Origin of the sequence: Paraprevotella xylaniphila YIT 11841, assembly GCF_000205165.1 — a bacterium.
Lineage (GTDB): Bacteria > Bacteroidota > Bacteroidia > Bacteroidales > Bacteroidaceae > Paraprevotella > Paraprevotella xylaniphila.
Map to the genome: position 1 here is coordinate 1 of NZ_GL883831.1, position 57,671 is coordinate 57,671.

Annotated in this window: 51 protein-coding genes and 1 tRNA gene (1 of these 52 running past the window's edge); 23 read left to right on the forward strand and 29 right to left on the reverse strand. The window is 50.2% G+C overall.

From position 1 onward, the window contains the following. The first annotated feature begins 163 nt into the window (after nt 1–163). Nucleotides 164–2,164 (forward strand): glycosyl hydrolase family 28 protein, encoded by a 2,001-nt coding sequence (locus HMPREF9442_RS04770; RefSeq protein ID WP_253271027.1) that lies wholly within the window; start codon nt 164–166, stop codon nt 2,162–2,164. 144 nt (nt 2,165–2,308) lie between these two features. Here HMPREF9442_RS04770 and HMPREF9442_RS04775 read toward each other — a convergent pair whose 3' ends face one another. Next, complete coding sequence (locus HMPREF9442_RS04775; RefSeq protein ID WP_008625919.1) at nt 2,309–2,692, reverse strand: VOC family protein; 384 nt, start codon at nt 2,690–2,692, stop codon at nt 2,309–2,311. Beyond that, nucleotides 2,689–3,783: an HpaII family restriction endonuclease gene (locus HMPREF9442_RS04780; protein ID WP_008625925.1), complete on the reverse strand. Its 1,095-nt coding sequence runs from the start codon at nt 3,781–3,783 to the stop codon at nt 2,689–2,691. Before HMPREF9442_RS04780 ends, HMPREF9442_RS04775 begins: the two co-directional genes overlap by 4 nt. A 78-nt stretch (nt 3,784–3,861) precedes the next feature. Between HMPREF9442_RS04780 and HMPREF9442_RS04785 the strand changes: the two genes are divergently transcribed. Continuing rightward, nucleotides 3,862–5,085 carry an L-serine ammonia-lyase gene (locus HMPREF9442_RS04785; protein ID WP_008625927.1) on the forward strand — a complete coding sequence of 408 codons (1,224 nt, stop codon included), beginning with the start codon at nt 3,862–3,864 and terminating at the stop codon, nt 5,083–5,085. Here HMPREF9442_RS04785 and HMPREF9442_RS04790 read toward each other — a convergent pair. The 6 genes from HMPREF9442_RS04790 to HMPREF9442_RS04815 are packed head-to-tail and all read right to left on the reverse strand — an operon-like array spanning nt 5,082 to nt 8,541. After that, nucleotides 5,082–5,552, reverse strand: coding sequence for a low molecular weight protein-tyrosine-phosphatase (locus HMPREF9442_RS04790; RefSeq protein WP_008625928.1), 471 nt, complete (start codon nt 5,550–5,552; stop codon nt 5,082–5,084). The two genes, HMPREF9442_RS04785 and HMPREF9442_RS04790, sit on opposite strands and share 4 nt — an antisense overlap. Nucleotides 5,553–5,586: 34 nt before the next feature. After that, on the reverse strand, nt 5,587–6,075 hold the full coding sequence (locus HMPREF9442_RS04795) for a hypothetical protein (RefSeq protein ID WP_008625930.1): 489 nt from the start codon (nt 6,073–6,075) through the stop codon (nt 5,587–5,589). Between the two features lie 14 nt (nt 6,076–6,089). Continuing rightward, nucleotides 6,090–6,671, reverse strand: coding sequence for a Maf-like protein (locus tag HMPREF9442_RS04800; RefSeq protein WP_040602652.1), 582 nt, complete (start codon nt 6,669–6,671; stop codon nt 6,090–6,092). A gap of 16 nt (nt 6,672–6,687) precedes the next feature. Further along, nucleotides 6,688–7,206, reverse strand: a complete 519-nt coding sequence (locus tag HMPREF9442_RS04805; RefSeq protein ID WP_008625934.1) for a KdsC family phosphatase — start codon at nt 7,204–7,206, stop codon at nt 6,688–6,690. Continuing rightward, entirely contained in the window at nt 7,199–8,002 is an 804-nt protein-coding gene (locus HMPREF9442_RS04810; protein WP_008625935.1) for a Rossmann-like and DUF2520 domain-containing protein, read from the reverse strand. The genes HMPREF9442_RS04805 and HMPREF9442_RS04810 overlap by 8 nt, the downstream gene beginning before the upstream one ends. Then, nucleotides 7,999–8,541 carry a nitroreductase family protein gene (locus HMPREF9442_RS04815; protein WP_008625936.1) on the reverse strand — a complete coding sequence of 181 codons (543 nt, stop codon included), beginning with the start codon at nt 8,539–8,541 and terminating at the stop codon, nt 7,999–8,001. The genes HMPREF9442_RS04810 and HMPREF9442_RS04815 overlap by 4 nt, the downstream gene beginning before the upstream one ends. 223 nt (nt 8,542–8,764) lie before the next feature. Between HMPREF9442_RS04815 and HMPREF9442_RS04820 the strand changes: the two genes are divergently transcribed. The 6 genes from HMPREF9442_RS04820 to HMPREF9442_RS04840 all read left to right on the forward strand — a co-directional run bounded on the left by HMPREF9442_RS04820 (nt 8,765) and on the right by HMPREF9442_RS04840 (nt 16,751). Further along, complete coding sequence (locus HMPREF9442_RS04820) at nt 8,765–11,110, forward strand: TonB-dependent receptor (RefSeq protein ID WP_008625942.1); 2,346 nt, start codon at nt 8,765–8,767, stop codon at nt 11,108–11,110. Nucleotides 11,111–11,228: 118 nt separating this feature from the next. Then, a complete protein-coding gene (gene mce, locus HMPREF9442_RS04825; protein WP_008625944.1) occupies nt 11,229–11,633 on the forward strand; it encodes a methylmalonyl-CoA epimerase in 405 nt (134 codons plus the stop codon). Between the two features lie 172 nt (nt 11,634–11,805). Next, nucleotides 11,806–13,359 carry an acyl-CoA carboxylase subunit beta gene (locus tag HMPREF9442_RS04830; protein WP_040602653.1) on the forward strand — a complete coding sequence of 518 codons (1,554 nt, stop codon included), beginning with the start codon at nt 11,806–11,808 and terminating at the stop codon, nt 13,357–13,359. A 22-nt stretch (nt 13,360–13,381) separates the two neighbouring features. Beyond that, nucleotides 13,382–13,552, forward strand: coding sequence for a hypothetical protein (locus HMPREF9442_RS16395; RefSeq protein ID WP_172604615.1), 171 nt, complete (start codon nt 13,382–13,384; stop codon nt 13,550–13,552). Nucleotides 13,553–13,567: 15 nt separating this feature from the next. Then, complete coding sequence (locus HMPREF9442_RS04835) at nt 13,568–13,972, forward strand: biotin/lipoyl-containing protein (protein ID WP_008625957.1); 405 nt, start codon at nt 13,568–13,570, stop codon at nt 13,970–13,972. A gap of 256 nt (nt 13,973–14,228) precedes the next feature. Continuing rightward, entirely contained in the window at nt 14,229–16,751 is a 2,523-nt protein-coding gene (locus tag HMPREF9442_RS04840; protein WP_008625971.1) for a cellulase N-terminal Ig-like domain-containing protein, read from the forward strand. Nucleotides 16,752–16,987: 236 nt separating this feature from the next. Here HMPREF9442_RS04840 and HMPREF9442_RS04845 read toward each other — a convergent pair whose 3' ends face one another. Beyond that, complete coding sequence (locus HMPREF9442_RS04845; protein WP_040602654.1) at nt 16,988–19,000, reverse strand: glycoside hydrolase family 2 protein; 2,013 nt, start codon at nt 18,998–19,000, stop codon at nt 16,988–16,990. Nucleotides 19,001–19,192: 192 nt separating this feature from the next. Here HMPREF9442_RS04845 and HMPREF9442_RS04850 point away from each other — a divergent pair, with 192 nt between their 5' ends. The 3 genes from HMPREF9442_RS04850 to HMPREF9442_RS04860 all read left to right on the forward strand — a co-directional run bounded on the left by HMPREF9442_RS04850 (nt 19,193) and on the right by HMPREF9442_RS04860 (nt 23,819). Beyond that, nucleotides 19,193–21,718 carry an ATP-binding protein gene (locus HMPREF9442_RS04850; RefSeq protein WP_253271028.1) on the forward strand — a complete coding sequence of 842 codons (2,526 nt, stop codon included), beginning with the start codon at nt 19,193–19,195 and terminating at the stop codon, nt 21,716–21,718. A gap of 82 nt (nt 21,719–21,800) precedes the next feature. Beyond that, on the forward strand, nt 21,801–23,162 hold the full coding sequence (locus HMPREF9442_RS04855) for a sigma-54-dependent transcriptional regulator (RefSeq protein WP_008625978.1): 1,362 nt from the start codon (nt 21,801–21,803) through the stop codon (nt 23,160–23,162). 195 nt (nt 23,163–23,357) lie between these two features. Continuing rightward, nucleotides 23,358–23,819: a hypothetical protein gene (locus HMPREF9442_RS04860; RefSeq protein ID WP_008625982.1), complete on the forward strand. Its 462-nt coding sequence runs from the start codon at nt 23,358–23,360 to the stop codon at nt 23,817–23,819. Nucleotides 23,820–23,871: 52 nt separating this feature from the next. On the opposite strand, the gene HMPREF9442_RS04865 is transcribed toward HMPREF9442_RS04860, so the two are convergent. The 4 genes from HMPREF9442_RS04865 to HMPREF9442_RS04875 form a co-directional block, all read right to left on the reverse strand. Then, a complete protein-coding gene (locus tag HMPREF9442_RS04865) occupies nt 23,872–24,675 on the reverse strand; it encodes a TIGR03915 family putative DNA repair protein (protein WP_008625983.1) in 804 nt (267 codons plus the stop codon). Continuing rightward, nucleotides 24,672–25,946, reverse strand: coding sequence for a putative DNA modification/repair radical SAM protein (locus tag HMPREF9442_RS04870; protein ID WP_008625984.1), 1,275 nt, complete (start codon nt 25,944–25,946; stop codon nt 24,672–24,674). The genes HMPREF9442_RS04865 and HMPREF9442_RS04870 overlap by 4 nt, the downstream gene beginning before the upstream one ends. A gap of 119 nt (nt 25,947–26,065) precedes the next feature. Beyond that, nucleotides 26,066–26,236, reverse strand: a complete 171-nt coding sequence (locus tag HMPREF9442_RS16400; RefSeq protein WP_008625985.1) for a hypothetical protein — start codon at nt 26,234–26,236, stop codon at nt 26,066–26,068. A gap of 17 nt (nt 26,237–26,253) precedes the next feature. Then, the gene (locus HMPREF9442_RS04875; protein WP_008625989.1) at nt 26,254–28,839 is read right to left on the reverse strand and encodes a chitobiase/beta-hexosaminidase C-terminal domain-containing protein; all 2,586 of its coding nucleotides are present in this window, start codon (nt 28,837–28,839) and stop codon (nt 26,254–26,256) included. A 356-nt stretch (nt 28,840–29,195) separates the two neighbouring features. Here HMPREF9442_RS04875 and HMPREF9442_RS04880 point away from each other — a divergent pair. Both HMPREF9442_RS04880 and HMPREF9442_RS04885 read left to right on the forward strand, forming a co-directional pair. Continuing rightward, nucleotides 29,196–29,285 (forward strand) — tRNA-Ser (locus tag HMPREF9442_RS04880). An 81-nt stretch (nt 29,286–29,366) separates the two neighbouring features. Then, the gene (locus HMPREF9442_RS04885) at nt 29,367–30,068 is read left to right on the forward strand and encodes a CDP-alcohol phosphatidyltransferase family protein (RefSeq protein ID WP_008625991.1); all 702 of its coding nucleotides are present in this window, start codon (nt 29,367–29,369) and stop codon (nt 30,066–30,068) included. A gap of 93 nt (nt 30,069–30,161) precedes the next feature. Here the strand turns inward: HMPREF9442_RS04885 and xpt are convergent, their stop codons facing one another. The 4 genes from xpt to hydE all read right to left on the reverse strand — a co-directional run bounded on the left by xpt (nt 30,162) and on the right by hydE (nt 34,991). Continuing rightward, entirely contained in the window at nt 30,162–30,731 is a 570-nt protein-coding gene (gene xpt, locus HMPREF9442_RS04890) for a xanthine phosphoribosyltransferase (RefSeq protein ID WP_040602656.1), read from the reverse strand. A 507-nt stretch (nt 30,732–31,238) separates the two neighbouring features. Next, nucleotides 31,239–32,438, reverse strand: coding sequence for a [FeFe] hydrogenase H-cluster maturation GTPase HydF (hydF, locus tag HMPREF9442_RS04895; protein WP_008626006.1), 1,200 nt, complete (start codon nt 32,436–32,438; stop codon nt 31,239–31,241). Between the two features lie 19 nt (nt 32,439–32,457). Continuing rightward, entirely contained in the window at nt 32,458–33,876 is a 1,419-nt protein-coding gene (hydG, locus tag HMPREF9442_RS04900) for a [FeFe] hydrogenase H-cluster radical SAM maturase HydG (RefSeq protein ID WP_087944072.1), read from the reverse strand. Between the two features lie 26 nt (nt 33,877–33,902). Then, on the reverse strand, nt 33,903–34,991 hold the full coding sequence (gene hydE, locus HMPREF9442_RS04905; protein ID WP_420850118.1) for a [FeFe] hydrogenase H-cluster radical SAM maturase HydE: 1,089 nt from the start codon (nt 34,989–34,991) through the stop codon (nt 33,903–33,905). 79 nt (nt 34,992–35,070) lie between these two features. Between hydE and HMPREF9442_RS04910 the strand changes: the two genes are divergently transcribed. Then, entirely contained in the window at nt 35,071–36,513 is a 1,443-nt protein-coding gene (locus HMPREF9442_RS04910; protein WP_008626010.1) for a monomeric [FeFe] hydrogenase, read from the forward strand. Nucleotides 36,514–36,591: 78 nt separating this feature from the next. Here HMPREF9442_RS04910 and HMPREF9442_RS04915 read toward each other — a convergent pair whose 3' ends face one another. Next, the gene (locus HMPREF9442_RS04915; protein WP_008626011.1) at nt 36,592–37,161 is read right to left on the reverse strand and encodes an HdeD family acid-resistance protein; all 570 of its coding nucleotides are present in this window, start codon (nt 37,159–37,161) and stop codon (nt 36,592–36,594) included. A 148-nt stretch (nt 37,162–37,309) separates the two neighbouring features. Between HMPREF9442_RS04915 and HMPREF9442_RS04920 the strand changes: the two genes are divergently transcribed. After that, the gene (locus tag HMPREF9442_RS04920; RefSeq protein WP_008626012.1) at nt 37,310–37,867 is read left to right on the forward strand and encodes a histidine phosphatase family protein; all 558 of its coding nucleotides are present in this window, start codon (nt 37,310–37,312) and stop codon (nt 37,865–37,867) included. Here the strand turns inward: HMPREF9442_RS04920 and HMPREF9442_RS04925 are convergent. From HMPREF9442_RS04925 to mfd, 4 genes are all read right to left on the reverse strand, one after another. Then, a complete protein-coding gene (locus HMPREF9442_RS04925) occupies nt 37,864–40,125 on the reverse strand; it encodes a M6 family metalloprotease domain-containing protein (protein WP_253271029.1) in 2,262 nt (753 codons plus the stop codon). The genes HMPREF9442_RS04920 and HMPREF9442_RS04925 overlap by 4 nt on opposite strands. 100 nt (nt 40,126–40,225) lie before the next feature. Beyond that, on the reverse strand, nt 40,226–40,576 hold the full coding sequence (locus tag HMPREF9442_RS04930; RefSeq protein ID WP_008626014.1) for a DUF5640 domain-containing protein: 351 nt from the start codon (nt 40,574–40,576) through the stop codon (nt 40,226–40,228). A gap of 115 nt (nt 40,577–40,691) precedes the next feature. Next, nucleotides 40,692–40,910 carry a hypothetical protein gene (locus HMPREF9442_RS04935; protein ID WP_232038271.1) on the reverse strand — a complete coding sequence of 73 codons (219 nt, stop codon included), beginning with the start codon at nt 40,908–40,910 and terminating at the stop codon, nt 40,692–40,694. Between the two features lie 439 nt (nt 40,911–41,349). After that, a complete protein-coding gene (gene mfd, locus HMPREF9442_RS04940; protein ID WP_008626033.1) occupies nt 41,350–44,751 on the reverse strand; it encodes a transcription-repair coupling factor in 3,402 nt (1,133 codons plus the stop codon). 151 nt (nt 44,752–44,902) lie between these two features. Between mfd and HMPREF9442_RS04945 the strand changes: the two genes are divergently transcribed. Continuing rightward, a complete protein-coding gene (locus HMPREF9442_RS04945; protein ID WP_040602647.1) occupies nt 44,903–45,646 on the forward strand; it encodes a polyprenol monophosphomannose synthase in 744 nt (247 codons plus the stop codon). 134 nt (nt 45,647–45,780) lie between these two features. On the opposite strand, the gene HMPREF9442_RS04950 is transcribed toward HMPREF9442_RS04945, so the two are convergent. Further along, nucleotides 45,781–46,425 (reverse strand): hypothetical protein, encoded by a 645-nt coding sequence (locus tag HMPREF9442_RS04950; protein ID WP_008626035.1) that lies wholly within the window; start codon nt 46,423–46,425, stop codon nt 45,781–45,783. 135 nt (nt 46,426–46,560) lie between these two features. Here HMPREF9442_RS04950 and dinD point away from each other — a divergent pair, with 135 nt between their 5' ends. From dinD to HMPREF9442_RS04975, 5 genes are all read left to right on the forward strand, one after another. Continuing rightward, nucleotides 46,561–47,394, forward strand: coding sequence for a DNA damage-inducible protein D (gene dinD / locus HMPREF9442_RS04955; RefSeq protein WP_008619513.1), 834 nt, complete (start codon nt 46,561–46,563; stop codon nt 47,392–47,394). A gap of 77 nt (nt 47,395–47,471) precedes the next feature. After that, on the forward strand, nt 47,472–48,836 hold the full coding sequence (locus tag HMPREF9442_RS04960) for a dihydroorotase (protein ID WP_172634386.1): 1,365 nt from the start codon (nt 47,472–47,474) through the stop codon (nt 48,834–48,836). Continuing rightward, entirely contained in the window at nt 48,833–49,756 is a 924-nt protein-coding gene (locus tag HMPREF9442_RS04965) for a vitamin B12 dependent-methionine synthase activation domain-containing protein (protein ID WP_008626043.1), read from the forward strand. Before HMPREF9442_RS04960 ends, HMPREF9442_RS04965 begins: the two co-directional genes overlap by 4 nt. 16 nt (nt 49,757–49,772) lie before the next feature. Beyond that, on the forward strand, nt 49,773–50,963 hold the full coding sequence (locus tag HMPREF9442_RS04970) for a metallophosphoesterase (protein WP_008626044.1): 1,191 nt from the start codon (nt 49,773–49,775) through the stop codon (nt 50,961–50,963). A 43-nt stretch (nt 50,964–51,006) separates the two neighbouring features. Continuing rightward, entirely contained in the window at nt 51,007–51,762 is a 756-nt protein-coding gene (locus HMPREF9442_RS04975) for a lysophospholipid acyltransferase family protein (protein WP_008626045.1), read from the forward strand. A 66-nt stretch (nt 51,763–51,828) separates the two neighbouring features. Here the strand turns inward: HMPREF9442_RS04975 and HMPREF9442_RS04980 are convergent, their stop codons facing one another. From HMPREF9442_RS04980 to HMPREF9442_RS04990, 3 genes are all read right to left on the reverse strand, one after another. Beyond that, a complete protein-coding gene (locus tag HMPREF9442_RS04980) occupies nt 51,829–52,596 on the reverse strand; it encodes a DUF4369 domain-containing protein (RefSeq protein ID WP_008626046.1) in 768 nt (255 codons plus the stop codon). 98 nt (nt 52,597–52,694) lie between these two features. Further along, complete coding sequence (locus HMPREF9442_RS04985; RefSeq protein WP_008626048.1) at nt 52,695–53,087, reverse strand: hypothetical protein; 393 nt, start codon at nt 53,085–53,087, stop codon at nt 52,695–52,697. Next, nucleotides 53,071–53,391: an FtsB family cell division protein gene (locus HMPREF9442_RS04990; protein WP_008626049.1), complete on the reverse strand. Its 321-nt coding sequence runs from the start codon at nt 53,389–53,391 to the stop codon at nt 53,071–53,073. The genes HMPREF9442_RS04985 and HMPREF9442_RS04990 overlap by 17 nt, the downstream gene beginning before the upstream one ends. Nucleotides 53,392–53,501: 110 nt before the next feature. Between HMPREF9442_RS04990 and HMPREF9442_RS04995 the strand changes: the two genes are divergently transcribed. Then, nucleotides 53,502–55,316, forward strand: coding sequence for a DNA polymerase III subunit gamma/tau (locus HMPREF9442_RS04995; RefSeq protein ID WP_008626051.1), 1,815 nt, complete (start codon nt 53,502–53,504; stop codon nt 55,314–55,316). Nucleotides 55,317–55,347: 31 nt separating this feature from the next. On the opposite strand, the gene queF is transcribed toward HMPREF9442_RS04995, so the two are convergent. Genes queF through HMPREF9442_RS05010 form a run of 3 tightly spaced genes read right to left on the reverse strand, consistent with a single transcriptional unit; the run spans nt 55,348 to nt 57,187 of the window. Further along, nucleotides 55,348–55,815, reverse strand: a complete 468-nt coding sequence (gene queF / locus HMPREF9442_RS05000; protein ID WP_008626052.1) for a preQ(1) synthase — start codon at nt 55,813–55,815, stop codon at nt 55,348–55,350. Beyond that, entirely contained in the window at nt 55,812–56,501 is a 690-nt protein-coding gene (gene queC, locus HMPREF9442_RS05005; protein ID WP_172604737.1) for a 7-cyano-7-deazaguanine synthase QueC, read from the reverse strand. Before queC ends, queF begins: the two co-directional genes overlap by 4 nt. A gap of 2 nt (nt 56,502–56,503) precedes the next feature. Next, nucleotides 56,504–57,187, reverse strand: a complete 684-nt coding sequence (locus HMPREF9442_RS05010) for a queuosine precursor transporter (RefSeq protein WP_008626066.1) — start codon at nt 57,185–57,187, stop codon at nt 56,504–56,506. Nucleotides 57,188–57,366: 179 nt separating this feature from the next. Between HMPREF9442_RS05010 and HMPREF9442_RS05015 the strand changes: the two genes are divergently transcribed. Beyond that, on the forward strand, nt 57,367–57,671 hold the 5' end (the start) of the coding sequence (locus HMPREF9442_RS05015) for a TlpA disulfide reductase family protein (protein ID WP_008626067.1). Its footprint extends 790 nt past the window's final position; 305 of the gene's 1,095 nt are visible here — the first part of the coding sequence; it begins with the start codon at nt 57,367–57,369; its stop codon lies beyond the right edge, outside the window.

Below are 57,671 nucleotides of genomic sequence, written 5' to 3' on the forward strand. Positions count from 1 at the left end.
ACCCGTTGTGTGGAAATCGGAAACAGATAATACATACTCACGTTGATTTGTCCCATCATTTGGAAAAAAATGTCCCATACACTTCCAAAATAAGTCCATACCTTTGCAGCGGAAACATGAAAGAGTCATTGAATAACAGATATTTAAAAATATGAAGAAAGTCATGATTAGAAAGAAAACGGTAAGCATCATGTGGATGATGTTTGTATTCATACTCACAGGGCAAACCATCTGTGCAAAGCCCAAAAACATAACGGTTCATCCATACGCTCCGTTTGTCATTCCAGAAACAGGCCTTGGCGGAGAAGCCTATCCTTCGCATGTAAGAAACGATGTAGCCTCTGCACGCTTTAATGTAAAAGTGGCAGATACCAAAGTTGCTGCAATCCGCTATGACAATACTGGTTTTGGCAATCAAGGCCACAACATGGATGTCGCCCGTTTTGCCACGAACAGCCGGACTCCCGAAATCGAAGTCAATGTGAAAGGAGAAAACGAAATCAACAGCGTAACCATCCATCCTGTACGCTTCTATCCGCAAGAAAAGCTGAAAATCAGCCCTGACAAAAGGAGTGTCACATTCGAAATGGCCAAAGAACTACCCTACGCCATAGTCATCATCAACGGTAATGACCCACAGGACGCTTCTACTTCCAATCCGCAACTTACGTTGATAAACGATCCTTTGGAAGACTTGACCGAACACCCTTTGCCGAAAGCTCCCAACGTTCTTGATTTTAAGAAGTTCGCAAAGAACTATTTAAAGGAAAACCCTATTACGGAGACATCCGGACAAGTATGCCGGCCTGCGGGAAGCATCACGGACGCTAGCCTGAATGACGGGAGAATGTTCACGTGGAATTACGAAAAGGGGGTGTTCGTCCCCTATACAGACCGGATTGTCGCGTTTCCGAATATGAGAAAAAGAAGCCGGAATGACGTTTCGGATGCCCTGCAAGCGGCATTGGAAGTAATCAAGAACACACCGGAACTCAACACGCTATACATTCCGGCCGGAACTTACCTATGGTCAGGACTGCGCATCATCAACTGGAACGGCGACCGTAAAAACGGAGGAAAACCCCTTTTCGTTTACACTGATGAAAACGCGCTTATGATTAACCGTTTGAAGGAATGCCGGGAATCTAATGAGCCTGCCATTTACATCGCCAATTCCTCTTATGTGACCATTTCCGGCCGTGGCATGCACGACGGGCAAGGCTGCTTTACTTTCGCCATGGACAGGAAGGATGCACGGAACACTCCCCACCAAGGAGGTGCAGTCATAAAGAAATCAAACCATATCACATTTAATGATACATATATACGTGACAGCCAACAATGGAATTGGGAAACACATGATGCCACGGACATCGAGCTGAACAACATCAAAGGATTGTCGCCTTATAACCACGGGTGGATAGACGGACTCAACCTGTCAAGTGGAAAGAACATCACTGTCAACGGTTCCATTACGTTGGGAAATGACGATACATTCGCAACCGGCCATTATAACCCTTCTAACGAATTTCCAATACGTACCTATCGGGAAACCCCTTCCGTCAATCTCGTGAACACAAACGAGAATCCGGCAGAAATACGCCACACGTTTGCTGCAGCAGGTGTTTACAACAAAGACCGGATGAAATGGAGCCGCGACGGCGGATCGGAAAATATCCGTGTCCACAATGCCATCGGATGGACACGCACAGCCCATTGCATACGTATCGGAGGAAATGTCCTGATTGGCAAACCTCAGGACAATTCAAGCGAAAAAAACATAAAAGGTTATTACTTTGATAATTTCCATTCCATCGCAGGAAGAAAAGCGGGCGGAAACATCAGAATCCAATTCTACGACAAAACCGATTTGCCGGCGAAAGGCGAACTGGTAATCAAGAACTGCTCTTTCTGGACGGCTTCAAAGGCATGGGCTTTAATCCCGGCCTCTAAAGACAACCACACATCAATACGTAAAGTGGTGTTGCAGAATCTTTATTTCGCAAAACCCATAACGGAACCTTCTGCCATCTTCTCTGACATCGAAGAACTGACGATAAAGCAACTGCATATCGGAGGACGGAAGATTGACCAGTACGATTTGTCCGGCATTCCCCAAAAATTAGAGAATGTCACTCACTTCAAAAACGATTTCAAGGACTAAAAAAGGAACAAAGCCCAATGGAAGGCATGGAAGTTAGGCGCAACTCCCACCCCAGAGTTTTTGCAAAAACCAAGGAAAGGGTATACAGATTCTCGAACTCATTGGGAATTCTGACCTTTAAAAAGGTATCCGGAGAACATCGCATCACTCCGTAATCTCTATCTGATTACCTTCCGGTCCTAACACGCAACTCTCATAAAAACCATCGCCTGTAAAACGCGGCCCACTTAACACGGCATATCCTTGAACCTGCAGAGAGGAAGTCAACCTATCCACTTGTGCCTTACTCCCTACACTGAATGCCAAATGGATATATCCAATCTGGCAAAGTTCTTTTGTCCCCTCCGTCATATCCGGACGAGACATGATTTCCAATTTGGCTCCATCCTCGAAAGAAAGGAAATAACTCTTCAAGCCTGTCCGGGGATTATGGTACATTTCATTAGAAACGGCATCGAAAAAACGCACAAAGAAATCCTTTACCGCCTCCAAATCCCTCACATACATAGCCACATGATTGATCTTCATTTCTTCACAAAACCTATCTTTAGGTTCAACTTCAAATAGTAGGCACGGTTTTCACGCTCCAAATAACCGTACTTGTCCTTTTCCGGATGCCCTTTCTCCAAACGGGTATGCGTGAACAGGAAATCGGCAAAGACCTGACGCTCCGTCTTACGATAGGCCACCATACGTCCCTCCGCATCCACCATCACGAATCCCGCCACAGCCGAATCCGTACCGTCATACTGCTTGGCCGGACGCAAGCCCAAAGCCACGGCCAAAAGGAACTCTTTCATCTTATGACGATAATACCCGTGCTTGCGGATCAATTCCTCCTTTATTTTCAGCGGGTTCCGGTCTTCTATAAGTGCCGTCAGTTCGTCCACCCGGCTTATGTTGTCCAAATGCATCAAACGCACCATCTCGGCCAACACACGGGAGAAGTTGAGGTCTATCAAGCAAAGGTTACTGCGGAACACTTTATCGGCCACGTCATTATATTTCAACACACCGCCCATGCTCTCGATGTAAAGCATACGGCGCGCCACCTCGTTCGGATTGTCCGGGTCTTCCGTATAATTGATTTTGTTGACCGCCGGTTGGGAAAAACGAATGCCTCCCTGCTCGAATTTCAGATTGGCCGTCCGCCCACCGTCCAACAAGGGCACCATGGCACAAAGACGTGAATAGATGCGGAATCCCACGGGCGGGAAACTGTCATCATGAAAAGTAATGTAGAAATCGGTACGGTCGTCTGTCCGGGCTTCCATATCATAAATCTTCAGTGCGTCGAGGAAACCTTCTACCCCTTCGGGTGCCTCCACCTCTTCGTTCCGATCCCGTTTCAGCGCATCGAGAATCATGGATGCCACTGTGCCGAAGTCTTCACGCGGAAAACGTTCGTCCATCTGTTCCCCTTCTACATGGATGTCGGTCTCTTCCATCGTATAACGACGCTCTCCGTCATGCTCCTGCCGCGTCACCCGAAAAATAGGCAACACACGGCCGGAAGGTAGCCCCTCCTCGTTACCCAAGACTACCTCCCCCTGAGCCAACAAGTTGAAAAACACATATAATTCGTTCCATTCCCTACGCGTAGCTGTCAACATATCCATTTCATTTTAAAATACAGGCAAAAGTAATAAATAATATGGGATTTTCCCCTACCTTTGCAGACAAAAACAACGCTTACAATGATAACTCTGAAAGAACTATACCGTATCGGCTACGGACCGTCGAGCAGTCATACCATGGCTCCGCGCAAAGCCGCCACCCTCTTTTTGGAACGTAACTCGAAGGCCATACGTTTCGAAGTAACCCTTTACGGCAGTCTGGCCGCTACGGGAAAAGGACACATGACGGACAAAGCGATTCTCGACGTATTGGACGAACCACGGACTACTATCACCTGGAAGCCGAAAACTTTCCTTCCCTACCATCCGAACGGTATGAAGTTCCAAGGATTCGACCCAGAAGGGCACATCACGGAAGATTGGACCGTGTTCAGCATCGGTGGAGGAGCACTGGGTGAAGAGGGAAAACAAAACCTGACGTTTGAAGAAATATACCCGATGAACTCTGCCACAGAAATCCTGGCCTGGTGCATGCACACCGGAAAAAGTTATTGGGAATACGTGGAGGAATGCGAGGGAAAAGACATCTGGGATTATCTGGAAGAAGTGTGGAACACCATGCAACAGGCCGTACGGAACGGACTGGAACACGAAGGCGTGTTGCCCGGCCCATTGGGATTGAGAAGGAAGGCTACGTCTTATTATGTCCGTGCCGACGGCTACCAACATTCCATGCGTACCCGCGGACTGCTTTTCGCATACGCCCTTGCCGTGAGCGAAGAGAATGCCGGAGGCGGAAAAATAGTCACAGCCCCCACCTGCGGCTCGTGCGGAGTGCTGCCGTCTGTGTTATACCACCTCTCCGTATCTCGGCACATCAGCGACCAACGTATCCTCAAGGCTTTGGCCACGGCCGGCCTGTTTGGCAACATCGTAAAAAACAATGCTTCCATATCGGGTGCCGAAGTAGGATGTCAGGGCGAAGTGGGCGTAGCTTGTGCCATGGCGGCTGCGGCCGCAGCCCAGTTGTTCGGAGGCACACCGGCACAAATCGAATATGCAGCCGAAATGGGATTGGAACACCATTTGGGACTGACCTGCGACCCCGTTTGCGGTTTGGTGCAAATCCCCTGCATCGAGCGCAATGCCTATGCCGCCGCCCGTGCCATGGATGCCAATTCGTATGCCATGCTGACTGACGGGGCACACCAAGTGTCGTTCGACAAAGTGGTAGAAGTTATGAAAAAAACCGGCCATGACCTACCTTCCCTATACAAAGAAACAGGAGAAGGAGGACTGGCCGAAGATTACAAACGGATGTGGGACACGTTGCATACCCGCTAACGGGCACCACGCAACGTATCCAACAAACCGGCACAGGCATCTTCCAGTATGTCGAGCACATTCTCGAATCCGCTGTCGCCTCCATAGTAAGGGTCGGGCACATGGTCTACTACTTTCAGCCGACAATAGTCCGTCATGCGCACGACTTTCTTTTCTTCTTCCAATCCGGGTGCCAAAGACTTCAACTTACTGATATTACAGTCGTCCATTCCTACGATCCAATCGAAATCAAAGAAATCATCATACCGCACCGGGCGCGAGAGATGGGTGATATGATACCCCCGGCGGGCAGCGTGTGCCCGCATACGGGCATCGGCGGGTTCCCCTTCATGATAGTCTATCAAACCGGCGGAATCCAAGAAGAACTCATGCTCCAAACCGGCATCACTCACCAACTTCCGCATGACTTCTTCGGCAGCCGGAGACCGGCAGATATTTCCGAGGCAAACGAATAAAATCCTTTCCATCGCTATCTAAAATCAAATCCTTTCCACCGGGCTGTCACCAAGAAAGAGTGTATGAGCCACGCCCCGTACCATAAAGTTGACTGGCAGCCGTAGTCGTAATACTACCGTAAAGGCCTGATTGTCCGCTATTGGAGCCACTCGGTGCCGATTGCGGAGCCGTAGCCGAATAACTATACTGGACGCTGAAATTTATTTTAGCCATCCTGCTGCGAAAATCGTCCGGAAGCCGGATACCGATGTATGGGTTGGATTTATCTGCGTCATACACCACATTATAATCTTTTGTGAAAGTCGTATCCGTACATTCCACACTCCAATGGTATTCAGCCTTATACAACAAATCTCCCAAACTTTGCTGTACTGCAGTAATCGTGACCGAGTCCCCTGCATTCCAAACCGTAGGCTCAATACGGAAACCGGCAAATGACGGCAAAGTACAAATATGCTTGTCTTCTTCACAAGCAACAAAGGCCATGGCCACCGCACCCAAGCATGCCAGACGCATCAAAGATTTCATTTCCATTCGTCTCTTTATCTTTATAATGTTTTTAATTCCTTATATAAACGCTGCACCGGCAGCCCCATGACATTAAAATAAGAACCGCTGAGGGAAGATACTCCCACATAGCCTATCCACTCCTGAATGCCGTATGCCCCGGCTTTATCCATCGGACGGTAGTGCGCCACATAATACTCTATTTCTTCATCCGACAACTCGTCGAAAGTCACTTCACTGACCGTCGCAAAAGTCTTTTTCTTACCAACTGTTACCAATGTCACCCCGGTAATTACCTGATGCGTACGTCCAGACAGGCGGCGCAACATGTCCTTGGCTTCGGCCTCGTCTTTCGGCTTGCCCAAAACCTTCCCGTCCGTCCAGACTATCGTGTCAGCCGTGATAATCAACTCGTCCGGCTGCATAATAGCTTCATACGCTTCCGCTTTCTTGCGGGAAATGTACTGCGGGATTTCTTCCCCCGACAACCAGTCCGGATAAGACTCGTCGATGCCTGGCAACACTCTCACTTCATAATCCACATCCAACCCCGCCAAAAGCTCTTTACGGCGCGGGGAATTGCTGGCCAAGACCAGACGGTATTTCTTCAAGTTCTCCAACATATTCTCCATTGTTTTACTACCAACCAAAAGCCTTTTCATCCTTCAGCCACAATCCTTGCGCCTTCAATACCTGTTCTATCACGTCGCGCCCGCATCCATATCCTCCTTTCAAATGGGAGATATAAACCGCCAAAGCCTTGATTTCCGGAGCTGCGTCGGCCGGCGCACAAGGACAGCCGCAACGCTGCATGACTTCATAATCGGGGATATCATCACCCATGTAAAGCACTTCCTCGTCCCGCAATCCATAACGATCCAAAAAGGCTTCGTACGTCTTTATCTTCACGGCACATCCCAAATGCACGTCCGGAATGCCCAGTCCCTCATACCGTTTACGCACCGATTCGGTACGCCCACCGGTGATAATGGCCACATGCAAGCCCGACTTGACAGCCAACTGCAAGGCATACCCGTCTTTGATATTGACCGAACGCATCGGCTCCCCTCCGGGATGCAAGGTGATGGTCTCGGCACTCAGCACGCCGTCCACGTCGAAAACCAACGCCTTTATCTTTTTTAATTCGTAATTAATCATTTATTTCCTTCCTTTCCGCTTCATTCCTCAAGGCCAGAGCATGGATGCTCCGGCTCATCATTTCATAGATTGCTTTCCATTCAGGCTCTCCATCGAGCATGGCACATTGACGTTCTATCACATTCCGGTCATAGCGCACGGCCGGCCCCGTTTGCGCCTCCACGGGCGGAAGACGATGTACCTTCCGCGCCGTCTCGTCTATCAAAGGCCACATTACATCGAACGGTATGTCGTCCCGCCCCAACAAGTCCGCAGCCAAAGCGTAACAATGATTCACAAAATTGCAAGCAAATACTGCCGCCAAATGGAGACAGCGGCGTCTTTCCGTACTCATCTCCTCCACCCTGTCCGAAACAGAACGCGCCAACTGTTCCGTCTGTGCAAGCGAGTCGGAGGCGGATGCTTCCACAAAAACCGGAATCTCCTTGAAATCCACCGGACAATCTTTAGAAAACGTCTGCATGGGATATAACACGCCATAACGCCGGACATGTCCACGGAAAACATCCATCGGCATGCTCCCGGCCGTATGCAGGCACAAGGCATCTCCTATCCGGGGAGCGATACGGGACACCAAGCCCTCTAACACTCCATCTTTCACGGAGAAGATATACACATCCGCACCCGGCACCACGGCATCAAGGTCATCCGTCGCCGGACATCCCAAACGTACGGCCAAAGCTTCAGCGGAAGCCATCGTACGGCTGAAGACCTGCAACGTTTCATGGCCTGCACCGTGCAGAGCCAGTCCCAACCGCGTGGCCAAATTTCCGGCACCAATCCAGACAATTTTCATTCTTCCGGCGCGTCAAAGGTATTGATATGCACTTTTTCCCACTGCAACCGGTCTTCATTAAACGGTTTGCGTTCCATTCCCTTATGGCCCACAGCCACGATGGAAAGCACCCTTAAATGCTCCGGGACATGCAGAATGGCCCGCACCATCTCCTCCGCAGGTTTTCCATCCGCCATTGTACGGTTCCGGATCTGTACCCAACAAGCACCCAGACCCAAATCTTCAGCCTGCAACAGCATCATGGTCGTAGCCACCGAAGCGTCTTCCACCCACACGTCGCTCTGCGTCGGATTGGCCAAGATGACCACCGCCAAGGGAGCACCTTCTATCAACTCGGCTCCGTGCTCCTTGCAATGCGCCAATTGTTGCAACAAATCCTTATTGTCCACAACCACGAACTCCCAAGGACACACTCCCTTGGAAGAAGGGGATATCAACGCCGCACGCAACAATGCCACCACCTCGTCTTGGGTCAACTCTTCTTCCGTAAACTTCCGCATGCTACGACGGATGCGAATCAGCTCGCTAAACTTTTCCATTTCCTTATCCTATATTTATTATCATGTCACTGCGCAAAGATACATGATTTCCCTATTACGAAGAAAAGAAATCCAGACGGAATCGACAGTTTCACCAAATAAATCGACGGTTCTTTATACAAAAAAGCGTATTTTTGCGTTATTTAAAAAGTGTAAGTAGACAGACAACGAAGTGAAGACAAGACTTTTCAAATCCATATCCTGCCTTTTCCTGCTGACCCTTATGGCCTTGCAAGTGGCCGCCCAAGACAAAGTAAAACTGTCGGGAAGGGTCATCGACGATGAACAAAACCCGGTACTTTTTGCCGTAGTAAAAGTGGCCGGCCAGGCGGCAGGTACTACCACAGACCTGCAAGGACGTTACCAACTGGAATTCTCCACTGCCGACACCGTGACCGTGTCGTTCAGCATGATAGGTTACGTAACCAAGAAAAAAACACTGGTCCGTCCCAAAGGTAGTTTACGGCTCAACATCACCATGCAAACCCAAAGTATCGACATGGGTGAAGTAACGGTAAAGGAAGTACGGCGACAAATGAATTCCACCCAACACTTGAATGCCGAAAACCTGAAACGGCTGCCCTCCACCACCGGAAATGCCGTAGAGGAACTGGTGGCCACACAAGCGGGAGTCAGCACACACAATGAGTTGAGTTCGCAATACAACGTAAGAGGCGGGAGTTTCGATGAAAACAGTGTATATATCAATGGAGTGGAAGTATACCGCCCCTTACTTATCAGTTCCGGACAACAGGAAGGACTGAGCGTCATCAACAGTGACATGGTGGAAAACATCAACTTCTCGGCCGGAGGTTTCGATGCCAAATACGGGGATAAGATGTCGTCTGTTTTGGACATCACCTATAAGAAGCCCAAGAAATTCGAGACTTCAGTTTCGGCTAGCCTTTTAGGGGCCGGCCTCTATGTAGGTTACGCCAAAAAGAACTTCAGTATGACACACGGCGTGCGTTACAAGACTAACCAATATATGTTGGGGTCGTTGGAAACCAAAGGAGAATACAACCCGCGTTTCCTCGACTACCAGACCTATATCAGTTGGTCGCCCAACCGGAAATGGAGCCTGGACTTCATCGGGAACATCTCCCAAAACCAATATGACTTCCTGCCGACGAACCGACAGACCAATTTCGGCACAATGCAGGATGTCAAGTCGTTTCGCGTATATTTTGACGGAAAGGAAGAAGACCTCTTCCGTACACTATTCGGCACACTGAGCCTGTCGCATAGCTTTACCGACCGCACAAAGCTTTCCCTTTTGGCTTCGGCATTCGCCACCAAGGAAAGGGAAACATACGACATCCAAGGGCAATACTGGCTCGACGAGACCAACACGACCGAACAATTAGGCGTAGGCACCTACATGGAGCATGCCCGCAACTACTTGGATGCCAACATGAAGAGCCTGAAACTCCTGTTCTCTCACAAACCGAAAGGGCACGACATACAGGCCGGACTCACATGGAAGCACGAAATCATCAAAGAGAACTCACGCGAATGGGAGATGCGCGACTCTGCCGGATATTCCATCCCCCACACGGGCAACCGTCTGGATCTGATTTACAACCTGAAATCCTCCAATCGCATCAGCAGCGACCGCCTCGAACTTTTCGGACAGGACACTTGGCGGTTTACTAACAGACACGGCATATTTTCCCTTAATTACGGGGCACGGTTAAGCTATTGGAGCTGGAACAAGGAATGGCTGTTCAGTCCGCGTGTTTCGCTCGGCATCATCCCGTCTTTCAACGAAGATTTCACATTCCGCATTGCCACGGGACTGTATTACCAGGCTCCTTTCTACAAGGAACTACGAGACACTGTGACAACCGGTGTCTCCACCAAAGTACACCTGAACCGCGACATCAAGTCGCAGCGTTCGTTCCAAGTCGTATTAGGGGGAGACTACAAGTTCAAGCTCATGAACCGTCCTTTCAAATTCACCACGGAAGTCTATTACAAGGCATTGAACAACCTGATACCCTACAATGTGGACAACGTGAAAATCGTATACTACGGAGGCAACATCGCTTCGGGATACACCACAGGCATCGACTTCAAAATCTTCGGGGAGTTCGTGGAAGGTACGGATTCCTGGATCAGCTTCAGCCTGATGAAAGCCCAGCAGAAAGTGGACGGCAAGAGTTTCCCGCAAGCCACCGACCAACGCTATAACCTGAACTTCTTCTTCAGCGACTTCTTCCCCGGTACGACGCGATGGAAGATGACACTGAAAGCCAGCATTGCCGACGGACTTCCTTTCGGTCCTCCCCACACGGGATTGGAACGCATGGTATTCCGCGCCCCGGCCTACAAACGCGTGGACATCGGAATGAGCTACCGGTTGTTGGACAACGAAGACGGGCGCAACCAAAAGAAATTCATCCGCTACCTGCGCAACGTATGGTTAGGCGTGGACTGCTTCAACCTGTTCGACATCAGCAACGTAAGCTCATACTATTGGGTGACGGACGTGACCAACCAACAATACGCCGTGCCCAACTACCTGACTGGACGGCAAATCAACGCACGTATACTGATTGAATTATAACCACCGGAACGGCTACTGCCAAAAAAACATGAATTTATTTCCTGTTTCACCGCAAAATGCGTACTTTTGCAAGTCAGTAAACGCACAATAACGTGCAAACAACTAAAATTTATATGTCATGAAGATATCACATATCGAACATTTGGGTATCGCAGTGGAAAGCATCGAAGCCGCACTGCCTTATTATGAAAACGTATTGGGACTGAAGTGCTACGCTGTGGAAGAGGTAGCCGACCAAAAGGTAAAGACAGCCTTCCTGAAAGTGGGCGAAGTAAAAATCGAACTCCTCGAACCTACAAGCCCGGACAGCGCCATCGCCAAGTTCCTGGAAAAAGGCGGACGCGGCGTGCATCATGTGGCTTTCTGTGTGGAAGACGGTGTGGCCAACGCCTTGGCTGAATGTGAGGAAAAAGGCATCCGTCTGATTGACAAGGCACCGCGTCTCGGAGCGGAAAAACTGCAAATCGCATTTCTGCATCCGAAAACGACATGCGGCGTATTGACCGAACTTTGTGAACATTAACACAACTCCAAGTGAAATTCAATCCAATCATTGAACTTCATATAAAGGCTCGTCCTTGAACCTGATACCACCAGCGGAACCGCTTTCTATGAAAGTCTTCCGTTGGTGGCTTGTTTTTTTAGGGATAGGGAAATTCAAAGCCTTCTTTTTGAAACAGAAAATAAAACAGATTATGAGTGTCCAAACAGAAAAAATCAAGGAATTAGTAGAATTGCGCGCCAAAGCACGCATGGGAGGCGGCGAGAAAGCCATCGAAAAACAGCATGCCAAAGGCAAGTACACGGCTCGCGAACGCATCGACATGCTGCTCGACCCGGGCAGCTTCGAGGAAATGGATATGTTCAAACTGCACCGCTGTACGAACTTCGGCATGGAAAAGAAACAGTACTTGGGCGACGGTGTGGTGACCGGTAGCGGCACGATAGACGGCCGGTTGGTTTATGTTTTCGCACAGGACTTCACCGTCAACGGCGGTTCGCTGTCGGAAACGATGGCTGAAAAAATCTGCAAGGTCATGGACCAGGCCATGAAAATGGGCGCACCCTGCATCGGCCTGAACGATTCCGGCGGCGCACGTATCCAGGAAGGCATCAACGCTTTGGGCGGGTTTGCCGAGATATTCCAACGTAACATCATGGCTTCGGGCGTGATACCTCAGATTTCGGGTATCTTCGGCCCCTGTGCCGGCGGTGCGGTCTATTCTCCCGCCCTGACGGACTTCACGCTGATGATGGAGGGCACTTCTTATATGTTCCTCACCGGTCCGAAAGTGGTGAAGACAGTGACGGGCGAAGACGTGTCGCAAGAAGACTTGGGCGGCGCAAGCGTGCACTCCACCAAGTCCGGAGTGACGCATTTCACAGCCCAGACGGAAGAAGAGGGCTTGGCCACCATCCGCACGCTGTTGAGCTACATCCCGCAGAACAACATGGAGGAAGCTCCGCGCATGGAATGCACAGACCCTATCGACCGCATGGAAGACGCGCTGAACGAAATCATTCCGGACAACCCGAACAAAGCATACGACATGTACGAAGTTATCGGAGCTATCGTGGACAATGGCGAGTTTTTCGAGGTTCAAAAAGACTATGCCCGCAACATCATCGTAGGCTTTGCCCGCTTCAACGGCCAGAGCGTGGGTATCGTGGCCAACCAACCGAACTGCTATGCAGGCGTGCTCGACTGCAATGCCAGCCGCAAGGGCGCACGTTTCGTACGTTTCTGCGATGCCTTCAACATACCTTTGGTCACGTTGGTAGACGTGCCGGGCTTCTTGCCGGGGACGGGACAAGAGTACAATGCCGTCATCCTGCACGGTGCCAAGCTGCTGTATGCTTACGGCGAAGCCACCGTACCCAAAGTGACGGTAACCCTGCGTAAGAGCTACGGCGGTTCGCACATCGTCATGAGCTGCAAACAGTTGCGCGGCGACTTGAACTACGCTTGGCCGTCGGCCGAGATTGCCGTGATGGGAGCAGAAGGTGCCGTAGCCGTGCTTTATGCCAAAGGCGCGAAGGAAGCTGAGGACCCGAAAGCTTTCCTGGCCGAAAAAGAAGCCGAATACAACAAGCTCTTCACCAACCCGTACCAGGCTGCCAAATACGGTTATATCGACGATGTCATCGAACCGCGCAATACACGATTCCGTGTCATCCGCGCCTTGGCCCAGTTGAAAACCAAGAGCTTGACCAATCCGGCCAAGAAGCATGGCAATATTCCTCTGTAATCCCTTTCAAAACGAAATTGTCATGGAACAGAAACAGAATGAAGTGTACGCGGCCATCACACTGGCCCTGCACGAATACCAGGGCTACACGATGCATGTGCCGGAAAGCGGTATCCTGACTTTGGGAAATGCAGATACTGAGTGGAACTCCAAACTTCGTACGCAACGCCAGTTGCCTGAGCACAAATTTTAAAGCAAACAATAGCAAATGAAGACATACAAATATAACATCAACGGCAACGATTATGAAGTGGCCGTGGAAGGAATCGAGAACTATGTGGCCACTGTTACGGTGAACGGCGAAAGCTACACGGTGAAGATGCCGGAACCGGAAAAGCCGGCACATCATCCCGTAGTAGTGAAACCCGCCGGAGTGCCCGCCGTAATTGACAAACCCAAGAAGTATGGCGTGAAAGCCCCGCTTCCGGGTGTGATAGTAGACGTGAAGGTGAAACCGGGCGACGAAATCAAGCGCGGCGACACGGTGGTTATCCTGGATGCCATGAAGATGGAAAACAACATCACGTCCGACCGTGCCGGACGGGTCTCGGAAATCTGTGTCACGCCAGGCGAATCAGTCATGGAAGGCAAGGACCTGGTGGTGTTGGAATAACCCTCTCCTGCACGCACTTATAGCGAACGGATATGAATATGTTCCACCCCGGAATGCAGCAAGCATTCCGGGGTGGAACTTTTTTGCATCCTCCTTTCCAAACGGAAATTCCCTTCAGAAAGAATAAAAAAAGCATAAATCTTCTCATAAGAACAAGGCATTGATTGTTCTAAATACTATCTTTATCCCAAATAGCGTGGCATGTTTCCGCTATTTTATAAAGAAACACAAATCCACCTTAATACCTAAAAACAAAATGAGAAAAGCATTATTGGCATTCCATGTGCTATGGATTACGGCTTGCAGCCACGTGAGTGGCCCGAATTTGAGGCTGAATGAACTTGAGTACTTCGAGACCCAAGGTGTCAATGTCCTCGTTTACAGCAACCAATTCACCGGAGGCTTCAACGACGAAAAGAACTCCGGCATCGAACTCATCCACCACGGCGTACGCACTGCACAAGGCGGTGCCATAAGGCTCTCCAACACTCCTGAACAATGGGATTTGGTGCCCACTACCACATCACGGAAAGTAAACGCAGAGGACAATTTGATTGAAGTAGGCCTGCGCTACGAGGATTACGACTTCGATTCGCGTGTCGTGGTCACGGGAAAAGGAAAAGCAGTTGAGATATCCGTCTACCTGGACAAACCCCTACCCCACGAACTGGAGGGCGATGCCGGCTTAAACCTTGAGTTCCTCCCGTCTCAATATTGGGGCAAGGCTTATCTCATGGACGGGCATCCCGACCGTTTCCCACGCTACGCAGTGAGCAACACTGTCTGCCGCCCCAATGCCGAGAAAGTAAAGCAGTTCAAGGGATACAAGACATACGACGACCGTGGGACTGGCCAATTCGTGGAACCCTTGCCCCTATCTTCCGGACACACCATGATACTCGCACCCGATACCCCCGAACGCATGGTGAAAATCACATCCGACTCTTGCCTGTACCTCTACGACGGGCGCATGTTGGCACAGAACGGTTGGTTCGTGGTCCGTAGCATCCTGCCAGCCGGCAAGACGGGAAAGGTGCTGACATGGACAGTGGAACCGAACGCCGTCGAAGGATGGATAAGAAAGCCCAACATCGGTTTCTCCCAAGTGGGCTACTTGCCTTCACAGCCCAAGGAGGCCGTCATCGAATTGGACAAGAACGACAAAGTCATCCCCCAGGCATCCATCTGGCAAGTGAAAGCAGACGGGACGGAAGCCGAAGTATTCAAAGGGAAAACTGCCGTATGGGGGCCTTATTACAAATACAATTACATCAAGTTCGACTTCTCCGAAGTGCAGGAACCGGGAATCTATTACATCCAATACGGCAACGAAAAGACCAACAACTTCACCATAAGCCCAAACGTGTACGACCACATCACGGACGCTACCACCGATGTATGGATTCCCATACACATGAACCACATGACCGTCAACGAAGGTTACCGGGTCTGGCACGGCGAGCCTTTCAAAGAAGGATACCTGCAGGCACCGCCCCACACCGACCATTTCGACATGCACTGGCAGGGAGCTACCACCGACACTCGCTATAAGGCATTAGAACTGATTCCGGGACTGAACGTAGGGGGGTACTTCGATGCCGGTGACTTTGACATCGAAACGGGTGCCAACATCAACGTCGTCCAGAACCTGGTCAGGACATGGGAACTTTTCAAGCCGTTGCGTGACGAAACGTTCGTCAGCGAACAGCAACGCTACGTGGACCTCCATCGTCCGGACAGCATACCAGACATCATCCAGTACATCGAGCACGGGGTGTTGAACCTCTTGGCACAGGCCGAGAACATCGGACACATGTCGCAGACACTCTCCAACTCCGTGTTGGACAACTACCACCATTTAGGAGATGCCGCAAGCATCACCGACGGATTGCACTACGACCCCCGCCTGGCTCCCTACGAAAAATCGGCTGACGGGAATTCGAGTGGCACACCGGACGACATGTGGGCCTTCACAAGCCGCAACCCACGCATGGACTTCAGGGCGGCCACCATGTTTGCTGCCGCAAGCCGCGCCCTGAAAGGATACAATGACGACTTGTCGGAAAGAACCTTGAAGCAATCCAAAAGACTATTGAAAGAAGCCACGGAACTCATGTCGGAAGGATCACAAAAGGACAAAAGGCAGAATGTCGGCGGCGACATGGCCACAAACCTGCAATTATACGCCTCTACCGGCGAAAAACAATACTTGGATAACTTCACGCAAGGAATCTGGATGGCACTGGAACACAACTCCAACCGCAACATCATGACGGCCTTGGAAGCCATCCCCTACATGGACGCGTCTTACAAAGAAAAGCTCCGACCTTATGTTAAGAAATACAAAGAATACCTCGACAGCCAAGACCAGGAGAATCCTTACGGAGTGCCCATCGGTCGGGGGAACTGGGCCGGAAACAGGGGAATTGTCGATTTCGGTATCTCGGCCTGCTTCGCCAACAAATACTTCCCCGACATCATCGACAACAGCTATGCTTTCAAAGTGGCCAACTGGCTTTACGGTTGCCACCCTTACCACAATTATTCTTTCGTGGCCACCGTCGGAGCCACTCGCCCCAAAGCCGTCTTCTATGGCAACAACCGGGCAGATTTCTCCTTCATCCCAGGCAACATGGCTCCCGGCGTACTGTTCCGGCACCCCGACCATTTCGAGAATTACGACGATTGGCCATTCCTCTGGGGGCAGAACGAAGGCACCATCGCCGACAACACAAGCTACGTGATTTTCGGCCATGCTTTCAAGGACCTGCTGCACTGACTCACAACCTTACGGTTCTAATGGAATAAAATGTAAAAAACAAGGAAGATATAATATTTTCCACATTAATACTGGTTTTCAATTACTTATATCAGAAGAATCGTTCTGCGCCAAATAAAAAATCATTTGGCGCAGAACGATTTTCCGTTGTGCTGAGAACGATTTTCAAATCTCAGCACAACGGTTTCAGGCTTTCTGCCGTAAACAACATTTACCAACCGGAAGCCTCATCCCATTCAAAAAAGCACCCATTTGCAACGGTCTGAGAACTCCTGTCCACCCCGATGCCCGAAAGCCTCCACTTGGTTCTCCCCGTGCTTCAAACCTACCTTCCTCCAGATGCAAACGCTTCCGTCGCGCTCCGGACTGCCGCAATCCTTCCCGTTCACTTTCAGGCGGACGGTTTCGCAATTCGTATATACTTTGACATCTGTCAAAGAATCCCGACGGGCCACGTCCCTCCGGCTAGTGATATGTACCACCGGCTCTTCCGACCATTCCGACTGATAAAAGTAGAAAGCGTCCTTCCGTATCTTACGGTCGTAAGAGACCAAACCTTTGTCATTCATCCCCGGCATATCACCCTCGTTGCGCGACGCACTGGCAAAATCGAACATGTTCCAGACGAAAGAACCCCACGCGAAACCGCAGCGCTTGATGGCATCGTAAGTCTGTTCGTGCACCGTGGCCTGCCATTCTTCGGGATGGAACACCCCATCGGCCTTCGGTGTCTTCTTTCCCGTCTGCCAATGGTGCCACACGTTGGCTCCTGCCCCGTACTCGCTCACGGCAATGCCCTTTCCACCGCCCTTACGGTTCCAACGCTCCAAAGTGGGTTTCATTTCCGACGGTTCCGCCCAATACCAACCGGGATAAGTGTTGAACGCCAAAAGGTCGGGCACGGTGTTTTCCGGCCGCCCCTCCACATTGGAGGCCAATACGGTCAGCCGTCCCGGGTCTTCGCGGTGCGCCACGTCATTGAGTTCCGAAATCAATCCTTTCACATCGCCCTTGGACAGTTCGTTCGACAAGCTCCAACAGAAAATGGAAGGGTGGTTGAAATTCTGTCGGACGAGTTCCGTCAATTCCGTTTTCATGTTCTCCGTGAATTCCGGGGTGTCCAAGGCTTTGCCGACCAAAGGAATCTCGGCCCAGACCAACATGCCCTCGCGGTCGCACAGGGTGTAAAACTCGTCCGAATGCGGATAATGTGCCAGCCGGATGCCGTTGGCACCGATTTCCTTGATGAGTGACATGTCCTCCCGGTGGTCGGCCGAAGAGATGGCCCAACCCTTGTCCGGACGATCCTGATGGCGGTTCACTCCTTTTATCTTATAAGGCTTCCCGTTCAGGATGAAACCTTTTTCAGCGTCCACACGGAAAGATCTCAGGCCGACATACTGCGACAGGGTGTCCAACACTTCCTTGCCCCGTTTCAGCTCCACGAAGACACGGTACAGGTAAGGTGATTTACGCCCGTCCCACAACATGGGGTTGTCCACCGTCAACCGGTTCGTAAAATCGAGCCGTGCCTGTCCTTCTGTGGCTTGGGAGGTGGTGGCCGTCGCCACCAGTTTACCGGCGGCATCGAACACGTCCGCCTTCACGGACAATTCTTTCACCCGTTTCAGTCCGTTGTCCACTTTAGTGACTACCGACAAGTCCGCACGTCGCTCGTTGACCTGTTGACTGACATATACCCCGGAAGAAGCATAATCCAAAGGCGTGATGCAAGTCTTGGGCAATAGGAGGAGCGAGACAGGCCGGTAGATGCCGCCAAAGACGGTGAAGTCCCCCTCCAACGGGGCGATGTTCAACTCCTTACGGTTGGACACGGCAACCTCCAACAGGTTCTCGCCGGCATGCACGTAGGGTGTGATTTCAAAACAAAAGGCATTGAAACCTCCCACATGTTCTCCTACCTCCCGTCCGTTGACTTTCACTTCTGCCTTCTGGCTCGCCGCCTCGAAACGCAAAAATATTCGTTTTTTCATCATCGCGGGCGAAATGGACAAGGTGTAACGGTACGTGCCGTCGCCCCTGTAATAATCGGGTGACGTGCCGTCTTTCGCATTCCACGTGTGAGGCACGTCCACTTGCTCCCATACGTCTTCCGCCCCATCCCTATCCAGACGGAAATCCCATTTCTCACTCAAAAAACTTTGCTGTCTGAGCTGCCCGGCCACAGGAACGGACAGGCATGCGCAAAACATCGCCAAGGCCACGGACCTTACTTTTAATACATTCATTGGTTCTAAAAGGTTAAGTTGCATATACAAAATGATGTCAAAGATAAGGGCCATCATCCTGCCGGGCACCATACATTCCCGTAATAAAATACGATTTTTGCGGCAAAAAGACTTTTGAAGCCGTCTTCTTCCCTCTTTTCGGAAGTTTTTCTTAGTTTTGCAAAAGGAATGAACAGCCACAGCCTTACTCTTATGAAACAAAATACATCCTTCAAAATCGCCTGCGGATACTTTTTATTGATTTGTCTCCTGTTGGGTTCCATCTATTATATTTACCACCAAACCTCCTCACTGGCCCGGATGTCCGGCAATGAACAGACGTTGGCAGAACGCCGGAAAGTGACCCACCAACTCGTCAGCCAACTTTATGAAACGGAAAACATCGGCCAGGCCGTCCATTTCGGCCGTTGGGAGGCATACCGCAAATACGTGCAATCCATGTCAAACGTACAACAGACCATATCTGCATTGGACACTTTATTCACCGATTCCCTGCAAAAGGCCCGGCTAGACACACTGTCTTCCTTGCTGACCGGCAAACAGGAAAACATGAAACGGTTGGTATTGACTTTGGAGAACAACTCCGCCCCGCAGATTTACCAACACCAAATCAGCCTACTTGTCAAAAGCCAGGACACCGTCATCCAAAAGCCGCATATTACCCGGCAAATCATACAGAAAGACAAATCCTACACGGTGAAAGAACCGAAAAAGAATTTCTTCCAACGGTTGGCTTCCGCTTTCCATAAACCAGAAGCGGACACTACCGCCGTGAAACAAACCGTGCAAATCTTGGAAACGGACACCATCCATCAAGAATTCAACGCAAGAGACACCCTTGCACATATCCTGGACAGCATAGAAAGCAGCATGAAACAATATAACAGCCGACGGCGGCAACGCATCAACGCGCAAGCGGAACGGCTTTGGTACACGAGCCTCGAACTTAACAACCGCGTCACGCAACTCCTGGAAAGCATCGAGAAGGAAGAACAGCAACGGTTGGAAGAAGAAAGCCGGAAAGCCTATATGGTGCGGAAACAGGCAGCCCTCACGACCGGACTCATCGCCACGGCTGCCATCCTTTTAGCCATTGTCTTTTTCGTCATCGTATGGCGTGACATCACCAAAAGCAACCATTACCGCCACGAGTTGGAAAAATCCAAGAAAAGAGCCGAAGACCTCTTGGTTTCCCGCGAGAAATTGATGCTGACCGTGACACATGACATCAAGGCACCGGTAGGTTCCATCATGGGGTACACGGAACTCCTGGTCCCCTACGTCCGGGAAAACCGCCCCAAAAACTATTTGGACAATATCCGCAGCTCGTCCGAACATCTGCTCAGCCTCGTCGGTTCTTTGTTGGACTATCACAAACTGGAAGCCCATAAAATGGATTTGCACCCAGTCAGCTTCAGTCCGGACGAACTCTTACGCACCATAGCCCAAAGCTTCTTGCCCATGGCGGAGAAAAAAGGATTGGCACTGCAATTCGAGACCTCTCCCGAAACCCGACGGACCTATACCGGCGATGCTTTCCGCATCCGGCAGATTACGGACAACCTGTTAAGCAATGCCCTGAAATTCACACGGCAGGGGCATATCCTCCTTCGCGCCAAAATGCACGGCCGCCTGCTTTGCATCACCGTACGCGATACAGGATGCGGAATGACTGCGGAAGAACAACAAATGATTTTCAAGGAATTTACCCGCCTGAGCAGTGCACAAGGGGAAGAAGGGGTTGGTTTGGGACTATCCATCACGCTGAAACTTGTACAACTCCTTCAAGGAGAAATCCATTTGGAAAGTACTCTCGGAAAAGGCACTTCCTTCTTTGTCACACTCCCCTTGCAACTCACCCACAAAAAACAGGTTCCTGTCGCAGAAGCCCCTGCCACCCTTGAATCCGTAGAGCGTCCTCTCCATATATTGCTGATTGACGACGACCGTATCCAAATGCAGCTGACCCAAGCGATGTTGCAGCAAATCCAACCGGAAAAAGCGGATTGGGAGATTGTTTCCTGCCGAACGCCGGAAGAAGTATTCCACCGGGTTGGACAATGCCGTTTCGATTTGTTGTTCACAGACATACAAATGCCGTCCATGAACGGCTTCGAATTATTGAAGAAAGTACGAGCACTGAATCCTCCCGCCCACGCACAACTCCCTGTGGTGGCCATCACGGCACGTAACGACATGCAAGAAGCGTTTTTCAGGGAACACGGGTTCGCCACCTGCCTTTACAAGCCATTTAACCAAAAAGACCTGGCTCAAGCCATCCGGAAGGCACTCGGAGAAGCCTGTCCAGAAGTAAAAGAAGCACCAGGGAAACCCGAAGTTGCGCCATCCCAAACGTCGCCCGCCATCGACCTTGAACCGTTGACTGAATTCGCCGGAGACGACCGGAACGCCGCACAGGAAATCCTGAATACCTTCCTACAAGAAACCCTCCTGCATGCCAAAGCGTTCAAAAAGGCTTACGAACAAAAGGATAAGGCCGAAATATGCAGGATAGCCCATAAATTGCTTCCTACCTTCACCCTTGTGGGAGCTCCCTGCATCAAAGCATTACGGACTTTGGAACAACAACGGGATGAACAGGTATGGGACGACACGGACAACGTCCCGGCACAAGAAGTCATCGAGTCTTTCCACCTCATCGTCCGTGCCCTGAAAGAAAAGAATGGCAGTGGACCTGCACATCAGCATGAATATTAAAACATTTAAAAAGCCGCCCCGCATATACTTTCGTACTGCAAAAGGCATTATCTTTGCGTCAACTTAATCCGATAAAGACCACATGGCAGCCATTCTCATAGTAGAAGACGACTTGACGTTTGCCACCATGCTTAAAACGTGGTTGGGCAAACAAGGATTCCAAACCAGTACAGCCGGAGACTTATCCAAAGCGCACAAGTTATTGGAACATCAGTCGTATGACCTCATCCTGTCGGACCTGAGGTTACCGGAAGGCGACGGCCTTTCCCTGCTTGACTGGATGCAAAAACACGGCCTTGCCGTTCCTTTTATCGTCATGACCAGCTATGCCGATGTCCAGAATGCCGTAAACGCCATGAAACAAGGGGCATGCGACTACATTGCCAAACCAGTGCAACCGGCCATGCTTCTGGACAAGATAAAGGATGCCTTGTCCGCGTCTTCTGCAACCCGCTCCAAAAAAGATACGGCTCCCGAAGAGGTTCAAGCAGATACCGAATCCCGCCCGGCATTCCTGGAAGGGAAAAGCGAGGCGGCACGCCAACTTTACAATTACGTGGCTTTGGTAGCTCCGACACCGCTTTCGGTACTCATCAACGGTGCCAGCGGTACCGGAAAAGAATATGTGGCCCACCGCATACACCAATTAAGCAAGAGGGCTGATAAACCCTTTGTAGCCATCGACTGCGGAGCCATGCTCAAAGAACTGGCGGCTTCCGAATTTTTCGGCCACGTGAAAGGTTCGTTTACGGGTGCCGTAACCGACAAAACCGGAGCTTTCGTAGAAGCCAACGGCGGCACGCTGTTTCTCGACGAAGTGGGCAACCTGAGCTACGACGTGCAAGTACAGCTCTTGCGGGCCATCCAGGAACGCAAAATACGTCCGGTGGGTTCCAATCAGGAAATAGAAGTGGATGTCCGGCTTGTCTGTGCCACCAACGAGAACTTGCAACAGGCCATCTCCCGTGGAGAATTCCGTGAAGACCTCTACCACCGCCTGAACGAATTCACCCTGCACATGCCTTCCCTGAAAGACCGGGGTGAAGACATCCTTTTATTTGCCAACTTCTTTCTGGACCAAGCCAACAAGGAACTGGAAAGGCATATCGTAGGTTTCGACGCCCCGGCTTCGGAAGCGTTGCTCAATTACGCATGGCCCGGTAATTTACGCGAATTGAAAAACCGGGTGAAACGCGCCACTTTGCTGGCACAAGACCGCCTGATCCATAAGACCGATTTGGGAGAGTTCAATGTCATAAACTGTGGCGAAGAAGAACTCCCTGCAGCAACTCCTTTCGCCTTACACGATAAAAATACCGAGAAAGAACGTATCCTGCAGGCCCTGCAAACGGCACACCACAACAAAGCGCGTGCCGCACGCCTTTTAGGCATAGACCGCAAAACCCTCTACAACAAAATCAAGCTCTACGACATTCCACAATAATAGTGTGGAATTCTTCCCCACTCATCCCCACATTCCACACGTATGCTTTTGAGCCTCATGCTATCTTAAGCGGAAAGAAATCATTTATAATCAATTCCTTACAATCATCTTTCTTTTTCTGGCATACCTCTTGTCCATTAGTTTGGCAGATGACAAGATAAAACAGTCAAACAATTAAATAAAACAGAAAGCATTATGAAAAAGTTATTTGCAACAGCCTTGATGGCTATGAGTATGGGAAGCGTTTTTGCACAGGGTAACATCGTAGCAAACGACACAGTTAAGACAGATACTACAAAGAACTGTCCTGCAAAAGGTTGCCAGAAATCATTGGCTGCCCTCATTTCCAACGATACTGTAACCACAGACAGCACCAAAGCCAAATTAACCGCCATGTTGGCGTACGTAGCTATGAATGATACGGTAACCACCGACTCCACAAAATCCGCTCCGGCTGCATTAGTGGCACAGAACGACACAGTTACGACAGACAGCACGAAAGCTCAACCGGCCAAACCGGCAGCTTTAGTAGCCATGATTGAGGAGAAGGATACGACTCAAACCAAAGATGCAAAAACAACTCCTTCCACTTGCGACAAAAAAGCAGGAGAGAAAGCGATCCAAGCATTAAACGCCATGAGAAAAATCACCGCCTAACCACACTGATTTTTCTCATTTTAAAAGAGGAGAACGTGCCCGCGTTCTCCTCTTATTTTTCCTCTTCCCCAGTTTGCTTTTCGGTCAGATACTTCCAGTAACGCACCGGCATGTCTTTCCGGTGCTTACGGGGATTCAAGCGTTCCTTAATACAAATGGCTTTGAAATACGTCCGCCACATCTCCTGATACCACATTTCATCCTCGTCCCGCATCGCTTCGCTCAAACGTCCGTCCGGCAACCGGAAAACCTCTGCTCCATCTTCAAAAGTAACACGCACGGACTTATGCCCGGCATAATAGTAGCCATACCGGCGGCGACGGTCGTAAATCAGCCAACATTCTTCCGAAAAACGGTCACTAAAATGCGGAACGATTAAAGGCAACACGTCATAGTCCGGCTCAATCATGGCAAAATAAGTCCCGTCGGCAGTTTTCTGGAAGCGCACGAATTGCATCATGCGAAGACGTTCACAACGTACCTTACGATAGGTATTCGTCACAAAAAGCACATCCGGATCTGCAAAATTCGTTTCAATGCTTTGCCCGGCCTTCACGGCTTTGCATACATACCGAAACAAAGGTAAGTCCAAATCCGGCAGTTCGGAAAAAAGACTGGTCGTCAGGCAAGCCAATGCAGCGGATGAAAGTTTCCGTTGCAATGCCCGAAACACTCTTCCGGCTTTTTCCTCGTCCGTTATCACCCGATGTACGACCGCAAAAAGAGGAGGCGTATCCTTTTCTCCGATAATCGCCACAGGAAACTGGTGACGGTAGAATGCATCGAACACCGCTGTCAGCAAACCGTCCCACGTACGGTCGTACACGAATACACAATCCTCTGTCATACTCCTCATGCAGGTTCCTCCTTAAACAGCAACGTCAACTGCCCGTCGTTCTGTTTCTTCCGGCTTTTCGACTGCACCAATAAAGAACGGACTCGTTCGGGATAAAGCTCATTCACTCCCTTGGCTTCCAACTCCCCACAGGTTATGAAATACTGGGCACGCTTCATCACGCATCCCATTTTCTTCAAATCAAAACTCGTCAAACGTCCGAAACGTCGCGAACAGACAATCAGACGGGCCGACTTTACCCCAATACCGGGCACCCGTAGAATCCGTTCATACTCCGCACGGTTCACATCCACGGGAAATTGTTCGGGATGCCGAAGAGCCCAAGCCAGCTTCGGATCCACTTCCAAATCCAAATCAGGATGCGTTTCATCCACAATCTCTTCCACTTTGAACTGATAGAACCTCATCAACCAGTCTGCCTGATACAAACGGTTTTCCCTGACCAACGGCGGTTGTTTCAGAGCCGGAAGGCGAGGGTCGTACGTATTCACTGCCACATAACCGGAATAATACACGCGACGCATGGTAGGCCGACCGTATAATGCGGACGAAAGGTGCAAAATATCCCGGTCGGACTCCCCGGTTGCTCCCACAATCATTTGCGTGCTCTGTCCCGCCGGAACAAAACGGGGAGCATGCCGGTGTTTTTTCCGTTCTTCCGCACTCTCCAGTACACCTTGCTGTATATATCCCATAGGGCGGTAGACACTCTCATGATCTTTCTCCGGTGCCAACAACTTTAGCGAAGCCTCATTGGGAATCTCTATGTTCACACTCATACGGTCTGCATACAAACCCGCCTCGTCCACCAACTCACGACTGGCCCCCGGAATACTTTTCAAATGGATATACCCATTAAAACGGTGCACCGTACGCAAGTCTTTCACTACACGCACCAAACGTTCCATCGTATAGTCGGGATTCCTCACCACACCGGAACTCAGGAACAATCCCTCGATATAATTCCTTTTGTAGAACTCCATCGTCAGGTCTACCAATTCCGATACGGAGAGTGTGGCACGGGGAATATCATTCGTACGGCGGTTGATACAATAAGCACAATCGTAAATACAATAGTTCGTCAGCATGACTTTCAGCAAGGAGATGCAACGCCCGTCCTCGGCAAAACTATGACAAATGCCTATGCCTCCCACGGTATTCCCCACTCCGCCTTTCACGTTACGCCTCACCGTGCCGCTCGAAGAGCAGGACACATCATATTTGGCCGACTCAGCCAATATCTTCAACTTCTTGAGCGTATCGTCTTTCATACCGCAAACCACTTTTTGTTTTTGCAAAGATAACCCTTTTCAGCAGATTAGGAAAAAGCCGCTCCGGGTTTTCATCCGAAGCGGCTTTGCCGTATCACGTTCAAAAGTGTACCAAAGTATTAATACTCGTTACCCCATATATCGGTAAAACCTTGATTCATATTGGTCCGACCTTCTATTCCATCCTGTGGCGTGTTATCAACTCCTATGGAGCAATTCAACAACAATGAATCTTGAATCTCAAATTCTGCCACTTCGCAAACCGGTTTTATATATATTTTCTTGTTCATATTCCAACTTGTTAATACTATTTTACTACTACTTTTTTACCATTCACAATGTAAATGCCCTGCGGCAAGCCTTGAGTGGCCTCTGATTCGTTGACCTGATGACGGACTTCCACACCGCTAAGTGTGTACACATCTGCCAAACCGCCCTCAACCATTGTTTCGGAGATACCGGTCGCATCTTCAAATGAAATCAGGCGTTGGTTCACGCCAACTTCCCCACTGTATTCCGGAACCTTATCCATATCAATATAAGCACGGTTTCCCGAAATCTTACAACCCTTACCGCAAAGCTGCACTTTGTTTTGGGCACTAATCAGGTACATGCCCTCAGCCACATCTTGCCCCTCAAAAGAACCGACCAATCCGTTTGCTTCACCAGCTTCAGCTACAGCCTTTCCACTGTATGCCGCTATAAGCTTATCGGAAGTTGCACTGAATATATAAGGAACTCCAGCCTCAAGGGTGGTCACTTGCTCCAATACCATGGACTGCGGCCCTCCGTCCTTCATGACTTTTCCGGCAATGCTGAAGAACTCTGCACCAACCATATCTTCTGCGGCCACGGCATAGGGAAGACAGATAGTACCGTAATCGCCGGAAGCGACATTGCGAACATAACCATCAACGATAGGCATATCTGTTGCAAATTGGTTAGTCGTGCTCGAAAGTGAATATGTTCCGAAAACACTGTTACCACTTGAAACCCCAAGTCCTAATACACGAGCAGAATTTGTAGAAGAGTGCCAATAACCATCACTTTCTTTCTTCCACGTGAATTTCTTTGTATCGACTCCTAAATCAGTACTATTTCCTACGTGGGCTACATACTCTCCCGATACAGTTTGGATAGTACCCTTACTTTCATCTATATAAAATTCAAAATCTACAGTTTCAGAAGTCTTAACGACTTTGTTATTCAAAACATCAACTACATCTGTATCCAACTTTTTATCTGAAATTTTATTGGAAGAAAGCATGGCATAATACACACCATCCTTTTCTGCCACTAAAGCCCTTGCTTCCGGCAATGCAGAAGGATCTACCACATTCACGGTACAAGTTGCAGTCGCACCAGTAAATTCATCATTTTCGGCGACAGAGGCTGTAATCGTTACCGTTCCGGCTTTGTTTCCCGCCTGAACCTTGCCCTCGCTGTCCACTTTGGCTATTTCTTCATCCTCAGAAGAATAAATAACCGGGGATGTAGAATTCGTAGTAGCCTTGATGATTAAGGATTCACCCAAGTTCACAGAATAAGCATCTTGTTCGAAAACCAAGGTCGCCTGCGTCTTGCCTGCGGTCTTTACGGCAATATCCTCTTGCAAGATTACATTCAGTTGTTTATCAGAGTGAAACAAACCCGGATACCCTGTTACGTCAACCGTGGCCTGCACATCTGCCGTAATGCTTTCATCAGCCGCCCTAAGTGCTATCTTTTCACCGTTTTGCTCGATTTCCCCATTCTTATTGTTAAAGCCTGATGTTACCGTCGCATCAACCACCTTTACACGCATGGATTCATACTGGGCAAAGTTTTGGTTCAATTCAGCCACAGTCACCACCTGTACCGGAATCTCAACGCCTTCGGCAACCTCCACATTGTCGAACTCCCCTCCTTCCACCTTCAATTCATACAGGCCATTGTACAATGCCAATTGGGCTGATACCACACCGTTCAGTTTCGTCCCGGCCTTCAAATCATTATTTCCATAAATATACAACCCTCCTGTAACATCTTGAATATAAGCCTTCCGGGAGTCGGCATACGTCACCACAGCATCTTTCAACTCTACAAAACAAGTTACACCTTCCGCCGTAGCTATACCGCTTTCTTTCAATGCCTTCAAAGAAGTATATGGTTCTAATTTGGTGTAAGTCGCAGTGACTACTTCACTATTGTCCAACCCATCTTTCACGGCAATAGCTTTTAATGTGGTAGTTTCCGTGAGAGTTACGCCTTCTGTTGGAAACTTATCAGAACCTGTAGTAGGCTCTGCTCCATCCTTTGTATAATAAATCGTGGCACCTTCTGTAGGACAAGAAGCTCCGACCGTAAGTTTATCCACAAAGGTAGTTCCATTAGCCGGTGCAAAAACAGGTGCTGCCACTTGAGTTATCTCAACAGGACGGTATACAACTTTCAAATAATTCACATATAAACGAGACTTTTTATCCCTACCCATACAATAAAATGTAACAGACTTCGCATTTAAATTAGAAGCTGCATATGTGGCATTCGCATTTAAACTCTCTGTTTTTGATTTTTCCACACTTTCATTTATTGTATAAGCAATACTTGTAGACATAGAAGAACCGATTTCCGCAGAAACCAACTCAAAGCCGTCAATCACAGATATTGTAATAGAACCTCCACCATTACCTGAAGCATTCTGATACAAACGAATCTCATCGTTATTAATTGCAGGATTACTTGTTCCCCCTCCTTTTGCCGTAGCATAAGAGACCTTAGCATCCCCCCCCAAACTTTTAGAATTCAATTCCGTAAAAACAGACTGTTCTACAGTTACTTCTTGCCCCCAAACACTGCCGGAGACCAACGCGAGAAGTAGTAATGTCAAAATTACCCCCCCCCGATTTAACATTTGTAAACTTTTTCATACGCTTAAGTTTTATATGAATAATAAATTGAAAAGTTTTCTCATGTTATGACCTGACAAATATATACAAAAGAAATCAAGTTACCATATAAAAAACAAATTATTATTCATATTTCCCCATAAAAATCAATTCATATTGCAATAAAATGACATCATAACGCCACCAAAATTCTTTCAAACCTACAAAAATATTTTAAAATCAAGATATTAACATTATTTTTCAGGAACAAAAGCCTTCGACAAAGATTCACATTCCAAGCCCTATCTCATTATTTCCCGTACTTTTTTGCCCTTTCGGCATGCGGATAAGAAAAAAAGTTGTAACTTTGCCCACCGAACAAGGAAAGATGCCGGAGTGGTCGATCGGGCCGCACTCGAAATGCGGTGAACGGGCAACTGTTCCCAGGGTTCGAATCCCTGTCTTTCCGCCAATACTCCCGACTTCACTATCTCCCCTTGCGGAATGGTAAGGTCGGGCGTTTCGTTTCACCTGACATATAGGGAAAAACAAAATGGGACACGAAAAATCAGAAAGGATACAGACCTCCATCCTGAGCCGGGTGGAGAAGAAAGCTTTAGTGTGGTTAGCCGGACGGCAACCACGTTGGGTCACATCGGACTTCCTCACGTTCGTAGGCGTAATGGGAGCCGTGCTCTTCGCTGTCGGCGGCATGCTAGCACACATCGACCTGCATTACCTGTGGCTCGGCTCACTCGGGCTTGTGGTGAACTGGTACGGTGACAGCCTGGACGGCACGTTGGCACGGGTGCGCCATACCCAACGCCCCATATACGGTTTCTTCATCGACCATACGTTGGATGCGTTAGCCACCTGCCTCTTTTGCCTCGGACTGGGCCTCTCGCCCGTCATGCGGATGGACGTGGCATTGCTCATCATGGGCGGTTATTTGTGCCTCTCCATCTACACCTACATCAGTACCATCATCATCGACGAGTTCCGGCTCACTTACGGCAAATTAGGGCCGACGGAAGTACGCCTTATCCTGATAGCCGTGAACACGCTGTATATCTACGCCCCGTGGCGTGAAACCCATTATGCCATTGGCGGACAGCAATGGAGCGCGTTCGACCTGATTGGTGTGGCCGTGTCGGTTATCCTCTTCACACTTTATGCCACCCAATTTGCTTCGGACCGCCGTAAGTTGGCCGTAAAAGATCCCTTGAAGCCTTACCGACCCGAAAGCGAAAAGTGAAACACCCTTAATATAAACCGTTGTGCCCGGACTCCCCTGTAGGAAATCCGGGCACAACGGTTTATACAGCCAAGAGGGCACGAGGCACGTGCCTTAATCCTTCAACGTGATGCGACATCCGTCCAAACTTTCAATCACCGCCAACGACTCCACGTGAATGCCCTGCGCACGCAAATAATCGCCCCCATGTTGGAAAGCTTTTTCTATGAGGAATCCCATCCCGGCCAATTCGGCACCGGACTGACGCACCAAATCCATCACCCCTTTGGCCGCATTGCCATTGGCCAGAAAATCATCTATGAAAAGCACCTTGTCGCCCGGCTGCAGATAATCCTTACACACGCATACATCATACGTATTGTTTTTGGTAAACGAAAAGACTTTCGTCGCCAACATATTTTCCATCGTGCTCGGTTTCTTCTTCTTGGCAAAGACCACCGGGAGCTCCAAGAGGTAGCCCACCATGATGGCAGGTGCAATGCCGCTGGCCTCTATCGTCAGTATCTTGTTGATGTCGCGCGAAGCGAAACGACGCACGAACTCCACGGCCATGGACTTCATCAGTATGGGATCCATCTGATGGTTGATGAAATTGTCCACTTTCAGTATTCCTCCCTCGAAACATTTTCCATCGCGCAAAATGCGCTCCTTGAGTTGTTGCATATCTTTTTCCTCTTTATATCCCGTCTGAATGTTTTTCCTTCCGGCATGGCCGAAATGTGGGGCAAAGATAGTATAAAAAAAGTAAAAAATGAGGTTTCCTCCACAGAAAATAATGAGACGGTCAATGCCTCCGGAAGAAATAAAAAACACCCGTCACCCCCATACAGAAGTTTTCCGAAAAACATCCTTCATCTTTCAGGTTGCACGATAAACTACTTATAATTAACAGATTATAACCTGAAGGATGTTTCAGGCATCTTTCAGCCATGGCTCATTTCAACCGGCTCAAATTGACGAACCGTTTGGCGCAGAACGAAAAATCGCTTGGCTTAGATTGAAAAATCATTTGGCGCAGATCTTTTTATCGGTTTCAGCCATGAAAGAAGACTGAAAGATGCCTGAAACATCCTTCATCCTGTAAAGCATTGTATGACAACACATTTCCTCATAACCTGAAAGATGAAGGATGTTTCCTGGAAAGACCTTGGGAAAGAAATCCCCATCCTCCTACTCTGGTACCGCCACCTTGTCCAAGATACCGGTCAAGGCTGCTATGGCTATTCCATAATTGGTCACAGGCACACCACAGGCACGCGCCCGCCTCAAACGGTTCAGCACATGGCGACGCGTAAACATGCAGGCCCCGCAATGGATGACCAAATCGTAAGCGGACAAGTCTTCGGGAAAGTCGTTTCCGGACACGATGTCGATGTGCAAAGCCTCGCCGAACTTACGGCGCAACAAACGAGGAAGCTTCACGCGCCCTATATCTTCATGTTGCGGCACGTGGGTGCAAGCCTCCGCTATCAGCACGCGGGCATCCGGACGCAAAGCGCATAACGCCTCCGCCCCTTGCAGGAATTGCCGGATGTCCCCCTTGTAACGGGCAAACAAAACGGAAAAAGAAGTCAGCCGCGTTTGCGGTGGGCAAAGGGCCTCCACCGCCGGAAATACTTGCGAGTCCGTGATAATCAGGGACGGGGGCGACGACAAGACGGACAACGTGGTCGGTAAACGGTCTGCCGTACAACACAAAGCCGTACAACGTTTGTCCAACAGATTGCGCAAGGTCTGTACCTGTGGCAGGATTAACCGTCCCTTAGGTGCCTGAATGTCTTGCGGCATGACCAACACCACGGTATCGCCTTCGCCCACCAAGTTTCCAGTCAAATCCTCCACCTCATCCGTACGGCGATACACCTCGGCCATCGCAGACAGCAAACAGTCACGACCTTCTCCCGTACGCGCCGAAACCGACACCACATCCGTTGCCCCCAATGCCGTACGCCAAGCACCGGCATGGCTTCCACCATCTTCGTCCACCTTATTATATATATACAAAACGGGAATGTCGTCTGCTTGGAAACGTTCCCCCCAAGCCTTTTCCTTCTCTGCCCCGTCCGGCAAACCCGACACGACAATCAAAGCCAAATCTACCCAACGGGCAGCATTGACGGTCTGTTTTACACGCAGTCCGCCCAATTCCCCTTCGTCGTCATAACCGGCCGTGTCAACCAAAACGGAAGCCCCGATACCCGGCAGTTCGATATTCTTCAATATCACATCCGTCGTCGTGCCCGGCACATCGGACACTACGGCAACCTCCTGCCCCGTCAGCATATTCACCAACGAAGACTTGCCGCTGTTGCGCCGGCCGAACAATCCGATATGGAAACGGTTGGCGCGTGGAGTTTCTTCTTTCATCATAGCCTATCTTGTCTATATCTTAAAAACGGAAATCACGCCCGCCCTCCTCTATGGCTTTCAAATAGCGACGGGCATTCTCCCGTACCCGTTCGCCGGGAACGGTTTCCAACAAACGGGCAATCATGGCCTCTCCTTTCGCACGGGTGGCAGGCGACGCATAATCATTCAAATACTCTTTCAGGGTCAGCAAAGCATTAGGCAGGCAACAGTTGGCTATCTGCCCTTTCTTCACCAACGACATGAAACGGTCGCCAGTGCGGCCCTCACGGTAGCAGGCCGTACAGAAACTGGGCAGATAACCCAAATCGAGCAGCCAACCCACCACTTCGTCCAACGAACGGCGGTCGGACACGTCGAACTGGGCGGAATTCTCCTCCGCCTCTTCTTCGTGCACATACCCTCCCACACTGGTACGGGAACCACCGCTCAATTGCGACACGCCCAATTCCAAAACCTTCTCACGGCTGGCAGGCGTCTCACGCGTGGACACAATCATTCCCGTATAAGGCACGGCTATACGGAGCACCGCCACAATCTTATGGAAAACCTCGTCCGGCACACAGTTCTTGAAATCCGCCGTGTCTATGTCATCGGCCGGGCACAGGCGCGGCACGCTGATGGTGTGCGGCCCGACCCCGAAACGGGCTTCCAGATGCTCGGCGTGCATCAGCAGGCCGATGAAGTCGTAACGGTAAGTCTCCAACCCGAACAACACGCCGATACCCACGTCATCAATGCCTCCCAACATGGCACGGTCCATGGCCTCGGTGTGATAGGCATAGTCGCTCTTCGGCCCCGTAGGATGGAGTGCCTCATAATTCGTCCGGTTATACGTCTCCTGAAAAAGAATATACGTACCGATGCCCGCGTCCTTCAAGCGACGGTAGTTCTCCACCGTCGTGGCAGCAATGTTCACATTCACGCGCCGGATGGCTCCGTTCTTATGCTTGATGCCGTAAATCGTACGGATGCTCTCCAACACATATTCGATAGGGTTGTTACGCGGGTCCTCTCCGGTCTCCAAAGCCAACCGCTTGTGTCCCATGTCCTGCAAGGCAATGACTTCCCTGCGGATTTCTTCCTGCGTCAATTTCCGGCGGCGTATCATCTTGTTCTTGGCATGGTACGGGCAATACACGCAACCGTTCACACAGTAATTGGAAAGGTACAACGGAGCGAACATCACGATGCGGTTGCCATAAAAACGCTGCTTGATGTCGCGTGCCAAGGCAAACATCTCTTCCGTCAGGTCCTGCTGCCCGGAAGCCAACAGCACGGCCGCCTCGCGATGGGTAAGCCCTTTGCAAAGGCGTGCTTTCTCCAATATGGACACGATGAGCGGACGGTCATCCTTATGTGCCTCGGCGTATGCCATTGTCTCACGTATCTCCGCGTCGGAGATAAACTCTTCGGCGCGTTCCGATTTCACATCATACATTATCTTCATATCTAATCGTTCTAATGCTACTTTCCTACCTCATGTCCCGGACTGTCTCCGCGACCGTATGAAATGTGGTAGCCTATTTTTTTCAAATCCTGTTCCAGACGGTGCAACCCTTCGGCTGCCTCGCTCCCGCCGGACGCCTTATGGTCGTAAATACTGTATCGCCCCCTCACGGCCAAAGGGGACAAGTTAGGCATCACCACGTTTGCCCCTGCCAAGATACCGGCTTCACGCCCGTGCGCGTCCAACGTAGCCAAAGCTGTAGTAGCCGGAATCAATGCGTCCGGAAAGCGCAGCCTCATCAAGGCAATCAGCCGGAGCGTCAAAGACACCGACCCGGCCGGATGACGGGCAAAAGGCGTATGGGCAGCCGGAACGAAAGGTCCCATGCCTATCATCTCCGGTTCCAATTCTTCCAAAAAAGCGATGTCATCCAACAAGCAATCCCATGTCTGACCGGGCGTTCCCACCATCATGCCGGCTCCTGTCTGATACCCCAAAGCTTTCAGCGTCCGCAAGCATTCCCGACGCCGGGCACCGTCCATCTCACGCGGATGCAAACGGGCATAATGCGCCTCATTCCGTGTTTCATGGCGAAGCAGGTAACGACCAGCCCCTGCATCACGCCACCGGCGGTACACCTCCCCGTCACGCTCGCCCACAGACAACGTGATGGCATGCCTGGGAAACTCCATACGGAGCTTGCCTATCAAATCTTCTATCCAATCATCATCTTGTTCCGTGTCTTCTCCGCCCTGCAAGACAAATGTCCCGAAGCCGAGCCGTGCCCCCTCCCGGCAACAATCGAGTATTTGCTCCTGAGACAAACGGTAGCGCGAGGCGAAACGGTTGGAACGGCGTAGCCCGCAATAATAACAGTTGTTACGGCACCACGAAGAGATTTCAACGAGTCCGCGGATGAACACCCCGTTCCCGAAACGCTTCCGGGCCGCCTCTGCCGCAAAGGCACGAAGAGACGCATCCTGCCCGTCGTCCAAACCGGCAAGCAGCAATCTCCAACCTTCCCTGCCGGGACTTTTTCCAACCAAGAGTACATCCAACAGAGCTGAAAAACTGCTTTCTGAAATATTATTGAAACATTCTGCCATAAAATTAACACAAAGATACAAAAGATTGCCTTTTTTTTCGTAGATTTGTCCAATAATCAAAACTAAATAATCCTAAACGATGGCATACAACAACAACATCATGTTCATCCGCTACCAATTATTGGCGCGTTTGGTGAAAATGTGGAAAGAAAACGAGTTATTAGAGAAGATTGACCGGTTGCCCGTAGAATTGCATCCGCGCAAGCAAAAACCGTTGGGCCGCTGTTGCGTATATAAGGAACGTGCGGTGACCAAATACAAGACCATGGCCATGATGGGCTTTGACATGACGGATGAAACCGACGAAACCGAACGGCTGTCCACCTATGCCGCCCGCATGATGGAACGGAAAAGTCCCGACCCGAAGAAAAGCATCCTCAGCGTAATGGACGAGGCGTGCTCTTCGTGTGTGAAAATCAACTACGAGGTGACGAACCTGTGCCGCGGCTGTGCCGCACGGCCTTGCTACAACAACTGTCCGAAAGATGCCATTCACTACGACAGCGAAGGAAAAGCCTACATCGACCACGAAAAATGTATCAGTTGCGGGCGCTGCCATCAGGTATGCCCCTACCACGCCATCGTGTACATTCCCGTACCGTGCGAAGAGGCTTGCCCCGTGAAAGCCATCTCCAAAGACGAATACGGTGTGGAACATATCGACCCCGAAAAATGTATTTATTGCGGCAAATGCTTGAATGCATGTCCATTCGGTGCCATATTCGACCAATGTGCCGTATTCGACGTGCTGAACCGCATCAAGGAAGGACGGCAAGTAGTGGCCATGGTGGCCCCCTCCGTACTGGCCCAATTCAAACAACCTGTAGAGAAAGTATTCGGTGCATTGAAAGCCATCGGTTTCAGCGATGTACTCGAAGTGGCATACGGCGCCGAAGAAACCATCCGTCGGGAAGCAGAAGAATTCAAAGAGAAATTAGAAAGCGGGGCTGCGTTCATGACCACCAGTTGCTGTTCGGCTTACGTACAGTTGGCCCAGAAACACATCCCTGAAATCAAGCCTTACGTGTCTTCCACGGGCTCTCCCATGTACTACGTGGCGGAGTATGCGCGTAAGAAACACCCGGAAGCCCTGACGGTGTTCATCGCCCCCTGCGCTTCCAAAAAGGCGGAAGGACGAGAGAATCCCAACGTGGACTTCGTTTGGACATTCCGCGAACTGGATGCCGTCATTGAAGGTATGGAAATAGACATGGCGGCATGCGAGGACTTTACGCCCGAAGAACACGCAGGACACGACGCGCACGGCTTTGCCAAGACCGGCGGTGTGTTCACGGCCGTAAAAAACATGGTAGGTGACCCGGAACTGCAAGGCACACTGATAGCCGACCTGAACAAGAAAAATATTGCCGCATTGAAAGCGTACGCCAAAACAGGCAAATGCCCCACACGCATGATCGAAGTCATGGCTTGCCCCGGAGGTTGTATCAGCGGTCCCTGCGCCTGCAACGAGGGTATGGCCGCCATCCGGCAGTTCGATGCGGAGCTGAAGAAAAAGGAATAGGCACAGAATGCCAATCACAAAAAGAAGAAAGGGCTATCGGAATCCGACAACCCTTTCTTCTTTTTATCTTCACGGAACTTATTCTATCAATTCTATGGTTTCCGATGCCTTTTGCTGTTGCATCCGGCTGTACTTACGCCAACGCACACCGTTTACCAATTCCGACACACCGTAAAGCATGAAACTTATCCCCAAAAGAATGAACGGAACGGAAGCGGACTCCAACGGATTGAAAAGCACGAACACTCCCAGACCCGTAATCAACAGAATGAAAAACAAGACATACCAACGGAAAGGTATCAAACGGCGTAAACGGAACATATTCCACAATTGGTTGATCCCAGCCACCACCATCAGGAAACCGAAAATATACATCAAATATGTAATGAATAACCCAGGGAAAAAACCAAGAAAGACGCCGAACAACAGACTGCCCAATCCCACCAAAGGAAACACAGGTTTGACCGGCACCTTATCCGAATAACGGATGATGAAATAATTGATGAGTGACACCAAACCGGAAATAAGAAACAACCCACCGATTACCTGAACCAACAATCCAGTCATCCGCTCCGGATTGGATACTAACAAAAGGCCGATAAGCAAAGCGCATACGGCACGAAAAATATAACTGTTCACTATTTTCATGAGTGCAAATATTTAATGTTTATACACGGCTAAGATACGATATTATCATTGAAAAAACGAAAGAAACCCTGAAAAATCGGTCAAAAAGCCGATTAAACGGATTTATTTTACTTACTTTACCCCTTATTACGCTACAATCTTATCTTTTATGACAGAACTTTATCTGGTGAGACACGGACAAACAGAAGAAAATGCGGCCCAAATCCTGCAAGGACACATGCCAGGCCACCTGTCACGCGAGGGCATTGCACAAGCACAAGCCCTACGGGATGAACTGAAAGATATCCGTTTCGATGCCTTATTGTGCAGCGACTTGAAACGCTGTATGGACACCGCTATGATACTGAACGAACCGCACGGCCTGCTTCTTGAATCCACACCTCTCCTTCGCGAACGGGATTGGGGACCGTTCACGGGTATGGATATCCTGAAGGCACGTACAAAGATAGACCATCGGGCCGAACCCGTAGAATCCATGTTTCGCCGGGCTGAAACATTCCTGCTCAATATAGTGTCCCGTTACAAAGATAAACGTGTATTGGTAGTAAGTCACGGACTTTTCTGCCGTGTCATCCAAGCGGCCTGTTTGGGTAAGACCATCCGCGACATCCCACGTATGGACAATGCGGAGGTACGCCGCCTCATCCTTACACCGCCGTTCTCCTTCTCCTGCCTGCAAGAAGAAACCGGTGCTACGGCCAACTAATCATATCTGGGAATCCAAACTTTCCGAACGTGCTCCCCGATTCGCACCACATAGATGCCGGACGGCAAACGGAACGTCTGCTCCCCTGCTTCGTAACGACCGGACAGTATCCGACAACCATCCCAAGCATAGACGGACAAGACAGACGGGACGGACAAAGACACCCACAAACATCCCTCCCTCACGCCGATTTGGCAACCGACCGGTTTGCTTGCAACTTCAAGCGCGTCGCCCTTTCTCGGCTTCAATATAGATACATCATCTACAAACGCCCCACAAGCTCCTTCCGTTTTGGCCAAGAATATGACTTGGAGGCGTTCCGCGCTCACGGGCAAATCCACTTCCTGTTTCGTCCACGTGTTGGTTATAGCATCCAAAACCAGCAAAGGAATCCATTCCTTCGAGGTTTCCTTTTTACAATACACTTCCAAAACGACCCGTCCTCCGCTTCGTACCTTGTTCTGGTAAAAGAACCGCAATTTGGCATTACCGTCGGGATTGTCCGTCACGGGTGGAGACATCATTATCCCTTCCGAGTTTCCCAACATAAACCGCTGCACCATCCCCATATAATATGAACCGTCTGCCGCATCGGCTATATAGTCCCACGAAGCGATTTCCCCTATTCCTCCGGAACTGTCAGCCATCATACGTTCCCATTCCGTTGTATACCCCCATTGGCCTGACGCTAACCATGATGAAGCGGAAGAGGGATTCTCAAAACTTTCGTTCCATTCCGTCTTCCATACCGAAGACGGAACCGTACCATCCGCTGTAAAACGGAAAGAGACCTGTCCGTCCGCAGTGCGGTTTATATCGGACAGTTCAAAGCCTACATCGCTCCCGTCCCATGCAAACGCCGCCGGAACGGTCTGCCCGCCGAACTCCGTCTTACCAGACGCACCTGGGAAAGGGCAACCTGCCGAATTAATCTCACCGTATGAATAAGAAGAAGATGAAGGAACGGACACGGACGAAGAAGCACACACCGGATACATCATTTGCGGTGCCGAGGCATTTATCGTATTGCCATACGCCCCTTCCTCTACCCAGGGATGCACGTGGTACACCATCAGCCCTTCACCGGGCAATGCCGTATCGAACCCGTCACGAACACGGCTCTCCAACAAATAAAAATCCCCCTCGGAACCTGTATCTACCCGGAACACGCCGTCTTTCTCCCAAGTGGAAGGCCGGAGCGAATAATCCCCTGTATGCGTCAACATAGTCACGTCCACCCAACCGAAGTCGTATGCTTTCACGTAAGGGTTGAAATGTGCCGGGGTGATACCGTCGTTATTCCAACTGCCTTGCGCCATGACATCCCATACGCCCGTGCCCTCGAAACTACCGCCCGTGGTATAATCGGTATCGTAATAGTCCATCGCCCCCAAAGCATGCCCCATTTCGTGGCAGCAAGGTCCGATACGCGATATACCTCCTCCACGGTTTCCCCGTAGCTCCGGCGTACAGGAATAACGGTCTATCTTCATGCCTTGCATGGTGATTTCCGGAAACATGGCCTCATGCGACCAGATAGCGGAGGGAGAAGCCCCGGCTTCTTCACCATATCCGGCAAACACGATATGCACGTTGTCCACATAACCGTCTCCGTCGGCATCATAATCCTGCAAGTCGATTTCCCGCACGGCATGTTCCATGGCTTCGAGAAACAAAGCATACGGGTTCGTGTCCGAACCGCCATAACTGTTCGAGCCATAATAAGCCATAGGATACGCTGCCCTGTAAGGCCCTAATACGTCGCAATGAAACGAAAGCTGCTCGTAGGAAACCTCCCGGAAGTAATCATAGACGCTTCCCTGCGCCCCATCCACGGCATAACCAGGCTCGTTGAAGAGGGCATCGAAATCGGCCTCAGTCTTAGTGAAGCTTACATCAGCGAACGACATCAGGATTACCAAGGCACGGCGTTCTCCAACGACTGCCGCATGCCTTCCTCGTTTTTCAACAGCCCTATTTCTGTACGATAGCTTCTTCTTTCGGGCTTCGTCCGCCATAGGACGCAACCCTTTCGGCTGTTGTGCCAAAAAACGACGCAAACTTTCCGGGCGTTCGGCATCGGCGCACAATTTATAACCAGAACGGACAGCATTCCCCATGCTGTCCGCCTTAGCAAAATACCATTCATTTCCCGAAGGGAGCAAGGTATAATTGTCTGTGGTCAAAGCCCATTTGTTGTATTCGTCGCCTTTTACTGTAATCCAAACCTCATTACCGCCTTTTACCCGTAAAGCCACCTTTTGAGGAAAAGCAGGAACAGCCTTAACAGAGTTCGCACACAAAACACATGCCAACCATACAACAAATATATACCGCCTCCACATTACACCTTAACCGTTATAATCTTGTCAAAGTATAAAACGTTGTCGAATTTTCTATCGTGAGCATCAATGTCTTACCTGTAATAGACACTGAATAAGCCACACCGCCACCTCCGTTATAAGAAATAATTAACCTGTCACCGGTATAAGAGTATTTAAAATTATCTGAACCTGTATCATCCGTTTCAACTCCCGTGCCATCGTTGTTGAAAGTCATTGTATAATGGTCACCATCCTTATAATCTCCCTGCCACGTACCCACCAAACCACTGACTGGCGCATCGTCATCATCATCCTTACAACTCGAAACGGAAACCGTGAACAACAGAATAAACATCCAACTCAAAAATTTTAAAGCCTTCTTCATAACACTTCTTTTTAATTATTAATATGAAATTAAACTGATGCAAAGTTAAGGAGGAAAATGCGTTAAGACATATAGAATTTGTGGACGTAACGGCCACAAAGCGTAGACAAAACCGCTACGGTTTGTTATCGGAAACAAAATCGTCGGTATAGTACTTAAAGAAATCATGGGACAAAATACAAGAAATACGATAGAGCAACAACGTGTCTATGCTCTCCTTACGGAATAGTTTGTACACATTGGTACGGTCGCAATAGAGTTCCTTTGCGAACCATGACACGGAACGTCGCTGGCGGCGCAGTTCCTGTTCAATGAGTTGACCAATGTGTACCATAAAAACAAAAGCGTAAACCATCCAGTGCTTATTGCCTGCCTGAGGTACCGCCAAGTAACCTGAAGATCGCATATAAGCACAGACGGTTCACGCCCGTTAGGACGCGAACCTCTCGTAGCTTATCCTCTGATCTTCAAATTTTGGCGGTTTTCAGACAGTGAGAATGTAAGCTAAAAGCTCGTTTTCTTAAAAGCTGAATGGAATCGCTATTCCACTATTTATATGTTTATCTTTTTTGTCGTCTGACTACTTTTGTTCTTATAAAGCCCCAAAGTTACGAAGATTCCGGCAAAAGTACAAACAGGTAAAAGAAAAGCGGTAGTTCGGCTTCCGAGATAGCTTGCCTCGAAATGCTCAATCATTGAGCATTGTTCTCCGTTTCTTACTCAACGATTGAGCAAAATGAGTATCTTTTCCCTCCATACTTTCAAGCATGTGCTCACACCGCCTGCAACTCCGAAATCTGCCGGAGTATCTGGACAGCCTCTTTCACCGAACGCACCTCCTGAATCACCATCGAACGGCGGCCGTTCGCCTCACGCAGGTTGCTACGGTGGGCATTCATGGCAGCATACGCGATGCACTGCCCGAAAGCCTTGCTCTCGAAATAGGCGCTCTTCTCGTTCTGCACGAAATAAAGCACCATGCGCCCGGCCTTGAGGAATATCTTTTCCGCACCGAGACACTTGCCGAGGCGGCGGAGCGCCACCACGCGAATCAGTTCCTCACCCTCCTCCGGAATCTCCCCGAAACGGTCTTTCATACGCAAGCGGAATGCCTCCACGTCTTCGTCGCGTTCCAGACCGTCCAGTTCGCGGTAAAGAAGCATGCGTTCGCTGCTGCTAGGCACATAATCGTCGGGGAAAGACATCTGCAAGTCGCTCTCCAACGCGCACTCGTCCACAAAGTTCTCACCGCCCAAGTCGTTCCCCTTCCTGATTTCCTCGGCATAGAGGTCGCCGAACTCATCGTTCTTCAGTTCCTTCACGGCTTCGGACAAAATCTTCTGATAGGTCTCATATCCCAAATCGGCGATGAAACCGCTCTGCTCGGCTCCCAACAGGTTACCCGCCCCACGGATATCCAAGTCCTGCATGGCGATGTGGATACCCGATCCGAGGTCACTGAAGTTCTCGATGGCCTGAAGGCGGCGGCGCGCCTCCGGTGTCAAGGCAGCCAAAGGAGGTGCCAAAAGGTAACAGAAAGCTTTCTTGTTGCTGCGCCCTACTCGGCCTCGCATCTGGTGCAAGTCGCTCAGACCGAAGTTCTGCGCCCCATTGATGATAATCGTATTGGCATTGGGGATGTCTATACCGCTCTCGATAATGGTGGTGGACACCAACACGTCGTAATCGTAATTCACAAAACCGAGAATAATCTTCTCCAATTCTTCTGGTGGCATCTGCCCGTGCCCCACACATACGCGGGCATCCGGCACATGCTTGTGCAACAGTGCCTCCAAATCGTAAAGACTGGAAATACGGTTGTTCACGATGAACACCTGCCCGTTGCGGCTCATCTCGAAATTGACCGCCTCGGCGATTAGTTCCGCACTGAACGTGTGCACCTCGGTCTGCACGGGATAACGGTTGGGCGGCGGGGTCTGTATGACCGACAAATCGCGTGCCCCCATCAGGGAGAACTGCAACGTACGCGGAATCGGCGTGGCGGTAAGCGTCAGCGTGTCCACATTGACCTTCATCTGGCGCAGCTTTTCCTTGGTAGCCACCCCGAACTTCTGCTCTTCGTCGATAATCAACAGGCCAAGGTCCTTAAACTTCACCGACTTACCAATCAGTTTGTGCGTCCCCACAATGATATTGATTTTTCCGTCGGCCAAATCCTTCAAAATGTCTTTGGTCTTGGCCGCGCTACGGGCACGGCTCAGGTAATCCACCCGGACGGGCATTCCTTTCAGACGCGAAGAGAAAGTCTGGAAATGCTGGTAGGCTAACACTGTGGTAGGCACCAACACCGCCACCTGCTTATTGTCCGCACAAGCCTTGAAGGCAGCACGAATGGCCACCTCGGTCTTGCCGAATCCCACATCCCCACATACCAGGCGGTCCATCGGACGGTCGCGCTCCATGTCGGCCTTCACGGCCTGCGTGGCTTTCAACTGGTCGGGGGTATCCTCATAAAGGAAACTGGCCTCCAGTTCGTGCTGCATGAAACTGTCAGGACTGAACGCGAAACCTTTCTCCTGCCGACGCAAGGAATACAACTTGATGAGGTCTCGCGCAATGTCCTTGATCTTGGTCTTCGTCCGCTCTTTCAGGCGTTCCCATGCCCCCGTGCCCAACTTGTTCAACCGGGGAGGCTCGCCCTCCTTGCCACGGTATTTGCTCACCTTGTGCAGGGAGTGAATGGAGACGAACACCACATCGTCGTTCTGATAGATTATCTTGATGACTTCCTGCATGGTGCCGCCATTGGGAATGCGTACCAAACCACCGAACTTCCCGACCCCGTGATCTACGTGAACCACATAATCGCCGATGTTAAACTCCTGAAGTTCTTTCAACGAAAGAGCCACTTTGCCGCTCCGCGCCTTATCGCTGCGGAGGTTATACTTATGGAAACGGTCGAAAATCTGATGGTCGGTGAAAAAGCACGTCTTGAGGTCGTCGTCGGCAAACCCGGCGTGCAAAGTACGGTTCACGGGAGTAAAGTCGATACCCGAAGCCTGTTCCGTGAAAATGGAAGCTAACCGGTCGGTCTGTTTGGCCGAATCGGCCAATATATATAAGGTGTAGCCATTTCCCAAATACTCATGGAAAGTACGATTCACCAATTCAAAATTCTTATGGAAAATAGGTTGTGCCGTCAGGTGGAAACGCACGGTGGCCTGCGGTGTGGCGGACGGCTTGTTCCCAATCTCTACCCTGCGGAAATCGAGCATTCCCTTCATCAAGGCCGACCCGTCGATAAGCATCAGGTCGGCACGGAGCTTCTCGTGCTGTTCTGCCTCTTCCATCTCCGTCCGGGCCTGCTCGTCCATCAGGGCCTGCGTCGAAAAACCGTCGGCATATACCCGGTCGGCCACGTCACGCAAGAAGAACAAATCTTTCATCACCAAGACGGTCTCCGGGGGCAGGAAGTCCGTGAACGGCACCTTGCCCTGCGTATAACCGGCCAGTTCGGGCACGATGACGATTTCTTCCTGTTTATCACGCGAAAGTTGCGTCTGCACTTCAAACGTACGGATACTGTCCACTTCATCGCCGAAAAAGTCCACCCGGTAAGGCCATTCCGAGGAGAACGAAAACACATCGAGGATACTGCCCCGCACAGCGAACTGCCCCGGTTCATAGACATAATCCACACGCCGGAAACCGAACGCACGCAAAGTCTCCTCCACGAACGTGATGTCCACCCGCTCGCTAGCATGCAGCCTCAGCGTCTGCTCATCCAGTTTCTGCCGCGACACGACTTTTTCCATCACCGCCTCGGGATAAGTGACCACGAAAAGTGGGCAATGTCCTGCCGACAAACGGCTGATGACCTCCGTGCGGAGTATCTCGTTAGCCGCATCCCGCTGCCCGAACTTCACCGCCCGGCGGAACGAAGAAGGAAAATAGAACACTTCTTGCTCACCCAAAATCTGCGTCAGGTCGTGATAAAAATATCCAGCCTCTTCCGCATCATCCAATACGAAAACATACGGACAAGCCATCACCTGCGGACAAGTCGCAGCCAAACTGCTGAACAGCAAAGGAGCGGCCGACGCGCACAGTCCTTCCGCGAAAATCGTCCGCACGGAACCGTCCTGCAAAGCCTTTGCCAAAGCCTTTACCGACTTATGCCCTGCATAGAGGGCCTGTAAACCTTGTATCTCCATGATTCAATCCGGTGCAAAATTACAAAGAATCACTAAAAAAACACCTCCGCCGGAAGAAATATTTCCACTCTGTTACCTGTATTCGTGATTTATGTCTATATTTGTTTCACGAATACAAACGAAGTCATTCACTTTTAAAGCTGACAGAAATATGCGTTCAGACAGTGTAGTTATCATTCCTACGTACAACGAAAAGGAAAACATAGAAAACATCATCCGGGCCGTATTCGGACTGGAACAACCGTTCGACATGCTGATCATAGACGACGGCTCACCCGACGGCACGGCGACCATCGTGAAACGCCTCATAGCGAACGAGTTCAAAGACCGCCTGCATCTCATCGAACGTACGGGGAAATTAGGTCTCGGCACAGCTTACATTGCGGGATTCAAATGGGCTGTGGCGCAGAAATACGACTATGTCTTCGAGATGGACGCCGACTTCAGCCACAACCCGAACGACCTTCCGCGACTGTACGCCGCTTGTGCCCAAGAGGGATACGACGTGGCCATCGGGTCGCGCTACGTGAACGGGGTGAACGTGGTGAACTGGCCCATGGGGCGCATCCTGATGTCCTACTACGCCTCTAAATACGTGCGCATCATCACGGGGCTGAAGATAAACGACACCACGGCCGGCTTTAAATGTTACCGCCGCCGTGTATTGGAAACCATCGAACTAGACAAGGTTCGCTTCAAAGGATATGCCTTCCAGATAGAAATGAAGTTCACCGCCAAGCAGTGCGGTTTCAAGATAAAGGAAGTGCCGGTCATCTTCGTCAACCGCGAGTTGGGCACGAGCAAGATGAGCGGCGGCATTTTCAGCGAAGCCGTGTTCGGGGTCATCCGCCTACGGCTCGATGGTTGGTTCAGGCGCTATCCAAAACCATCTTAAAATCAAACATTTGCAAAACCATTTTTATTTGGCGCAGATTGAAAAATCATTCGGCTGAGATTGATTTTTCAATCTGCGCCAAACGATTTCCGGTTCTCAGCCGAATGTTTTTTCCACATGCCCGAATACCGTTTTCAGTCTTCAAACATCCCTTTTCCGTCCACCCCCAAAAGCTCGCAAAGTTGGAGCACCATCTCCTGCGGAAGCCCCATGCGCGGGTCATCCGTCGCAGGCCACAGGGATGCCAGGAAGTGAGGCCACTCCTCACGGTAAACTCTGGCCATGCGATGATTGTAATCCGAAGCCTGCCGCAAGGAGAAACGTACGTTGGCTATGCGGTCGGCCAACTTGACCATGGGGGCGTAAGGTGTGGCACGGATACCCTCATAATATTTCACTCCTGCACGCTCGACACGCGTACGCCCTTTTTCATTCGTCAACGCGTACACAATCTCAGCCGCCATGAACGCCTGCGCCTCGTCCAGCCCCAAAGACCGGGCGCGTTTCCGCACGTCGTTGTACGTCAGACGGGCATCCTCGATACTGTCGTGGAACCACGCCCCGAACATCACGGCCGGCACGTCTTCCGCCCGCGTGCACACCTCGCCTCCATAACGGGCCACCAGTTCTGCCACACCGTCCAAATGGTAAGAATAAGGCAAATCCCTGCCATAAAATTGGTTGACGGCCGCATGCGCCTCATGCGCGGCATGGCGGACACGTTCCAACAAATCCGACTGCCGTTCCAGTATTTCAGAAAATAAAGTCTTGCATTCCATATTCCTTTGATTTTGATTTGCAAAGGAAACAAAAATCCATATACCGGACAAGATTCCGCCCGACAAGATACCACCAATAAGAAGTATTTATTAAATTTGCAGGAGATGCGGATACAAAACCATTGATGGAGGCACATGAAGACAGAAGAAATCATAGAACTTTTCCGGCAATTCGAATCGATAGCCAACGAATATGAAGGTGTCGAATGTTGGAGCGCAAGGGAACTTGCCAAATTACTTGGATACGCCCAATGGCGCAATTTTGAAAACATAGTAAACAAAGCCAAAGCGGCATGTGAACATGCAGAACAAGAGGTTTCATACCATTTTGCTGAAGTCGGCAAAATGGTTTCCCTCGGTTCCGGTTCGGAACGCGAAGTTTCCGATTATATGCTCACCCGCTATGCCTGTTACCTCGTCGCCCAGAACGGTGACCCGAGAAAACCGCAAGTAGCATTTGCCCAAAATTATTTCGCCGTACAGACGAGACGAGCCGAACTGGTACAACAACGTATCCTCGACTACGAACGGATACAAGCGCGCACCAAACTTGCAGAAACAGAAAAACGCCTGTCCGGTATACTTTATGAACGTGGCGTGGACAGCAAAGGCTTTGCTCTTATCCGTTCAAAAGGAGACAAGGCCTTGTTTCGTATCGACACAGCATTGCTCAAAAGGAAATTAGGAGCACCAGAAAGCCGTCCATTGGCCGACTTTTTGCCTACAATCAGTATTAAAGCCAAAGACTTCGCAGCAGAAATGACCTCTGTCAACGTACAACAAAAGGACTTGTACGGACAACAAGAAATCGGGAAAGAACACGTAGACAACAATGCCGCCGTACGAGACATGCTCCTGCAACGAGGTATTGTTCCTGAACAACTTCCACCCGGTGAAGATGTGAAAAAAGTGGAACGAAGGCTTAAATCAGAAGAGAAACGGCTGACCGGAAAAGCGAAAAAGAAATAACCGAACACGCCTATCATCTTCTCCGAAAATAAAATATTATAAAAACAGGAGCTGAAAAAGACCCTATAAAGAAAACCATTATGAGAACCAGAATACAAAATGCCACCATCGTCAACGAAGGAAAACGCTTCGTAGGTACGGTCACACTGGAAGACGACAAGATTCTGAGTATCGTCCCGTCCGACGATACCATACACACCCTTCCGCCGACCGACCGTGTGATAGACGCCGAAGGGCTGTACCTGATACCGGGCGTGATAGATGACCATGTGCATTTCCGCGAACCGGGACTGACCCACAAGGCCGACATCGCCACCGAAAGCCGGGCGGCCGCCGCCGGAGGCGTGACGTCGTACATGGACATGCCGAACGTCGTGCCGCAGACCACCACCCTCGAAGCCTTGAACGACAAGTTCCGGTTGGCAGCGGAAAAGAGCCTCGTCAACTATTCTTTCTTCTTCGGGGCCACCCATACGAACACCGGCATGTTGGAACAACTGGATCCGCACAAGGTATGTGGCGTCAAACTGTTCATGGGAAGCAGCACGGGCAATATGCTCGTCGACCGCGAAGACGCGCTACGCGCCATATTCAGCCGCTCCCCCCTGCTCATCATGACCCATTGCGAAGACTCGTCCATCATATCGGCCAACCTGAAATCGTTCCGGGAACCGTATGGAGACGACCCGGACGTGAAATACCACCCTGCCATCCGCAACGAAGAAGCTTGTTTCCGTTCTACGGAACTGGCCGTCAAACTGGCACGGGAAACCGGTGCGCGACTCCACGTGGCCCATGTCAGCACCGCACGCGAACTCTCCCTTTTCAGCCGTGGACCGTTGTTTGACGAAACCACGGGACGCATGAAAACTGTCACTGCCGAAGCCTGCATCGCCCATCTGTTTTACACGGATGCCGACTATGCCCGCCTCGGGACACGCATCAAATGCAATCCGGCTATCAAAAGCGGTGCCGACCGGGCGGCTTTGCGACAGGCATTGACCGACGGACGTATCGACGTGATAGGCACGGACCACGCTCCCCACCTGCCTGCTGAAAAAGAAGGCGGTTGCATGAAAGCGGCCTCCGGCATGCCCATGGTGCAGTTCTCGCTCGTCACGATGCTCCGCCTCTCCGACGAAGGCGTGCTGCCCGTCGAACGTGTCGTGGACCTGATGTGCCATGCCCCGGCCCGGCTATTCCAAATCAAAGGCCGCGGTTTCCTCCGCGAAGGTGCACAAGCAGACCTCGTACTGCTCCGTCCGTCCTGCCCGTGGACCTTACGGAGAGAGGACATCCTGAGCCGCTGCGGTTGGAGCCCGTTAGAAGGAGAAACGTTCAACTGGTCGGTAGAACAGACCTACTGTAACGGGCATTTAGTATATAATCACGGCCATATAGACACAGACGTCTGCGGCCGGCAACTTACTTTCGACCGATGACCCATACATTGACTTATCACATACACGAGGTGGCTCCCTACATCAACTGGATATACTTTTTCCACGCCTGGGGATTCCCGCCGCGCTTTGCCGCCATCAGCCGCATACACGGCTGCGACGCCTGTCGCGCCGGTTGGTTGGCTGAATTTCCGGAAGAGGAAAGGACGCGGGCGGCCGAGGCCATGCAGCTATTCAAGGATGCCAACCGCATGTTGGCACAGTGGGACGGAGATTTCCACACCCACGTACGTTTCGGGCTATATCCGGCCTGTTCGGACGGCGACGACCTGCTTCTTACCGACCCGGAACAGGAGGGGCGTACGCTTCGCCTCGCCTTGCTGCGCCAACAACACACCACGAAACCGGACGAACCTTATCTTTGCCTTTCGGATTTCGTACGTCCGCTATCGCAAGACATACCCGATACCGTGGGAGTTTTCGCGGCTACTGTAGATGCGGACATGGAACATCTCTACGAAACCGGTGCATACGCCGATGACTTCAAACACTTGTTGGCACAGACATTGGCAGACCGCTTGGCCGAAGCCTCTACGGAAAAAATGCACCAAGAAGTGCGTACAACCTACTGGGGATATGCAAAAGACGAACAGTTGTCCATCGAAGACCTATTGGTGGAGAAGTTTGCCGGCATCCGGCCGGCCGTAGGCTATCCTTCCCTGCCGGACCAGTCGGTCAATTTCGTGCTGTCGGAATGGTTGGGTTTTCCGGAAATCGGTATCCGGCTGACCGAAAACGGTGCCATGGTGCCGCATGCCTCGGTAAGCGGACTCATGCTGTCCCATCCCTCCGCACGCTACTTCGCCGTAGGGAAAATCGGGGAAGACCAGTTGGAAGATTATGCCCGGCGACGCGGCCTGCCCGTGGAAACGATGCGTAAATTCTTAGCCGCTAACTTTTAACCGTCAAAACAAAAATATGGTATTACGAATACTTCCCGTCTTATTGCTGACGTTGATATTGTCCGATGTCTACCTGTACTTCAAGTTCATGCGCGGACGCAGGCACCCTCTTTGGGCCTATTTTCTCTTTTTCCTGCCCAACGCATTGTTGCTGATTGCCGCCCTCATACTGACTTGGACGGAAAACCATACGCCGGAGAACATGACCCAAATGGTCATCTTCTTCAGTCTCTACATGCTCATCGCGCTGCCCAAGATGCTGTTCCTTATCGTGGATTTGACAGGAAAAAGCATCTGCCTGTTTTTCCCCCGTGCCAAAAAGGCATGCACGATGGTAAGTTCCGCCGCGTCTCTCCTTTTGTTCTGCATCATGGGAGCGGGGTTGAGTTTCGGACCTACCCTTTTGCAAGTCCGCCACACGGACTTCTCCTCGGCCGACCTTCCGCCTGCCTTCGACGGCTATCGCATCGTGCAGTTCAGCGACCTTCACCTCACAAGTTTCAGGAACCGGCCGGAAATGGTGGAGAAAGTCGTGGAACGCATCATGGAACAATGCCCCGACATAATCGTGTTTACCGGTGATTTGGTCAGCACGGAAGCAAACGAATTAGACGGGTTCGACGAGATACTTTCCCGCCTGCACGCACCGGACGGGGTGTATTCCATCTTAGGCAACCACGACTACCTGACATACGCCCGCTACCTTTCTCCCGAAGAGCAAGCCGCCCAACGGGAAAAGTTGAAGGAAAGGCAACGTGCCATGAACTGGGACCTGCTGCTGAACGAACACCGCATCATACATCAAGGCCGGGACAGCATCGTGCTCGTCGGCGTAGAGAACGACGGGAAACCGCCTTTTCCCGAACGCGGCGACCTGAAAAAAGCGTTGGACGGACTTCCCGGATATGGGGCGAACAATGATTCGACCCGTATCTTTAAAGTGTTGCTCAGCCATGACCCCACCCACTGGCGGCGCAAGGTATTGCCGCAAACCGACATCCAACTCACACTGTCGGGGCATACCCACGGCATGCAGTTCATGCTCTTCGGGTGGTCCCCCTCCGAATATTTTTATCCCGAGTGGAAATACATGTACCGCGAAGGCGAACGTGGATTATACGTCAGCCTGGGCATCGGCGGGGCACTCATTCCTTTCCGGTTCGGTGCATGGCCCGAAATTAACGTCATAACCTTGCACAATAAATAGGTATTCCTTAACTTTGTACAAATAAACTGTCAAAGAAAACAAGATGTTACTCTATCGAATCTACCAACTCTGTATCGCGCTGCCCGTCCTGTTGGTCTGCACCATGCTGACGGCCATCGTCACCATCATCGGTTCGTGGATAGGCAACGCTCATTTCTGGGGATATTATCCCGGGAAAATCTGGTCTATCATCATCTGCCGCGTGCTCTTCATCCCGGTTATCGTACGCGGCCATGAAAACGTGGACAAGAAAACCTCATACGTGTTTGTGGCCAACCATCAGGGGGCATTCGACATCTTTTTGATTTACGGCTTCTTGGGCCGCAATTTCAAATGGATGATGAAAAAATCATTGAGGAAAATCTTCTTGGTCGGAAAAGCATGCGAGAGCGCACGTCACATCTTCGTAGACAAGTCAGGACCGAAGAAAATCCAGGAGACTTACGCCAAAGCCCGTGAAATCCTAAAGGAAGGAACCTCTTTGGTCGTATTTCCCGAAGGCGCCCGCTCGTTCACCGGACACATGGGAGTGTTCAAGAAAGGAGCATTCCAATTGGCGGACGAACTGCAACTTCCCGTGGTTCCCGTAACCATCGACGGATCATTCGACATTCTTCCACGCACGAAAGGTTTCGGTTTCGTTAAGCGCAACAAACTGGCTCTCACCATCCACCACCCCATCCTACCCAAGGGAAAGGGACCGGAAAATATCAAAGAAACGATGGAGGAAGCATACCAAGCCGTCATGGCAGGCCTTCCGCCCGAACGGCAAGGCTTTATTAAGAATGAAGACCAGTAAATCCTTTTTTCAAACACATACGGCTCGCCCTAACAGGCGAGCCGTAATCCTATCCGGACAAAAGATTTATTTTAAAGAATCAGTACCCGAAAAATCCGGTAACACAGCCAAAGAGTCTTCCGGCAAGACATCGTCATAACCATACCCCATTTGCTCCATATTCTCTTTCGCAGCCTTGATATAGTTCTTCACATACACATCGTTCTTAAAATAAGGAGTAGCTTTGGCCATGATCTCTTCTATTTGAGGAGTCATCACCGGATAAGGATAACTGCTTGTCAGAATCATAAAAACGCCTGCTCCTAAGACATTATCGAAATTGGACGTAATGAAATTGGTAATCAAACGGTCGTTCTGCAATGCCAAACGGTTGGCCTCGTCATTCAAACGCACCATAATGACATCCTCATCCACCCCATCCATAATCATTTGGCTTTCCTTATGCGGCAATTCTGCAATCTGATTGTCCAACCGCGTCTTGCGACGTATAAAACTATATAAGGTATCGTTCAGGGCACTTCCTGTCACGTATTGGCGTGCCGTACTGATGTGTATGGACAGTTCTTCCGGTCCAAGGACAAACGGCATCAGGCATTCATCATCTATAAAAAGGCTGACCATCATGACAGAATCCAATGCACCGATAAAATTAAACTTCCCATGCACCACGTCGCTAGAGTCAATGTCCACCAAATCATTATCCTTATAGGCTTTCAAATACAGCTTTTTCCCATCCATGGTCTGTATCGTAGAGTTTCCTTCCACCATGTATTCTGTCTGGTGGCAAGAAGACAACACCATAAGGCTCACCAATATCCATAAAAAATTTTTCATTCTTCTTATATTATTCCGGACTTATAGGGGTACAAAGATAAGGGCTTGTCACCAGAGGATAAAGCGTTTTATCACTATTTAAGCTTGTCTTTCCCGTTTTAAAATTTATTGTTGTTGTTTCGTGGCTCTTCCTTCTCCAATTCGGCCGGAATACGAAAAGCGGTATACAATTCCAACACGCAAGCGACTGCCAGGCATACCACCCATTCCTGTCTGCGGGCAAAACCGAAATCAAAAATACGCATAGCCATAAAAAAGGCTGTACAAACCAGCAAAAGCGCACCGATGACTTGTTGCCCCCGCAACCGGCGGATAACGAGATTATCCCCTTCGTACCCGGCACACAACTGCATGGCCGCAAAAGCGCAAGCCCCTACTGCGTAAAAATAAAAAGCATAAAGCCACCCGGTAAAAAAAGTAGCCGCACCAATCAACAACAGCACAGCCCCGGCTATGAATACTATGTTTTGAATCTTATTCAGCTTCTTCATTCGTAGTCTTTTCTTGTATGACAAAAATATCTTCGTCGTCCGTTTTCATGTAATACCGCTCACGTGCAATCTCGATTAACACGTCAGGGTCGGTGTTCATTTCCTCCAAATAACGCGTGTCATGCTCGTACATCTCCGTGTACTTCCGGATTTCAGAGCGCAATTCAGCCAACTCAGCCTTATGGCGATAGCGGCTCCACAAACTGTTTTCGTCTACCACTCCCATCAACAAGACGAAAAGCCCGATGACAAAACCATATTTGTGCCGGCGAAAGATATTCCAAAAAGTATGAAGCTTACCCATAACTTGACTTGTTTATAGGGGCAAAGATACGACAAAATCAACGAAAACGGAGGTTACGCCCGTTTTTTTTGCTAAATTTGCTTTGCGAATAACTAATTCATCAATCCATCATGGGAGAATACATCGTATCGGCACGAAAATACCGCCCCTCGGCATTCGATGCCGTGGTGGGACAGGAGGCGCTCACCACGACTCTGAAAAACGCCATTGCAGCCGGTAAACTGGCACATGCTTACCTGTTCTGCGGACCACGCGGAGTGGGAAAAACGACTTGTGCCCGCATCTTTGCCAAAACCATCAACTGCCTGCACCCGTCCGGCAACGGGGAGGCTTGCGATGAATGCGAATCATGCAAGGCTTTCAACGAACAGCGTTCACTCAACATCCACGAACTGGACGCGGCCTCAAACAACTCGGTGGAGGAAATACGTGCCTTAATAGAAAAAGTGCGTATCCCGCCGCAGGTGGGACGCTATAAGGTGTTCATCATCGACGAGGTGCACATGCTGTCCACGGCCGCATTCAATGCTTTTCTCAAGACGTTGGAAGAGCCTCCTTCGTATGTTATCTTTATCCTGGCCACTACGGAAAAGCATAAAATCCTGCCCACCATATTGAGCCGTTGCCAAGTGTACGACTTCAACCGCATGAGCGTGCAGGCCATTGTCAACCACCTGAAGTTCGTGGCAGACAAAGAGGGATATGCATACGAGCCGGAGGCACTGAACATCATTGCCCAAAAGGCAGACGGCGGCATGCGTGACGCACTTTCTATCTTCGACCAGACGGTAAGCTTCACGGGAGGAAACCTGACGTATAAAAAGGTAATAGAAAACCTGAACGTATTGGACTATGAATACTACTTCCGCCTGACAGACCATTTCCTGAAAAACGAGGCAGCGCAGTGCATGTTGGTCTTCAACGAGATTTTAGAGAAAGGTTTTGAAGGCAGCCATTTCATTACAGGATTGGCATCCCACCTGCGCGACCTATTGGTCAGCCACGATGCTGTGACACTCCCCTTGTTGGAAGTGAGCGACAGCATCAGGGCACGTTATCAGGAACAGTCGCAACGGTGCACGCCCAAATTCCTCTACCGTGCCATCAAGTTGTGCAGCGACTGCGACTTGAACTACCGGGCTAGCAAAAACAAACGGTTGTTAGTGGAAATCACCTTGATACAACTGTCGCAACTGACCTTGGAAGATGACAGCGCCGGCTCGGGGCGTAGCCCTGAGAAGTCATTAAAACCCCTATTCGCCCAACCTGCCGGAACGGTACAACCGACTACCACTCCGGTCAATCCGCAGAAGCCCCAGGCTCCCGTGGAAAAGGTTGCCTCTGCCGTTCAGGACAGAACGGAATCATATGAAACGCGCAAATCTCCGCTTCCGGACACCGAAACCACGGAACGCAGGCCTCCCAAAGTCAAACTCGGCTCTTTCGGCCCATCCATCAGCCGGCTTAAACAAGAAATAGGAAATCCCGCCGACACTTCCCAACCAACAGCAAATCAGGTTACAACGCCTGCAGCATCACAGGCACTGAAAGAAGAAGAAAATTATCCTGTCACAGGAGACAACATACGTTTCTGTTGGAATGAGTTCATCAACCTTCTGCCACAAGAAGAAACAGCCATCGCACAACGCATGAAAGTCATCCAACCCAAGCTATTGAAGGATGCCACGTTTGAAGTATTGGTGGACAACGAACAGGTGAAATTCTACATGGAACAAATCGCCCGGCGTATAGAAACCCACATGCGCAAGCAACTCCATAACCGGAACATCACCATGACCGTACGTATTGCCGAGCCGACAGAGGTTACTCGCATCACTAGCAAACCCCAACAATACCAGGCAATGAGCAAACGGAATCCGGCGTTGCAAAAACTAAAAGAAACATTCGGATTGGAATTGGCGTAACCTCTCATCCGAACGTTTCTTCATTTTTCCCTTATTTCAAATCATGATTCATCATGCGGAACTCTGCCATCTGCTCGAACTTCGTACCCTTGCGGCCGTAGTTGGCATACGGATAGATGGAAATGCCCCCGCGCGGAGTAAAGATGCCGGTGACTTCGATGTATTTCGGATCCATCAGACGAATGAGATCCTTCATGATCTTGTTCACGCAATCTTCATGAAAATCGCCATGGTTGCGAAAGCTGAACAAATATAGTTTCAGACTCTTGCTTTCCACCATACGGCGGTCGGGAATATAACTGATACGGATTTCGGCAAAATCAGGCTGTCCCGTAATGGGGCACAGACTCGTGAACTCCGGGCAGTTGAAACGTACCCAATAATCATTGCCGGGATGCTTGTTTTCAAAAGCTTCCAATACCTCAGGAGCATAATCTTGACGATACTCCGTCTTTTTGCCCAACGATTGCAATCCTTCTTTTTCTCTTTCACTACTCATGGTTCTATATTTTCCTCTACATGCAACTTACATTCTTTCTCTGCCAAATATTTATGCAGGCCTTCATTACGCAACTTACAGGCCGGACAATGGCCGCAACCGTCGCCCTGCACACCGTTGTAGCAGGTCAACGTGTCGTGGCGCACCAGGTCGAGCACGCCCAATTCATCGGCCAAGGCCCACGTCTGGCATTTGTCAATCCACATCAACGGCGTATGCAAAACGAATTGCTCGTCCATGGCCAGGTTCAAGGTCACATTCAGGCTTTTAATAAACGCGTCCCGACAATCGGGATAACCGCTGAAGTCCGTCTGCGACACACCGGTCACAATATGGTTGACGCCCCGTTCACGGGCATACACGGCAGCAATGCTGATGAAGAACAAATTTCGCCCGGGAACAAACGTGTTCGGACAGCTTCCTTCCGGCTTTTCCTCATCCATCTGCATGGTGGAATCAGTCAACGAGTTCCTCCCCAATGAACCGACGAAAGAAACATCCATACAGTCCCAGTCCACACCGGCCCGTGAAGCTATGGCCTTGGCCAACTCCACTTCCTTCACATGCTTCTGCCCGTACACAAAACTCAAGGCCACGACTTTCTTGAAATGTTTTTTGGCCCAAAACAAACAGGTGGTGGAATCCTGGCCGCCACTGAACACCACCAAGGCGGTTTCCTTATTCATGGTCATAATTGAGACACCTTTAATATATTATAAGAAATGTTCTTGTCGTACACATCCACGCCTTCCACACGTTTCACCCAACGCACCACGCGAATCGTGACGGGAAGTATGATGACCTCATAAAGCGTCTTCAGCAAAATCTGCCAGAACATCATGAGCAACAGATTATCCCAAGGCACAAGACCGCCCAAAGCTATCGGGAAAAAAATCAGCGAATCGGCCGTTTCTCCCGCCACAGAGGACAGGACGGCGCGCAGCGAAAAGCGACGCCCCCCGGAAGCCACCTTCATCACGCTCATGACGTACGCATTAAGGAAGGAGCCGGAAAGGAAAGCCAGAAACGAAGCGGCCGCCACACGGGGAGCCAGACCGAACAGGTTGTGAAAGCCTTCCTCGTTGTTCCAATACGGCGCACCGGGAATGAGGTCGGCCACATAACCGAAGAAGACAAACAGGAAGTTCATCAGGAACCCAGTCCATATCAAGAATTTGGCCTTGTTGAACCCCCAAACCTCGACGATGCAGTCGTTCACGATATAAGAAATGGGAAAGACCAAAATCCCGGCCGTAATATTAAACGGACCGAACATGATTTGCTTCGTGGCCAAAAGATTGGCCGAAATGAGACACACACAAAACAGTATCCCCATCAGCATGAAGGATACACTGACTGTTTTTTCTTTCATATAATCTTGTTTTTTAAGAGGTTACCAAGCACTCATCGCGTATTCCATCCGGAACGCGGGGACAAAGATACGATAAAGACGGGAGAGAACAAAAAGAACCTATAAAAAAAGTTTATCAGATGGAAAAAGAAAAAAGAATTCGTACCTTTACCTATTATTTATAATTTTTTACGGAAAAAATGAAAAAACAAATTTTAAGCCTATTTCTGGCCACATACTGCGGAATGGCCTTTGCACAAACGAATTATAAAGTAACATTCACCACAGACCAGACTGACATCACCAACGTGTACCTGTGCTCGAAAGAGGATGGCACCGTCCTGGATAGCGCAACCTGCCAAGACGGCAAAGCCTCATTCGACGGGAAAACCAACCTCCCCAAAATTGCAGCCATCAGCATAGACCAACAAGCCAAGAAGCCGGTAACTTTACTGATATTGGACGATACGCCGGCCACCATTGTACAAACTTCCGGCTCAACGGA

What these genes read in the sequence shown, in the direction of transcription:
- HMPREF9442_RS04770 (WP_253271027.1), top strand. Translation starts at nt 164, where the DNA reads ATGATTAGAAAGAAAACGGTAAGCATCATGTGGATGATGTTTGTATTC.
- HMPREF9442_RS04775 (WP_008625919.1), bottom strand. Translation starts at nt 2,692, where the DNA reads ATGAAGATCAATCATGTGGCTATGTATGTGAGGGATTTGGAGGCGGTA.
- HMPREF9442_RS04780 (WP_008625925.1), bottom strand. Translation starts at nt 3,783, where the DNA reads ATGGATATGTTGACAGCTACGCGTAGGGAATGGAACGAATTATATGTG.
- HMPREF9442_RS04785 (WP_008625927.1), top strand. Translation starts at nt 3,862, where the DNA reads ATGATAACTCTGAAAGAACTATACCGTATCGGCTACGGACCGTCGAGC.
- HMPREF9442_RS04790 (WP_008625928.1), bottom strand. Translation starts at nt 5,552, where the DNA reads ATGGAAAGGATTTTATTCGTTTGCCTCGGAAATATCTGCCGGTCTCCG.
- HMPREF9442_RS04795 (WP_008625930.1), bottom strand. Translation starts at nt 6,075, where the DNA reads ATGGAAATGAAATCTTTGATGCGTCTGGCATGCTTGGGTGCGGTGGCC.
- HMPREF9442_RS04800 (WP_040602652.1), bottom strand. Translation starts at nt 6,671, where the DNA reads ATGTTGGAGAACTTGAAGAAATACCGTCTGGTCTTGGCCAGCAATTCC.
- HMPREF9442_RS04805 (WP_008625934.1), bottom strand. Translation starts at nt 7,206, where the DNA reads ATGATTAATTACGAATTAAAAAAGATAAAGGCGTTGGTTTTCGACGTG.
- HMPREF9442_RS04810 (WP_008625935.1), bottom strand. Translation starts at nt 8,002, where the DNA reads ATGAAAATTGTCTGGATTGGTGCCGGAAATTTGGCCACGCGGTTGGGA.
- HMPREF9442_RS04815 (WP_008625936.1), bottom strand. Translation starts at nt 8,541, where the DNA reads ATGGAAAAGTTTAGCGAGCTGATTCGCATCCGTCGTAGCATGCGGAAG.
- HMPREF9442_RS04820 (WP_008625942.1), top strand. Translation starts at nt 8,765, where the DNA reads ATGGCCTTGCAAGTGGCCGCCCAAGACAAAGTAAAACTGTCGGGAAGG.
- mce (WP_008625944.1), top strand. Translation starts at nt 11,229, where the DNA reads ATGAAGATATCACATATCGAACATTTGGGTATCGCAGTGGAAAGCATC.
- HMPREF9442_RS04830 (WP_040602653.1), top strand. Translation starts at nt 11,806, where the DNA reads ATGAGTGTCCAAACAGAAAAAATCAAGGAATTAGTAGAATTGCGCGCC.
- HMPREF9442_RS16395 (WP_172604615.1), top strand. Translation starts at nt 13,382, where the DNA reads ATGGAACAGAAACAGAATGAAGTGTACGCGGCCATCACACTGGCCCTG.
- HMPREF9442_RS04835 (WP_008625957.1), top strand. Translation starts at nt 13,568, where the DNA reads ATGAAGACATACAAATATAACATCAACGGCAACGATTATGAAGTGGCC.
- HMPREF9442_RS04840 (WP_008625971.1), top strand. Translation starts at nt 14,229, where the DNA reads ATGAGAAAAGCATTATTGGCATTCCATGTGCTATGGATTACGGCTTGC.
- HMPREF9442_RS04845 (WP_040602654.1), bottom strand. Translation starts at nt 19,000, where the DNA reads ATGAATGTATTAAAAGTAAGGTCCGTGGCCTTGGCGATGTTTTGCGCA.
- HMPREF9442_RS04850 (WP_253271028.1), top strand. Translation starts at nt 19,193, where the DNA reads ATGAAACAAAATACATCCTTCAAAATCGCCTGCGGATACTTTTTATTG.
- HMPREF9442_RS04855 (WP_008625978.1), top strand. Translation starts at nt 21,801, where the DNA reads ATGGCAGCCATTCTCATAGTAGAAGACGACTTGACGTTTGCCACCATG.
- HMPREF9442_RS04860 (WP_008625982.1), top strand. Translation starts at nt 23,358, where the DNA reads ATGAAAAAGTTATTTGCAACAGCCTTGATGGCTATGAGTATGGGAAGC.
- HMPREF9442_RS04865 (WP_008625983.1), bottom strand. Translation starts at nt 24,675, where the DNA reads ATGAGGAGTATGACAGAGGATTGTGTATTCGTGTACGACCGTACGTGG.
- HMPREF9442_RS04870 (WP_008625984.1), bottom strand. Translation starts at nt 25,946, where the DNA reads ATGAAAGACGATACGCTCAAGAAGTTGAAGATATTGGCTGAGTCGGCC.
- HMPREF9442_RS16400 (WP_008625985.1), bottom strand. Translation starts at nt 26,236, where the DNA reads ATGAACAAGAAAATATATATAAAACCGGTTTGCGAAGTGGCAGAATTT.
- HMPREF9442_RS04875 (WP_008625989.1), bottom strand. Translation starts at nt 28,839, where the DNA reads ATGTTAAATCGGGGGGGGGTAATTTTGACATTACTACTTCTCGCGTTG.
- HMPREF9442_RS04885 (WP_008625991.1), top strand. Translation starts at nt 29,367, where the DNA reads ATGGGACACGAAAAATCAGAAAGGATACAGACCTCCATCCTGAGCCGG.
- xpt (WP_040602656.1), bottom strand. Translation starts at nt 30,731, where the DNA reads ATGCAACAACTCAAGGAGCGCATTTTGCGCGATGGAAAATGTTTCGAG.
- hydF (WP_008626006.1), bottom strand. Translation starts at nt 32,438, where the DNA reads ATGATGAAAGAAGAAACTCCACGCGCCAACCGTTTCCATATCGGATTG.
- hydG (WP_087944072.1), bottom strand. Translation starts at nt 33,876, where the DNA reads ATGTATGATGTGAAATCGGAACGCGCCGAAGAGTTTATCTCCGACGCG.
- hydE (WP_420850118.1), bottom strand. Translation starts at nt 34,991, where the DNA reads ATGGCAGAATGTTTCAATAATATTTCAGAAAGCAGTTTTTCAGCTCTG.
- HMPREF9442_RS04910 (WP_008626010.1), top strand. Translation starts at nt 35,071, where the DNA reads ATGGCATACAACAACAACATCATGTTCATCCGCTACCAATTATTGGCG.
- HMPREF9442_RS04915 (WP_008626011.1), bottom strand. Translation starts at nt 37,161, where the DNA reads ATGAAAATAGTGAACAGTTATATTTTTCGTGCCGTATGCGCTTTGCTT.
- HMPREF9442_RS04920 (WP_008626012.1), top strand. Translation starts at nt 37,310, where the DNA reads ATGACAGAACTTTATCTGGTGAGACACGGACAAACAGAAGAAAATGCG.
- HMPREF9442_RS04930 (WP_008626014.1), bottom strand. Translation starts at nt 40,576, where the DNA reads ATGAAGAAGGCTTTAAAATTTTTGAGTTGGATGTTTATTCTGTTGTTC.
- HMPREF9442_RS04935 (WP_232038271.1), bottom strand. Translation starts at nt 40,910, where the DNA reads ATGGTACACATTGGTCAACTCATTGAACAGGAACTGCGCCGCCAGCGA.
- mfd (WP_008626033.1), bottom strand. Translation starts at nt 44,751, where the DNA reads ATGGAGATACAAGGTTTACAGGCCCTCTATGCAGGGCATAAGTCGGTA.
- HMPREF9442_RS04945 (WP_040602647.1), top strand. Translation starts at nt 44,903, where the DNA reads ATGCGTTCAGACAGTGTAGTTATCATTCCTACGTACAACGAAAAGGAA.
- HMPREF9442_RS04950 (WP_008626035.1), bottom strand. Translation starts at nt 46,425, where the DNA reads ATGGAATGCAAGACTTTATTTTCTGAAATACTGGAACGGCAGTCGGAT.
- dinD (WP_008619513.1), top strand. Translation starts at nt 46,561, where the DNA reads ATGAAGACAGAAGAAATCATAGAACTTTTCCGGCAATTCGAATCGATA.
- HMPREF9442_RS04965 (WP_008626043.1), top strand. Translation starts at nt 48,833, where the DNA reads ATGACCCATACATTGACTTATCACATACACGAGGTGGCTCCCTACATC.
- HMPREF9442_RS04970 (WP_008626044.1), top strand. Translation starts at nt 49,773, where the DNA reads ATGGTATTACGAATACTTCCCGTCTTATTGCTGACGTTGATATTGTCC.
- HMPREF9442_RS04975 (WP_008626045.1), top strand. Translation starts at nt 51,007, where the DNA reads ATGTTACTCTATCGAATCTACCAACTCTGTATCGCGCTGCCCGTCCTG.
- HMPREF9442_RS04980 (WP_008626046.1), bottom strand. Translation starts at nt 52,596, where the DNA reads ATGAAAAATTTTTTATGGATATTGGTGAGCCTTATGGTGTTGTCTTCT.
- HMPREF9442_RS04985 (WP_008626048.1), bottom strand. Translation starts at nt 53,087, where the DNA reads ATGAAGAAGCTGAATAAGATTCAAAACATAGTATTCATAGCCGGGGCT.
- HMPREF9442_RS04990 (WP_008626049.1), bottom strand. Translation starts at nt 53,391, where the DNA reads ATGGGTAAGCTTCATACTTTTTGGAATATCTTTCGCCGGCACAAATAT.
- HMPREF9442_RS04995 (WP_008626051.1), top strand. Translation starts at nt 53,502, where the DNA reads ATGGGAGAATACATCGTATCGGCACGAAAATACCGCCCCTCGGCATTC.
- queF (WP_008626052.1), bottom strand. Translation starts at nt 55,815, where the DNA reads ATGAGTAGTGAAAGAGAAAAAGAAGGATTGCAATCGTTGGGCAAAAAG.
- queC (WP_172604737.1), bottom strand. Translation starts at nt 56,501, where the DNA reads ATGAATAAGGAAACCGCCTTGGTGGTGTTCAGTGGCGGCCAGGATTCC.
- HMPREF9442_RS05010 (WP_008626066.1), bottom strand. Translation starts at nt 57,187, where the DNA reads ATGAAAGAAAAAACAGTCAGTGTATCCTTCATGCTGATGGGGATACTG.